General features: G+C 72.9%; 55 protein-coding genes, 1 tRNA gene and 2 pseudogenes (2 of these 58 only partly in view). 16 read left to right on the top strand and 42 right to left on the bottom strand.

All coding sequences use genetic code 11. From position 1 onward, the window contains the following. Positions 1-1,349, bottom strand: partial view of a PKD domain-containing protein gene (locus OG617_RS18980; protein ID WP_405094416.1) — the 5' portion only. The gene continues 328 nt to the left of window position 1, outside the view; the window shows 1,349 of its 1,677 coding nt (coding positions 1-1,349); its start codon is at positions 1,347-1,349; the stop codon falls past the left edge of the window. Between the two features lie 326 nt (positions 1,350-1,675). Here OG617_RS18980 and OG617_RS18975 point away from each other — a divergent pair, with 326 nt between their 5' ends. The 5 genes from OG617_RS18975 to OG617_RS18955 all read left to right on the top strand — a co-directional run bounded on the left by OG617_RS18975 (position 1,676) and on the right by OG617_RS18955 (position 8,313). After that, a complete protein-coding gene (locus tag OG617_RS18975) occupies positions 1,676-3,460 on the top strand; it encodes an N-acetylglutaminylglutamine amidotransferase (protein WP_405094415.1) in 1,785 nt (594 codons plus the stop codon). Between the two features lie 2 nt (positions 3,461-3,462). Beyond that, complete coding sequence (gene ngg / locus OG617_RS18970; RefSeq protein ID WP_405094414.1) at positions 3,463-5,334, top strand: N-acetylglutaminylglutamine synthetase; 1,872 nt, start codon at positions 3,463-3,465, stop codon at positions 5,332-5,334. Continuing rightward, the gene (locus tag OG617_RS18965) at positions 5,331-6,518 is read left to right on the top strand and encodes an osmoprotectant NAGGN system M42 family peptidase (RefSeq protein WP_405094413.1); all 1,188 of its coding nucleotides are present in this window, start codon (positions 5,331-5,333) and stop codon (positions 6,516-6,518) included. The genes ngg and OG617_RS18965 overlap by 4 nt, the downstream gene beginning before the upstream one ends. 356 nt (positions 6,519-6,874) lie before the next feature. Next, positions 6,875-7,804, top strand: a complete 930-nt coding sequence (locus OG617_RS18960) for a ribonuclease Z (RefSeq protein WP_405094412.1) — start codon at positions 6,875-6,877, stop codon at positions 7,802-7,804. Next, complete coding sequence (locus tag OG617_RS18955; protein WP_405094411.1) at positions 7,801-8,313, top strand: GNAT family N-acetyltransferase; 513 nt, start codon at positions 7,801-7,803, stop codon at positions 8,311-8,313. Before OG617_RS18960 ends, OG617_RS18955 begins: the two co-directional genes overlap by 4 nt. On the opposite strand, the gene OG617_RS18950 is transcribed toward OG617_RS18955, so the two are convergent. Beyond that, entirely contained in the window at positions 8,292-8,597 is a 306-nt protein-coding gene (locus OG617_RS18950) for a Scr1 family TA system antitoxin-like transcriptional regulator (RefSeq protein ID WP_405094410.1), read from the bottom strand. The two genes, OG617_RS18955 and OG617_RS18950, sit on opposite strands and share 22 nt — an antisense overlap. Before the next feature lie 66 nt (positions 8,598-8,663). Between OG617_RS18950 and OG617_RS18945 the strand changes: the two genes are divergently transcribed. After that, positions 8,664-8,837, top strand: coding sequence for a hypothetical protein (locus OG617_RS18945; RefSeq protein WP_405094409.1), 174 nt, complete (start codon positions 8,664-8,666; stop codon positions 8,835-8,837). A gap of 725 nt (positions 8,838-9,562) precedes the next feature. Here OG617_RS18945 and OG617_RS18940 read toward each other — a convergent pair. From OG617_RS18940 to OG617_RS18915, 6 genes and pseudogenes are all read right to left on the bottom strand, one after another. Continuing rightward, on the bottom strand, positions 9,563-10,543 hold the full coding sequence (locus OG617_RS18940) for a hypothetical protein (RefSeq protein WP_405094408.1): 981 nt from the start codon (positions 10,541-10,543) through the stop codon (positions 9,563-9,565). Positions 10,544-10,724: 181 nt separating this feature from the next. After that, positions 10,725-11,168: pseudogene (locus OG617_RS18935) on the bottom strand (IS30 family transposase); the annotation flags it as partial. A 72-nt stretch (positions 11,169-11,240) separates the two neighbouring features. Next, the gene (ltrA, locus tag OG617_RS18930; protein ID WP_405094407.1) at positions 11,241-12,989 is read right to left on the bottom strand and encodes a group II intron reverse transcriptase/maturase; all 1,749 of its coding nucleotides are present in this window, start codon (positions 12,987-12,989) and stop codon (positions 11,241-11,243) included. 726 nt (positions 12,990-13,715) lie between these two features. After that, positions 13,716-14,456 (bottom strand): annotated as a pseudogene (locus tag OG617_RS18925) (IS30 family transposase); the annotation flags it as partial. A 331-nt stretch (positions 14,457-14,787) separates the two neighbouring features. Continuing rightward, entirely contained in the window at positions 14,788-16,158 is a 1,371-nt protein-coding gene (locus OG617_RS18920) for a cystathionine beta-synthase (RefSeq protein ID WP_405094406.1), read from the bottom strand. Between the two features lie 75 nt (positions 16,159-16,233). Further along, positions 16,234-16,590, bottom strand: a complete 357-nt coding sequence (locus OG617_RS18915) for a YkvA family protein (RefSeq protein WP_405103809.1) — start codon at positions 16,588-16,590, stop codon at positions 16,234-16,236. A gap of 130 nt (positions 16,591-16,720) precedes the next feature. Between OG617_RS18915 and OG617_RS18910 the strand changes: the two genes are divergently transcribed. The 3 genes from OG617_RS18910 (at position 16,721) to OG617_RS18900 (ending at position 19,991) form a co-directional block, all read left to right on the top strand. Next, entirely contained in the window at positions 16,721-17,773 is a 1,053-nt protein-coding gene (locus OG617_RS18910) for an SGNH/GDSL hydrolase family protein (protein ID WP_405094405.1), read from the top strand. Continuing rightward, the gene (locus OG617_RS18905) at positions 17,770-18,600 is read left to right on the top strand and encodes an SGNH/GDSL hydrolase family protein (RefSeq protein WP_405094404.1); all 831 of its coding nucleotides are present in this window, start codon (positions 17,770-17,772) and stop codon (positions 18,598-18,600) included. The genes OG617_RS18910 and OG617_RS18905 overlap by 4 nt, the downstream gene beginning before the upstream one ends. Before the next feature lie 128 nt (positions 18,601-18,728). Beyond that, positions 18,729-19,991 carry an acetyl-CoA C-acetyltransferase gene (locus OG617_RS18900; RefSeq protein ID WP_405094403.1) on the top strand — a complete coding sequence of 421 codons (1,263 nt, stop codon included), beginning with the start codon at positions 18,729-18,731 and terminating at the stop codon, positions 19,989-19,991. Positions 19,992-20,036: 45 nt separating this feature from the next. On the opposite strand, the gene OG617_RS18895 is transcribed toward OG617_RS18900, so the two are convergent. The 4 genes from OG617_RS18895 to OG617_RS18880 all read right to left on the bottom strand — a co-directional run bounded on the left by OG617_RS18895 (position 20,037) and on the right by OG617_RS18880 (position 22,333). Next, positions 20,037-20,357 carry a hypothetical protein gene (locus tag OG617_RS18895; RefSeq protein ID WP_405094402.1) on the bottom strand — a complete coding sequence of 107 codons (321 nt, stop codon included), beginning with the start codon at positions 20,355-20,357 and terminating at the stop codon, positions 20,037-20,039. Between the two features lie 35 nt (positions 20,358-20,392). After that, entirely contained in the window at positions 20,393-21,151 is a 759-nt protein-coding gene (locus OG617_RS18890) for a Bax inhibitor-1/YccA family protein (protein ID WP_405094401.1), read from the bottom strand. Positions 21,152-21,313: 162 nt separating this feature from the next. After that, complete coding sequence (locus tag OG617_RS18885; RefSeq protein WP_405094400.1) at positions 21,314-22,132, bottom strand: Bax inhibitor-1/YccA family protein; 819 nt, start codon at positions 22,130-22,132, stop codon at positions 21,314-21,316. A gap of 120 nt (positions 22,133-22,252) precedes the next feature. After that, a tRNA-Leu gene (locus OG617_RS18880) sits at positions 22,253-22,333 on the bottom strand. A gap of 101 nt (positions 22,334-22,434) precedes the next feature. On the opposite strand from OG617_RS18880, the gene OG617_RS18875 reads away from it, so the two are divergent. Beyond that, the gene (locus OG617_RS18875) at positions 22,435-24,318 is read left to right on the top strand and encodes a hypothetical protein (protein WP_405094399.1); all 1,884 of its coding nucleotides are present in this window, start codon (positions 22,435-22,437) and stop codon (positions 24,316-24,318) included. Positions 24,319-24,369: 51 nt separating this feature from the next. Here the strand turns inward: OG617_RS18875 and OG617_RS18870 are convergent, their stop codons facing one another. The 17 genes from OG617_RS18870 to OG617_RS18790 all read right to left on the bottom strand — a co-directional run bounded on the left by OG617_RS18870 (position 24,370) and on the right by OG617_RS18790 (position 36,376). Next, positions 24,370-25,698 carry an NAD(P)/FAD-dependent oxidoreductase gene (locus OG617_RS18870; protein WP_405094398.1) on the bottom strand — a complete coding sequence of 443 codons (1,329 nt, stop codon included), beginning with the start codon at positions 25,696-25,698 and terminating at the stop codon, positions 24,370-24,372. Between the two features lie 103 nt (positions 25,699-25,801). After that, a complete protein-coding gene (locus tag OG617_RS18865; protein WP_405094397.1) occupies positions 25,802-26,371 on the bottom strand; it encodes a hypothetical protein in 570 nt (189 codons plus the stop codon). Between the two features lie 28 nt (positions 26,372-26,399). Continuing rightward, entirely contained in the window at positions 26,400-27,776 is a 1,377-nt protein-coding gene (locus tag OG617_RS18860; protein WP_405103807.1) for a DUF58 domain-containing protein, read from the bottom strand. Next, positions 27,773-28,780, bottom strand: a complete 1,008-nt coding sequence (locus OG617_RS18855; protein ID WP_161687115.1) for a MoxR family ATPase — start codon at positions 28,778-28,780, stop codon at positions 27,773-27,775. The genes OG617_RS18860 and OG617_RS18855 overlap by 4 nt, the downstream gene beginning before the upstream one ends. Continuing rightward, positions 28,780-29,361 carry a hypothetical protein gene (locus tag OG617_RS18850; RefSeq protein WP_405094396.1) on the bottom strand — a complete coding sequence of 194 codons (582 nt, stop codon included), beginning with the start codon at positions 29,359-29,361 and terminating at the stop codon, positions 28,780-28,782. The genes OG617_RS18855 and OG617_RS18850 overlap by 1 nt, the downstream gene beginning before the upstream one ends. After that, positions 29,358-30,098: a DUF4129 domain-containing protein gene (locus OG617_RS18845; RefSeq protein WP_405103805.1), complete on the bottom strand. Its 741-nt coding sequence runs from the start codon at positions 30,096-30,098 to the stop codon at positions 29,358-29,360. The genes OG617_RS18850 and OG617_RS18845 overlap by 4 nt, the downstream gene beginning before the upstream one ends. Before the next feature lie 18 nt (positions 30,099-30,116). Next, positions 30,117-30,830: a uracil-DNA glycosylase gene (locus OG617_RS18840; RefSeq protein WP_405103803.1), complete on the bottom strand. Its 714-nt coding sequence runs from the start codon at positions 30,828-30,830 to the stop codon at positions 30,117-30,119. Between the two features lie 19 nt (positions 30,831-30,849). Continuing rightward, positions 30,850-31,536 carry a dienelactone hydrolase family protein gene (locus OG617_RS18835; RefSeq protein ID WP_405094395.1) on the bottom strand — a complete coding sequence of 229 codons (687 nt, stop codon included), beginning with the start codon at positions 31,534-31,536 and terminating at the stop codon, positions 30,850-30,852. Between the two features lie 144 nt (positions 31,537-31,680). Continuing rightward, the gene (locus OG617_RS18830) at positions 31,681-32,241 is read right to left on the bottom strand and encodes a hypothetical protein (protein ID WP_405094394.1); all 561 of its coding nucleotides are present in this window, start codon (positions 32,239-32,241) and stop codon (positions 31,681-31,683) included. 121 nt (positions 32,242-32,362) lie between these two features. Continuing rightward, positions 32,363-32,488 carry a hypothetical protein gene (locus tag OG617_RS18825; RefSeq protein ID WP_405094393.1) on the bottom strand — a complete coding sequence of 42 codons (126 nt, stop codon included), beginning with the start codon at positions 32,486-32,488 and terminating at the stop codon, positions 32,363-32,365. A gap of 21 nt (positions 32,489-32,509) precedes the next feature. Continuing rightward, complete coding sequence (locus OG617_RS18820; protein WP_405094392.1) at positions 32,510-32,938, bottom strand: YbaB/EbfC family nucleoid-associated protein; 429 nt, start codon at positions 32,936-32,938, stop codon at positions 32,510-32,512. 33 nt (positions 32,939-32,971) lie between these two features. After that, on the bottom strand, positions 32,972-33,643 hold the full coding sequence (locus tag OG617_RS18815; protein WP_405094391.1) for a WXG100 family type VII secretion target: 672 nt from the start codon (positions 33,641-33,643) through the stop codon (positions 32,972-32,974). A 23-nt stretch (positions 33,644-33,666) separates the two neighbouring features. Then, positions 33,667-33,972 (bottom strand): hypothetical protein, encoded by a 306-nt coding sequence (locus tag OG617_RS18810; RefSeq protein ID WP_405094390.1) that lies wholly within the window; start codon positions 33,970-33,972, stop codon positions 33,667-33,669. A gap of 165 nt (positions 33,973-34,137) precedes the next feature. Continuing rightward, a complete protein-coding gene (locus OG617_RS18805; protein ID WP_405094389.1) occupies positions 34,138-35,166 on the bottom strand; it encodes an HAAS signaling domain-containing protein in 1,029 nt (342 codons plus the stop codon). After that, a complete protein-coding gene (locus OG617_RS18800; protein WP_396669400.1) occupies positions 35,163-35,495 on the bottom strand; it encodes a PadR family transcriptional regulator in 333 nt (110 codons plus the stop codon). Before OG617_RS18800 ends, OG617_RS18805 begins: the two co-directional genes overlap by 4 nt. A 397-nt stretch (positions 35,496-35,892) precedes the next feature. Next, on the bottom strand, positions 35,893-36,180 hold the full coding sequence (locus OG617_RS18795) for a hypothetical protein (protein WP_405094388.1): 288 nt from the start codon (positions 36,178-36,180) through the stop codon (positions 35,893-35,895). Further along, positions 36,173-36,376 carry a hypothetical protein gene (locus tag OG617_RS18790; protein ID WP_405094387.1) on the bottom strand — a complete coding sequence of 68 codons (204 nt, stop codon included), beginning with the start codon at positions 36,374-36,376 and terminating at the stop codon, positions 36,173-36,175. Before OG617_RS18790 ends, OG617_RS18795 begins: the two co-directional genes overlap by 8 nt. Positions 36,377-36,652: 276 nt before the next feature. Between OG617_RS18790 and OG617_RS18785 the strand changes: the two genes are divergently transcribed. After that, entirely contained in the window at positions 36,653-36,850 is a 198-nt protein-coding gene (locus tag OG617_RS18785; protein ID WP_405094386.1) for a hypothetical protein, read from the top strand. A gap of 530 nt (positions 36,851-37,380) precedes the next feature. Here OG617_RS18785 and OG617_RS18780 read toward each other — a convergent pair. From OG617_RS18780 to OG617_RS18770, 3 genes are read right to left on the bottom strand one after another with little or no spacing between them, the layout of a single operon-like run. Beyond that, a complete protein-coding gene (locus OG617_RS18780) occupies positions 37,381-38,322 on the bottom strand; it encodes an exopolyphosphatase (protein ID WP_405103801.1) in 942 nt (313 codons plus the stop codon). A gap of 22 nt (positions 38,323-38,344) precedes the next feature. Further along, a complete protein-coding gene (locus OG617_RS18775; RefSeq protein WP_405094385.1) occupies positions 38,345-39,646 on the bottom strand; it encodes a hypothetical protein in 1,302 nt (433 codons plus the stop codon). A gap of 52 nt (positions 39,647-39,698) precedes the next feature. Then, complete coding sequence (locus OG617_RS18770) at positions 39,699-40,688, bottom strand: ArsR/SmtB family transcription factor (RefSeq protein ID WP_405094384.1); 990 nt, start codon at positions 40,686-40,688, stop codon at positions 39,699-39,701. Between the two features lie 248 nt (positions 40,689-40,936). Between OG617_RS18770 and OG617_RS18765 the strand changes: the two genes are divergently transcribed. Then, positions 40,937-41,665, top strand: a complete 729-nt coding sequence (locus OG617_RS18765) for an alpha/beta hydrolase family esterase (RefSeq protein ID WP_405094383.1) — start codon at positions 40,937-40,939, stop codon at positions 41,663-41,665. 33 nt (positions 41,666-41,698) lie between these two features. Here OG617_RS18765 and OG617_RS18760 read toward each other — a convergent pair whose 3' ends face one another. From OG617_RS18760 to eno, 4 genes are read right to left on the bottom strand one after another with little or no spacing between them, the layout of a single operon-like run. Continuing rightward, positions 41,699-42,211: an amino-acid N-acetyltransferase gene (locus OG617_RS18760; protein ID WP_396677887.1), complete on the bottom strand. Its 513-nt coding sequence runs from the start codon at positions 42,209-42,211 to the stop codon at positions 41,699-41,701. Between the two features lie 2 nt (positions 42,212-42,213). Then, positions 42,214-42,771, bottom strand: coding sequence for a DUF501 domain-containing protein (locus OG617_RS18755; protein WP_405094382.1), 558 nt, complete (start codon positions 42,769-42,771; stop codon positions 42,214-42,216). A 38-nt stretch (positions 42,772-42,809) separates the two neighbouring features. Beyond that, a complete protein-coding gene (locus OG617_RS18750) occupies positions 42,810-43,442 on the bottom strand; it encodes a septum formation initiator family protein (RefSeq protein WP_405103799.1) in 633 nt (210 codons plus the stop codon). Positions 43,443-43,476: 34 nt separating this feature from the next. Continuing rightward, positions 43,477-44,760 carry a phosphopyruvate hydratase gene (eno, locus tag OG617_RS18745; protein WP_405094381.1) on the bottom strand — a complete coding sequence of 428 codons (1,284 nt, stop codon included), beginning with the start codon at positions 44,758-44,760 and terminating at the stop codon, positions 43,477-43,479. Positions 44,761-44,974: 214 nt separating this feature from the next. Between eno and OG617_RS18740 the strand changes: the two genes are divergently transcribed. Together OG617_RS18740 and OG617_RS18735 are read left to right on the top strand one after the other, a co-directional pair. Next, the gene (locus OG617_RS18740; protein WP_405094380.1) at positions 44,975-45,667 is read left to right on the top strand and encodes a hypothetical protein; all 693 of its coding nucleotides are present in this window, start codon (positions 44,975-44,977) and stop codon (positions 45,665-45,667) included. Further along, positions 45,664-46,536: an NAD(+) diphosphatase gene (locus OG617_RS18735; protein WP_405094379.1), complete on the top strand. Its 873-nt coding sequence runs from the start codon at positions 45,664-45,666 to the stop codon at positions 46,534-46,536. Before OG617_RS18740 ends, OG617_RS18735 begins: the two co-directional genes overlap by 4 nt. A gap of 13 nt (positions 46,537-46,549) precedes the next feature. On the opposite strand, the gene OG617_RS18730 is transcribed toward OG617_RS18735, so the two are convergent. The 4 genes from OG617_RS18730 to mfd all read right to left on the bottom strand — a co-directional run bounded on the left by OG617_RS18730 (position 46,550) and on the right by mfd (position 54,048). Beyond that, entirely contained in the window at positions 46,550-48,169 is a 1,620-nt protein-coding gene (locus OG617_RS18730; protein ID WP_405094378.1) for a DUF885 domain-containing protein, read from the bottom strand. A 138-nt stretch (positions 48,170-48,307) separates the two neighbouring features. Continuing rightward, complete coding sequence (locus OG617_RS18725) at positions 48,308-49,291, bottom strand: nucleoside triphosphate pyrophosphohydrolase (RefSeq protein ID WP_405094377.1); 984 nt, start codon at positions 49,289-49,291, stop codon at positions 48,308-48,310. Next, positions 49,288-50,088 carry a hypothetical protein gene (locus OG617_RS18720; protein ID WP_405094376.1) on the bottom strand — a complete coding sequence of 267 codons (801 nt, stop codon included), beginning with the start codon at positions 50,086-50,088 and terminating at the stop codon, positions 49,288-49,290. Before OG617_RS18720 ends, OG617_RS18725 begins: the two co-directional genes overlap by 4 nt. A 195-nt stretch (positions 50,089-50,283) precedes the next feature. Then, positions 50,284-54,048 carry a transcription-repair coupling factor gene (gene mfd, locus OG617_RS18715; RefSeq protein WP_405094375.1) on the bottom strand — a complete coding sequence of 1,255 codons (3,765 nt, stop codon included), beginning with the start codon at positions 54,046-54,048 and terminating at the stop codon, positions 50,284-50,286. A gap of 399 nt (positions 54,049-54,447) precedes the next feature. Here mfd and OG617_RS18710 point away from each other — a divergent pair, with 399 nt between their 5' ends. Continuing rightward, positions 54,448-55,359 carry a cyclase family protein gene (locus tag OG617_RS18710; RefSeq protein ID WP_405094374.1) on the top strand — a complete coding sequence of 304 codons (912 nt, stop codon included), beginning with the start codon at positions 54,448-54,450 and terminating at the stop codon, positions 55,357-55,359. Between the two features lie 112 nt (positions 55,360-55,471). Here the strand turns inward: OG617_RS18710 and OG617_RS18705 are convergent, their stop codons facing one another. After that, positions 55,472-55,693 carry a hypothetical protein gene (locus OG617_RS18705; protein WP_405094373.1) on the bottom strand — a complete coding sequence of 74 codons (222 nt, stop codon included), beginning with the start codon at positions 55,691-55,693 and terminating at the stop codon, positions 55,472-55,474. A 42-nt stretch (positions 55,694-55,735) separates the two neighbouring features. Here OG617_RS18705 and OG617_RS18700 point away from each other — a divergent pair, with 42 nt between their 5' ends. Next, positions 55,736-55,963, top strand: coding sequence for a winged helix-turn-helix domain-containing protein (locus OG617_RS18700; protein WP_405094372.1), 228 nt, complete (start codon positions 55,736-55,738; stop codon positions 55,961-55,963). Here OG617_RS18700 and OG617_RS18695 read toward each other — a convergent pair. After that, positions 55,957-56,222, bottom strand: partial view of a S66 peptidase family protein gene (locus OG617_RS18695; protein ID WP_405103487.1) — the final stretch only. 775 nt of this gene lie beyond the right edge of the window; only the last 266 of its 1,041 coding nucleotides appear in the window; the start codon falls outside the window, past its right edge; it ends in the stop codon at positions 55,957-55,959. The two genes, OG617_RS18700 and OG617_RS18695, sit on opposite strands and share 7 nt — an antisense overlap.

The raw sequence follows: 56,222 nt of genomic DNA, 5'->3' as shown, positions 1-56,222 counted from the left end.
TCGGTCCCCCGGTACGCGGCGAGCACCAGGTTGCCCTTCGACTGCGTGCCGAGGGTGACCCGTACGGTCGACCCCGCGTCGCCGTCGCCGGCGACCTTCCACCAGGCCGTGGTGGTGGCGTAGCCGCCGTCGAGGCGGTCCAGCCGGGTCCATCCGGTCACCCCGGTCGGCTCGCCGGTGGCGGCGTGGGTGTTCTGGCCGAGGAACAGCAGCAGGGCGTCGCCGGCCCGCACTTCGGCGGGGACGACGACGGAGTGGGTCGTGACGTTCGCGTTGGCGGTGGCCTGCCCGACGTACGAGATCAGCTCCGGCAGCGGCGCGACCGTGACGTCCAGGGTGGCGGTGCCGGTGGCGCCCCGGTCGTCGGTGACGGTGAGCGTGACCGGGTAGGTGCCCGCCTCGGCGTACGTGTGGGTGGCGCTCGGGACGCTGTCCGTGTCGGCGGTCGATCCGTCGCCGAAGGCCCAGGCGTGGTCCTGGACCGCCCCGTCGCCGTCGGTGGAGCCGGCGGCCGAGAACGTGCACACCAGCCCGGAGCAGGACGGCGCGAGGTGGGCCACGGGCGGGGTGTTGGCCGCCCCGCCGGGGCCCTTGAGCAGCCTGATCCAGTCGATGTCGCCGGCGAAGTAGTCGCAGGTGACGTCCACCCCGTCGCAGGCGCTCTTGCCGCCGACGGAGAGCTGCCAGTTGTTGGCGATCGTCCCGGTGGGGCCGGTGAGCCGGCTGGTACGGACGCCGTCGACGTACATCTCGACGTACGTCGAGGTACGGTTGCAGGTCACCGTGTGCCACTGCCCGTCGGCGATCGACGTGCCCGTGTAACCGGTACGCGTCGCGCCGTCGCCGCCGCGGAACATGCACCGGGGCTTGCCTGCGGGCGCCTCGAACTTCCAGTAGCCGCCGGCCGTGTTGCCCTGCCCCTTCTGCAAGATGTTGCCGAAGGAGCGCGTGGTCCGGTACCGGATGGTGAACGAGAAGTCCCCGGCCTCGGGGTTGAACTCGTTGCTCGCCGGCACCAGGTCCACGTGTCCCGGCACGTACTCGTGGTCGGCGGGGTTGTGGTAGGCGAACCGGTGGGCGGTCGCGCCCGCGTAGCGCACCCCGGCGGCCACCTCGGCGCCGACGGTCCCGTGCCGGCCGTTGCCGCTGCTGTCGGCGAGGACCGTGGCACCCGCCGGCTCGTCCATGCTCCAGAAGGCCACCGTCCGGGTGGCGACCGCCTGCGCCGGGGACGCCCCGACCAGCACCCCGGCGGCGGCCAGCGTGGTGGCCACGGCGATCCGGCCGACCGTCCGGACAACCCGTCGTCGCGTCGTCGCGCGCATCAGCATCGCCTCCTCGTGGCTCACCGGCGAGCCTGGCACGGGAACGAACTGGACTCCATGCCCCGTCGGGTCGGAAACCCGGCACCCGGTGTTGGTGGGGCGGGACCGATCGGCGGGTACGGTCGACGGGCGGAGGGTGGTGTTCCACCGGTGCGGCGTTTGTCACACCCGGTCGGCCGGGCGAACCGGGCAGGCCGCCGGGGGTCAACCGGGTAGGCCGCCGGGGCCGGGTGCGAATGCCCGTGCGGGAGCCGACCCGGGTGCGGCGGCGCGCATTTTAGCAAGCACGTAACGACGATCGCATCATCTCAACAGGCGGACTGTGCTCACCTCTGGCAACATTGTCTGGCATGTGCGGACTGGCTGGGGAATTTCGCCGCGACGGCTCGCGGGCCGATGTCGCGGCGGTGGAGCGCATGGCGGCCACGATGAGCGACCGGGGCCCCGACGACAGCGGGGTGTGGTCCCAGGGGCCGACCGCCCTCGGCCACCGCCGCCTGAAGATCATCGACCTGTCGGCCGCCAGCGGGCAGCCGCTGGTCGACCCGGCGTCCGGGCTGACCGGGGTCTTCAACGGCTGCGTCTACAACTACCGCGAGCTGCGCGAGGAACTCCAGGCCAGGGGCCACCGGTTCTTCTCCTCCGGCGACAGCGAGGTGGTCGTCAAGGCGTACGCCGAGTGGGGGCTGGACTTCGTCGACCACCTGGTCGGCATGTTCGCCGTGGCGATCAGCGAACGGGACAGCGGCCGGCTGGTGCTGGCCCGGGACCGGCTCGGCATCAAGCCGCTCTACCTGGCCGAGACCCCGGGCGTGGTGCGCTTCGCCAGCACCCTGCCGGCCCTGCTGGCTGGCGGCGGCGTGGACACCACCATCGACCCGGTGGCGCTCGCCCACTACCTGAGCTTCCACAGCATCGTGCCGCCGCCGCGCACGATCCTGCGCGGGGTGGCCAAGCTGCCCCCGGCCACCGTCCGGGTGTACGAGGCGGACGGCAGCACCCACGAGCACGTCTACTGGGACCCGTCGTTCACCCGGCACGAGGAGCGGGCCGGCTGGTCCGCCCGCGACTGGGAGGACGCCCTGCTGGAGTCGCTGACCACGGCGGTGCGCCGCCGGATGGTCGCCGACGTCCCGGTCGGCGTGCTGCTCTCCGGTGGGCTGGACTCCAGCCTGGTGGTGGCCCTGCTGGCCGGCGAGGGCCAGCGCGGCCTGTCCACGTTCTCCATCGGCTTCGACGCCGTCGGCGGGCGGGAGGGCGACGAGTTCGTCTTCTCCGACCTGGTGGCGAAGACGTTCGGCACCGACCACCACCAGATCCGGGTGGCCGCCCGCGACCTGCTGCCGCCCCTGGAGGCGGCCGTGGCGGCCATGAGCGAGCCGATGGTCAGCCACGACTGCGTGGCGTTCTACCTGCTCAGCCAGGAGGTGTCGAAGCACGTCAAGGTGGTCCAGTCCGGCCAGGGCGCGGACGAGATCCTCGGCGGCTACCACTGGTACCCGCCGCTGGCCGGGGTCGACCGGGAGCGGGCCGTCGAGACGTACGCGAAGGCGTTCTTCGACCGGGACGGGGCCGGGCTGGCCCGGGTCCTCGACCCGGCGTGGCTGGCCGACGGCGACCCGGCGCGTGAGTTCGTGGCCGCCCACCTGGCCCGGGCCGGCGCGCAGACGGCGGTCGACGCCGGCCTGCGGATCGACACCCAGGTCATGCTGACCGACGACCCGGTGAAGCGGGTCGACAACATGACCATGGCGCACGGGCTGGAGGCCCGGGTGCCGTTCCTCGACCACGAGTTCGTGGAGCTGGCCGCGAGCTGCCCGCCGGAGCTGAAGCTGGCCCAGGGCGGCAAGGGCGTGCTGAAGGAGATCGGCCGCCGGGTCCTGCCGCACGAGGTCATCGACCGGCCGAAGGGCTACTTCCCCGTGCCGGGCCTCACCCACCTGGAGGGCAAGCTCCTCGACCGGGTACGCGACGCGCTGCACGCGCCGCAGGCCCGCCAGCGCGGTCTGTTCCGCACCGAGTACGTCGACGCGTTGCTGTCCGACCCGAACGCCGAACTCACCCCGTTGAACGGAAACAAGCTGTGGCAGCTGGGACTCCTGGAAATGTGGCTCCAGAGCCACGGAATCGACTGAAGGTGAGCGACACACTGGCAACCGGAACGGCACCCACCGACCGGGAACGGGTGCTCGGCCGGCGACGCGAGCGGGTCGGGCCGGGCGGGGATCCCGTGGCTCCCGCGCCGGCCGAGACGGAACGGCCCACCGGGGGCGACGGCGTGGTGCTCGACTGCGGCTGGGGGCGGCTGGTCTTCGGCCAGACGTTCACCGACCAGGCTGCCGTGGCCGCGGTGCTGCGCTCGGAGGCCGCCGGCGCCCGGGACATCTGCATCTACCTGCGCGACCCGCACGTGCTGGTGTCCCGGCTGCCCGACGAGCTGTTCATCGACCCGTCGCTGACGTACCGGCTGCGGCTGCCCGCCAACCCGGCCGGCCCCCCGGTCACCGAACCGGTCGGTAGCCCGGTCGGCAGCCCGGTCACCGGCGAGGCCGACGACCTGCCCGGGCTGCGGATCCGGACGCTGCGCGACGCCGACGACGCGGACGCGGTGAACCGGATCTACGCCTGCAACGGCATGGTCACCGCACCGGTCGACGTGCTGGTCGACAACACCCGCACCGACCGGTTCCTGCACCTGGTGGCGGAGGACGCCACCGGGGACGTGGTCGGCACGATCACCGGCGTGGACCACGTCGCGGTCTTCGCCGACCCGGACAACGGCGCCAGCCTGTGGTGCCTCACCGTGGACTTCAACACCGCCCCGCCCGGCACCGGCCAGGCCCTGCTCACCGAGCTGGCCGCCCGGCTCACCGAGCGCGGCCGGGCGTTCGTCGACCTGTCGGTGCTGGCCGAGAACACCGGGGCGATCCGGCTGTACGAGCGGCTCGGCTTCTACCGCACCGCCACGCTCTGCGTGAAGCGGAAGAACCCGATCAACGAGCGGCTCTTCCTGCCCGCCACCCCGCCGGGGTACGACGGGCTCAACCCGTACGCGAGGATCGTCGCGGACGAGGCGATGCGCCGGGGCATCCGGGTGGAGGTCACCGACCCCGAGTGGGGCGAGCTGCGGCTGAGCAACGGCGGCCGGACGATCGTCACCCGCGAGTCGCTGTCGGAGCTGACCTCCGCGGTGGCGATGAGCCGGTGCGACGACAAGCGGGTCACCCGGCGGATCCTCACCGAGGCGGGCCTGTCGGTGCCGCGCGGCCGGACCGCGACCGGGGACGACGCCGACGCCGCGTTCCTGGCCGAGCTGGGCCGGGTGGTGGTGAAGCCGGCGCGCGGCGAGCAGGGCAACGGCATCACCGTCGGGGTACGCACCCCGGAGGCACTCACCACCGCCGTCGCGCTGGCCCGGGGCTTCTGCCCGGACGTGCTCGTCGAGGAGCTGCGCGACGGCGAGGACCTGCGGGTGATCGTCATCGACCACGAGGTGGTCGCCGCGGCCGTCCGCCGGCCGGCGCAGGTGACCGGCGACGGGGTGCACGACATCGCCGAGCTGATCGAGCGGCAGAGCCGCCGCCGGGCCGCCGCCACCGGCGGCGAGTCCCGCATCCCGGTGGACGACATGACCCGGGACGTGGTCGCCGAGGCCGGGTACGAGCTGCGCGACGTGCTGCCCGAGGGCACGGTGCTGGCCGTCCGCCGGACCGCGAACCTGCACACCGGCGGCACGATCCACGACGTCACCGGCGAGCTGCACCCGGAGATCGCCGAGGCGTGCGTGGCTGCCAGCCGGGCGCTGGACATCCCGGTCACGGGGCTTGACCTGCTGGTTCCCGCCCCCGACCGGCCGGAGCACGTGTTCATCGAGGCGAACGAGCGGCCCGGCCTGGCCAACCACGAGCCGCAACCGACCGCCGAGCGCTTCGTCGACCTACTCTTCCCCGGCACGCGGGCACCGCAACGCCTCTGGTCACCGGCGGGTGCGGCAAGCTCTCAGGCATGACCGCACGCAAGCCCACCCCGCTGAAGATCGACCTGGACTACCTCCGCCAGGTGCTGCTCGAGCTGCTGGAGATCCCGAGCCCGTCCGGGCGCACCGACCACGTGCAGCAGTACGTCGGCGAGCGCCTCTCCGCGTTCGGGATCTCCTCCACGCTGACCCGGCGCGGCGCGTTGAGCGCCTGCCTGCCGGGCCCCCGGCAGACCGGCGCGGACCGGGCGATCGTGGTGCACACCGACACCATCGGTGGAATGGTGAAGCGGCTCAAGGAGAACGGCCGGCTGGAGCTGATGCAGATCGGCACGCACAGCGCCCGGTTCGCCGAGGGCGCGCACGTGCGGATCTTCACCGACGACCTGGACCGGGTGGTCACCGGCCAGGTGCTGCCGCTCAAGGCCAGCGGGCACCGCTACAACGAGGCCGTCGACCTCCAGGGGGTCGGCTGGGAGCAGGTCGAAGTCCGGGTCGACGAGCCGGTGACCGACGAGGCCGGGCTGCGGGCCCTCGGCATCGACGCCGGGGACTTCGTGGCGTTCCTGCCCAACCCGACGGTCACCCCCAGCGGGTACGTCAAGTCCCGGCACCTGGACGACAAGGCCGGGGTGGCGGCGGTGCTGACCGCGTTCAAGGCGATGGTCGACGCGGGCGTGACCCCGGCGGTGACCGCGCACCTGCTGGTCACGGTCACCGAGGAGATCGGGCACGGGGCCAGCCACGGCCTGGACCCGGACGTCGCGGAGATCGTCTCCGTGGACGCCGCGGTGGTCGCCCCCGGGCAGCAGTCCCGGGAGGACGCGGCCACCCTGGCGATGGGCGACGGCGTCGGCCCGTTCGACTACCACCTCACCCGCAACCTGGCGGCGATCGCCCGCGAGCACGGGGTGGACCTGGTCCGGGACGTCTTCGAGTACTACCGCTCGGACGTGGCGGCGGCGGTCGAGGCGGGCGCGCACGCCCGGGTGGCGCTGCTCGGCTTCGGGGTGGACGCCACCCACGGCCACGAGCGCACCCACCTCGACGGGCTGAGCCACCTGACCCAACTGCTCTGCCTCTACCTCCAGAGCGACCTGGTCTTCCCTGAGTGGGACGCTGAGCCGGAGGGCGACCTGGCCGACTTCCCGTCGCTGGCGGTGCAGCCGGCCAGCGAGGAGGGCCCCCGCGAGGGCCCGATCGGCATCGCCGACTGAGCCAGGCCGAGCCGCCACGGCCCGGCCCGCGTTTGTTCCCGCCGGCCCTGTGATCGAAAATCCGTTGCCGCCACCCCGGGGAAGTGGATAGCGTGTTCGTACACGTGAAAGGAGGTGGTCCAGACTTGTATAGCAATCGGACTCGTGAGGTGGCTGTCCGCTAGCCGCTGTCCTCGACAGTGAAAACCCGTCCGCCGCGAGGCGGGCAAATGCACCACCGTCGAGACCGTGTGGCAGCGGTGCGGCGAAACCAAGACAGCCACCCGACCCCCGGGGCGCCGGCCCAGTCCAGCCGGCCCGCGCGCGAGCGCGGAAAACCCCGGGGGTCGCTCCATGCTCACCAGGGGGACAGCACCGTGTCCATGCGCGAACTGGTGGTGCTCGGGACGGCCAGCCAGGCGCCGACCCGGCAGCGCAACCACAACGGGTACGTGCTGCGCTGGGACGACGAGGTGATCCTCTTCGACCCGGGCGAGGGCAGCCAGCGGCAGCTCCTGCACACCGGCGTCACCGCCACCGACCTCACCCGGATCTGCGTCACCCACTTCCACGGCGACCACTGCCTCGGCCTGCCCGGCACCATCCAACGGCTCTCCCTGGACCGGGTGCCCCGCCCGGTGGCGGTGCACTTCCCGGCCGGCGGCGCCGAGTACTTCGCCCGGCTGCGGCACGCGTCGAGCTTCCACGAGACCGCCGAGCTGGTCGTCGAGCCGGTCACCGCCGACGGGCAGCGGTTCGCCCTGCGCTCCGGCACGCTGGAGGCCCGTCGGCTGCGGCACCCGATCGAGACGTACGGCTACCGGCTCGTCGAGCCGGGCGGCTGCCGGATGCTGCCGGAGAAGCTGGCCGCGTACGGTATCGCCGGGCCGGCCGTCGGGGAGCTGCTCCGCGTCGGCCACCTCGACGTCGGCGGTCGCCGCGTGACCCGGGACGAGGTGAGCGTGACCCGGCCGGGGCAGCGGTTCGCCTTCGTGATGGACACCGGGCTCTGCGACGGGGTGTACGCCCTCGCCGAGCACGCCGACCTGCTGGTCATCGAGTCGACGTTCCTGGAGTCCGAGGCCGCGCTCGCCGCCGAGGTCGGGCACCTCACGGCAGGCCAGGCCGCCCGGGTGGCGGCCGAGTCGGGGGTACGCACGCTGGTGCTCACCCACTTCTCCCAGCGGTACGCCGACGCCCGGCGCTTCGCCGACGAGGCCCGGGAGCACTTCGCCGGTGAGCTGGTGATCGCCGAGGACCTGATGACCGTTCCGGTCCCGCCCCGGCGGGTAGCCTCGGGCGGGTGACGATCACCCTGCGCCACGCGACCGTCGACCACCTGCGCCCGGTGGGGGCGCTGCACCAGCGGTCCCGGGTGGCGACGTACTCGTCGTTCCTGCCGGCGGAGGCCCTCGCGGACCCGACCCCGGAGGCGATGGGCGAGTACTGGGCCGAACGGTGGACGTGGGAGCGGGACGAGCACCTGATGACCGTCGCCGAGCGGGACGGCCGGCTGGTCGGCTTCAGCTACCTCGGCCCGGACGACCAGGACGATCCGGCGACCGGCCTGCTCAACGCCATCCACCTCGACCCGGCCGAGCAGGGCCGGGGCACCGGCCGGGCGCTGATGGCCGACGCGCTGGCCACCATGCGCGGCCGGGGCTGGCGTCGGGGGGTGCTGTGGGTGCTGGAGCCCAACGCCCACGCCCGCCGGTTCTACGAGCGCGGCGGCTGGCTGCCCACCGGCGAGCGCCGCGAGGAGCAGATCGGCACCGTCCGAACCCCCCAGCTCCGCTACGCCCGCGAGCTGTTGTAACGACTTTGCCGGGTCCCGGCGTCCACGGGCACGACGTGCACCTGGATGTGTTCCCGCATCGCCTGCCCGGCGAGGTGGTCGAGCTGTTCCGCCATGAGCCCCGGCTGATCGAGCACCGGCCGGCGCAGCACGCTGTCGTCCACGACGGCGATGAACTGTGGCGGGCGTTCGCGCTCCAGAATCTCCTGCCGGCCCAGCCTGGACGCCACGATCCGCTCGACCTCGCCGGCCGGTTCACCGGACCGGCTGGAGCCGGGGGCGCGGGATCGGTGATGGGCCAGCATCCACCGAGGTACGCCGGCGGCCCGTGCTTCGTCTGCGGCAAGCCGTGGCCGTGCTTCGAGCGGTAGTTGGCAAGTCTCGTCGAGTTCGCCGGCCAGGGGGATCTACTCGTGGCGTACATGGGTGACTGGCACCGCCTGGGGGTTGAGGAGCGGGAGCGGCGCGGCCTGCCGCCCGACCCGAACATGCAGCTACGGCGCCTGGGGTGGGTCGACATGGTCCTGCCCGCGCAGGGCGAGTAGCGCAGCGGCGATGCCTGAGGCCGCGCCGCCCAAGAAGCCGATGCCCAGGATCCCGAGGTGCGGCGACGTCCTGCACGTCACCCGGGCCGCCAGCGTCCAGTTCAGAGCCTGTGTCGAAGTCGGCCTACCGCGGCTCGGCTCAGCGCTGTCGGCTCGGGGTGGGTGAGAGCGGGGTGGGGTTCGCCGGGGCCGGCCCGTTCCGGGCGTTCGGGCTTGCTCCCTGCGTGGGCGGGCCCTGGCGCACCCCTGACGTGGTCTGGGTCCGTACGAGCGCACACGATCACGCCGGATCGCGCTGGATCGGTGTGCAAGACCGTGCTCGATCAGGGAAAGTGTGGCCTTGTTGCGGGTAGGAGGCCACACTTTCCGGGATCGAGCACGCTCTTGCATGTCTGGCCGATCGCCGGGGTTCCCGGGAGGCCGCCCGGCCCCGGAACGCTCCGGAGCTGGTAGATCTCCGCTCATCGTCAGGGCAGCGGTCGGATTCGGTTGATGGCGATCGCGCTTGCCTGCCACTGGAGACGTGGCCGTGCGTCTCCCGCACTTCGACACCCGCCCTGAGCGCTGGCGGCGACGGAATCGCGATTCTTGGACAGTTCTTGTTCCCCTTTGACGACAACGGTCCAAGGTCCAGGCGCGGTGCCGCCGACGGTGGGGGCGCAGCGGCGATCGGGCTCCGCCACCGATCGCCGCTTGACGGACCGCGTAGAGACACCCCGGCGGGGTCAGGCGCCGTCCCGGTCCGAGTCCGCCGAGAAGTTGATCACGCCGAGGTAGCCGTCGCCGTCCTCGACGACCTTCATCAGCATGCTGTCGGCGTAGATGTTGTCCTTGTCGTTGAAGGTGTCCCGCCCGGTGTGCGTGGCGTACGGCGCCGCGGCGAAGACCTTCGTGTTGGACGCCTCGTCGAACATCACCTGGGTGGTGAGCACGCGGTTGTTGTTCACGTGCACCATGGCGTGGATGTGCACGGTGCGGCCCCGGTACCAACCCGGCCAGACGGTGACGAACTCGACGATCCCGTCGGCGTTGGTGACCTGGGCGCCGCGCAGGTAACGCTTGTCGTCGGTCGGGGTGAGGTCGGCCGCCTCCCCCTCGGAGCCGCCACCCGGAGCCCCGCCGCCGGGAGCGCCGCTCGGCGGAGTCCCACCGGGCCCGCCGCCGGGGGCACCACTGGGCGGAGTACCGCCCGGTCCACCACCGGGAGCGCCGCTGGGCAGGGTGCCGCCCGGTCCACCACCGGGAGCGCCGCTGGGCGGGGTGCCGCCGGGGGCGCCGCCGCCGGTCGACTGACCCTCCGCGCCCGAGTACAGCCCTGCCGCGTCGCAGTGCCAGATCTCCACGACGGCGTTCGGCAGCGGCGCGCACTTCTCGCTGTCCTGCACCCGGATGGCCACCCGCAGCCGGGTGCCCGGCCGGTCCTCCCGGATGTCGCGACGGATCTTGTCGGCGTCGAAGTAGTACGGGCCCTGGGTGGTGCTCGCGGTCAGCGTGCAGGTGTTCGCGTCGGCGAAGAGCGCGGCCAGGTCGCCCGACGTTCCTGCGGTGGCCTGCGGCGTCACGGTCTCGCCGGTCGACGTGGTGACGGTGCCGCCGTCCCGCCCGCAGGCGGCCAGCAGGCCGGCCAGCCCGACCGAGCCGACGCCGGCGATCAGCCGGCGACGGCTGACCCGTTGCCCTTCGTGATGGTCAAGGTCGCGGCGCATGGGTCCTCCCGGATGGCTCGATGACGGATCAACCGATCCGGCACCGACGCTAGGCCGAGGGGTTGGACGGCTCCTGTGCCGAACTTGTGCGCCACCTGTGCAACTCGCGCGCCTCCTGTGCAACGGGTCAGGGCCCCTTCCCGGTCGGCGGTTTCTGGGGGTCCTCGCAACACCTGATGGCTTAGGTGGCTGTCAGTAGATCACGCAGACGCTCGGCTGGGTTGTCCCAGCCGAGCGTCTGTCGTGGGCGGCCGTTGAGTTCTTGAGCGACGTGCTCAAGGTCTGCGGGTCCGTGGACCGACAGGTCGGTGCCCTTGGGGAAGTACTGGCGGAGCAGGCCGTTGGTGTTCTCGTTGGATCCGCGCTGCCAGGGCGAGTGCGGGTCGCAGAAGTAGACGGGCACCCCGGTGGCGAGGGTGAACTGCTTGTGGGCAGCCATTTCCGCGCCCTGGTCCCAGGTCAGCGATCCGCGTAGGTGGGCCGGCAGTGTGCCGATGAGATCCACCAGCACGTCGCGGACTTCTTCGGCGGTGTGCCCGCCGGGCAGATGCCCGAGCATCACGTACCGGGTGGCGCGCTCGACCAGCGTCACGATCGCGGACTGGTTGCCCGCGCCCATGATCAGTCGGGTAGCCCCGGCGCATTGCTGCGCCGGGGCCCCCTCAGAACCGTGCTTGCGGCGTTAACCGCACACGGCTCAAGCAAGCCCTGGAGGCTCGCTGACGGGCAGAATGCTTGGCCTTTGGCCTTCGCCGGCTGGCTGCCGTCGGAGGCAGTACGCGTGTATGAGACGGGAATGAATAGCGTCCGGCTTACCGTCGATCGGGGCGACGACATGTTGTCTGACGATCGCCTTCCGGATCGTGCGTGTCCACAGTTCCCATTCGGTTGGGGTCTGCGGCGCGTGCTCGGCGTGTAGCAGAAACCCTCGGCAGAGCGAACATCGACCTTGCTGTTTCTTCAAAAGATACAGCGTGGCTTTGCCCGTTGCTGGAGGTCCTTTGCAGCGCCGATCGGCCCAATACTTGCTGAGAGCAGGATCGTCCGGGGACGCCGTGCCCTTGACCAGTTGGTGCCGGACGATCTTCGTCCAGGAAAACTTGATCAGGTAGGAGCCGCTGTCACGGTCACCAAAAACCCACCTGTCCTGCCTGGCCTGGTTGAACCGGCCGAAGTACCTGTCAACGATCCAGTGCTTCGACTTATTCGGGTGGCTGTGTTTCGCCCACTTGTAAAGCAGAATCCACACATAGTTGTCCAGCGCCGTGAATATCTCGCTCGACACCACCGTCCGGTAATAGGCAGACCAGCCCCGGACGATGGGGTTGATCTTGTAAAGCACCGCCGCCGCGTTAGCTCCTCGCAAAGCTATTATCTCGCCGCGTAGCCTTTCCCGGATCCGTCTCAATGCCGCCTTGCTCGGTCTGATCAGCAGTTTCCCGTGATAGCGGCGGACGTTGAACCCCAGAAAATCGAACCCATCGCCAGCATGGACGATACGAGTTTTGCCCTCGTTGAAGGCTAATCCTCTGGACGTCAGCCATTGCCGTAGCCTTTCCTTGGCCTGGTCGGCCCGCTCATGGCTGTGGCACATCACGACGAAATCGTCTGCGTATCTCACCAGCACCGGACTGTCTGTTACCGCACTGCCGGCATCTCTGCCGGCTGTGAGGTAACGGACCCCGGCGGCATTCTCCATTCCATGCAAAGCCACGTTGAACAGCGTCGGGCTGATCACTCCGCCTTGGGGAGTTCCTTCCCCGGTCGGGGCGAACCGGCCATTATCGATCACACCTGCTTTCAGCCATCGTTCCACTCGATCCCTGGCGGGAAACGCGCCAAGCAATGTCAGCAGGTGCCGGTGATCGATCCGGTCGAAGGCTGCCGTCAGGTCAGCGTCGAGGATCCACACCCGCTGCGGGTTCTTACCGTTGAGCGTGGAATAGATGGCCCCGATCGCGTCGTGACAGCCGCGGCCCGGCCGAAATCCGTAGGACTTCGGCTCAAATCGGGCCTCCCATTCAGGTTCCAACGCGTTCGCTGTCAAGGCTTGTAAGGCCCTGTCGGCGATCACGGGAATGCCGAGACCACGCCGTTTCGTGGTTCCGGGCTTAGGAATGTAGACACGCTTGACGGGACGGGCAGTCCACATGGCGCTGTCGTGCTGCATCCAGTCGGCCAGTTCAGCCTTGGATTCCGGGTGCAGCACGACTTTCCCGTCGACGCCCGCCGTCTTACGGCCAGCGTTGATCTCCGTGACTCGCCGCACGCTGATCAGCGTGTTAGCGCGAGAACGGAGCATCAGTTTCTGCAGATTGCGGACCCGTTTAAGGTCCCCCGCCTGCGACGCCGCGAAAATTCTCTGACGCAGACGACCCACGGCATCTTCAGCCTGGCGCCAAGCGATCGACGACCAGTCGATAACATCGCCCTCCGGTCCGTTCACCACGGCAACATACTCACCACGAGCCAATCGGAGTGAACACTTGCGTCACTGTGACGTCCAACTTGTCCTTCGGTTCCGGTGTCATTGTTCAGTGTTTCTCCACAGGCTCACCAGACCCACGTCAGCACCCTTTCGAGTCCGGGCATCGCCCGTATCCGGCCAGTTATACGGAAGAATCCGATGGAGGATCGGATGACTCCTCCGATTTCCTGTTTCCTTTCGGCTACCGGCATTCGCTTCTTGGGCCTTCCTGTCCCCGCTGAAGAATTGAGCTTTCCTCGCAGTCGGCCGACCGGTCATCGAGACCCGGACTCCAACGGGATTTCCACGTTCCGCACGAGTGAGACACGACCGGGGTGGGTGCCCTCTTTATCCCGAGGCGGCGGTGTCCTTCTGGCTGGAGTGACCTCTACCAGCCAGCGCCTGCCGCTTCTCAACGGCCAGCCCTGTACCCCATTACCGCATTCCGTCGACAGGGCTTGGGATCACGAGACATCATCGAGGGTTCATTTGCATTCACCCGTCCGGTCTTCCCCTTAGCCTGTAGCTCCCGGACGGAACGGAAACCCTTGGGCTTGACTCCTGAGCTTCACACCCCGCCGTTACCAGCAACGCATGTCAGGAGAGGGGACGAGCCAACGGACACAGGACCGGGACTTGCCATCAGTAATAGACGAACCTCCAAGCGGCAAATCCACTCAAACTCGTGCGACTTCGTGTCGCACGGTCGCCTTCCCAGTGGCCGGGCACGGCGCGGTCCTCGGCCTCGGCCGGGCGCTCGCTGATCATGACCATGCCGTCGACGAACCGCGGGGTGCGCTGGTCGGGGCGACGATGTGGCTTGCGTCGGGTGCGGCCGGTGCGCAGCGCCGCGGCGACCTCGCGCTTGAGCGCGCCACGGGCCTGGACGTACAACGCCTGGTAGATCGTCTCCGCGCTCACCCGCATCTCCTGGTCCTCGGGGTACTGCCTGAGCAGAGCGTTGCAGATCTGCTGCGGTGACCAGCGTTCGCGTAGCCCGTCGACCACGAAGTCGCGCAGCGGACCGTCCTGCAGAAGCTTGCGGTCCTTAGGCCGGGGCCGGGACGCGGCCCAGGCTCGGTGCGCGGCATAGGCGCGGTAGACCCCGTCGGCGCCGGCGTGGTTGTCGATCTCGCGCTTGATCGTCGAGGCAGATCGCCCGAGCGCTCGCCCGATCGCGTTGAGCGACTGCCCGACGCGGCGCATGTCCGCGATCGTCTCGCGCTCTGCCACGGTCAGGAACCGTGAGTGCAGCTCCTTGTCCAGTGCCGTCAGCGACGGCAGCACCTGAGTGACCACCCCGCTGTTGTAGTCCACCCGGCGCCCATCCCGGTACGTCCGAGAGCTGCGTGTCTTGCGTACTCCCCAGTCCCAGTCCTTGGCGGTGCGCTCGTTGACCCCGACCAGCTGCGCGGCACGGCGCCGGGCAACCCCCTGCTCACGCAGGCGCTCGTACTCATCCCGACGGGGATGACGCCGCGAGATAGGCGTCGAGCGACGCCCTACTCGACGAACCCACCCGTACGCGGTGTTCCGGTTGACTCCGGCTTCCCGCGCAGCAACGGCCACGCTGCCAACGCGATCGAAGATCTCGAAGAACCTTGCCTCGAACTCAGCAGAAACGGACACGGTCCTCGCAACTCCCAGAAGGTCTGGGTGTTGCGAGGACCGCTAGATCCCAAGGGTCGGGAAGGGGCCCTGCGGCACGTCGCCGGATCAGGGCGCGCCTGTGCCCGGCAGGTCAGTGGACACGGTCGGGTCAGTGGGCGCGGTCAGGTCAGTGGGCGCCGAGGTGGGCGAGCAGGTCCTGCCGGGTCAGCACGCCCTTGGGCTTGCCGTCCACCAGCACCAGCGCCGCGTCGGACTTCTCCAGCAGCGCGACCGCCTCGCTCACCGGCTGGCCCCCGCCGATCATCGGCAGCGGGTCGGTCATGTGCCGCTCGATCGTGTCGTGCAGGTGCGCCTGACCGGTGAACAGGGCGTCGAGCAGGTCCCGCTCCGCGATCGAGCCGGCCACCTCGCCGGTCACCACGGGCGGCTCGGCCTTGAGCACCGGGAGCTGGGAGACGCCGTACTCGCGCATGTAGTCGATGGCGTCACGGACCGTCTCGGTCGGGTGCACGTGCACCAGCTCGGGCAGCCCGCCCGGCTTGCTGGCGAGGGCATCGGCGACGGTCGGCTCGCTGCCCGAGTTGTCCAGGAAGCCGTACCGGGCCATCCAGGCGTCGTTGAAGATCTTCGACAGGTATCCCTTGCCGCTGTCCGGCAGCAGCACCACGACCACGTCGTCCGGGCCGGCGGCGCGGGCCACCTCCAGGGCGGCGACCACGGCCATCCCGCAGGAGCCGCCGACCAGCAGCCCCTCCTCGCGGGCCAGCCGCCGGGTCATCTCGAAGGACGCCTTGTCGGAGACCTCCACGATCTCGTCGGTGATGCTTCGGTCGTACGTCTCGGGCCAGAAGTCCTCGCCGACCCCCTCGACCAGGTACGGCCGGCCGGTGCCGCCGGAGTAGACCGAGCCCTCCGGGTCCGCACCGACGATCCTCACCCGCCCGTCGGAGGCCTCCTTCAGGTACCGGCCGATGCCGGAGATGGTGCCGCCGGTGCCCACCCCGGCCACGAAGTGGGTCAGCCTGTCGCCGGTCTGCTTCCACAACTCCGGCCCGGTGGTCTCGTAGTGCGAGCGCGGGTTGGCCGGGTTGCTGTACTGGTTGGGCTTCCACGCGCCGGGAATCTCCCGGGCCAGCCGGTCGGAGACGTTGTAGTAGGAGCGCGGGTCCTCCGGCGCGACGGCGGTCGGGCAGACCACCACCTCCGCGCCGTACGCCCGCAGCACGTCCTGCTTGTCCTGGCTGACCTTGTCCGGGCAGACGAACACGCACCGGTAGCCCTTGAGCTGGGCCACCAGGGCCAGCCCGACGCCGGTGTTGCCGCTGGTCGGCTCGACGATGGTGCCGCCCGGCCTCAGGATCCCGGCGGCCTCGGCGTCCTCGATCATCCGCAGCGCGATCCGGTCCTTCACCGAACCGCCCGGGTTGAGGTACTCCACCTTCGCGAGCACGGTCGCCCGGATGCCCTCGGTGACGTTGCGCAGCCGTACCAGCGGGGTGTTGCCGATCAGCTCGACGACGTTGTCGTAGTACTGCACCTCGTTGTGCCCTCCGTTACGGCGCCGGCGACGGCGGCCGGGCAGACGTTGATTCGACGCCCAGGGTACGTGCCGTCAGGGCGTCACATGCCCCGGGATGACCGAGGCACGGCGGGTCTCCCACTCCAGGAACCGCTCGGTCTCCGCCAGCACGGCGCCGGCCAGCCAGGTGACCATGACCGCGTCGTCGGCCAGCCCGAAGATCGCCAGCGGGATCTCCGGGAGCAGGTCGATCGGCGAGACGATGTACGCCGTCGCCGCGGTCATCAGGGCCAGCCGGAGGCCGCCGTCGTACTCGCCCCGGGTGGTGGCCCGGATCATCCTGGGCAGTGCCCCCAGCCGGGCGCCCAGCGACGGGCCGCCCCTTGCCCCGGAGGACAGCGCCCTGGCCAGCGCCGTGAACGCCGCGCCACGTTTCAGTGTCTTTCCCATCTCCACGCCCCTCTCCGTCCGACATCGTGCGGTGTCGGTGCAAGGGATACCCGCAACCGTCGGATCCCAGCCACCGGAGAGGGCAGCACGACGACAGCGGCATGTCGTGCCGGCGCGATAATGTCGCGGTATGGGGGTCGCTGGTTCCGCCGTACCGGTTGGTCCGCGCTGGCGCCGCGCCCGGCGGGTCGCCCGCCTGGCGGCGCTCGGCACGGGCGCCACCGCCGCTGCCGCCGTCGCCACGGGCGGGGTGCTGATCGGCCAGGCCCGGCAGGCCCGGCGCACCATACCGATGGCCGAGGCGCCCCCGCCCCGCTGCGACGGCGTCTACGGCGCGAAGCTTCCCGGCCCGCCGCTGACCGTGGTGATCCTCGGCGACTCCACCGCCGCCGGATACGGGGTGCACCGCCGCCGGGAGACCCCCGGGTCGCTGCTGGCCACCGGGCTGTCCCGCCGCCTGCATCGCCCGGTGCGGCTGCACCGGTTCGCCGTGGTGGGCGCCATCTCGTCGGGGCTCAAGCCCCAGGTGGAGTCCGCGCTGGAGCTCCAGCCGGACGTCGCGGTGATCCTGATCGGCGGCAACGACGTCACCAACCGTGCCCCGGCGGGCCTGGCCGTGCGCTACCTGTCCGACGCGGTCCACGCGCTGCGCGAGGGCGGGTGCGAGGTGGTGGTCGGCACCTGCCCCGACCTCGGGGCGATCCAGCCGATCCAGCCGCCGCTGCGCTGGCTGGCCCGGCGGTGGAGCCGGCAGCTCGCCGCCGCCCAGACGATGGCGGTGGTGGAGGCCGGCGGCTGGACGGTCTCCCTCGGCGACCTGCTCGGTCCCCGGTTCGTCGCCGAGCCGACCCGGATGTTCGCCTGGGACCGGTTCCATCCCTCCGCCGAGGGGTACGCGGTGGCCGCCGCCGCGCTGCTGCCGACCGTGCTCTCGGCGCTCGGCGCCGGGCAGGAGCGTCGCCCTGGCCTCGCGCGCGGGGAGGGCGTACGGTCGCTGCCGGAGGCCGCCCAGGAGGCGGCCCGGCACGCGGGCACGGAGGTCAGCGCCACCCAGGTCCACGGGCGCGACCGCGGGCCGGCCGGGCGGTGGGCGCAGCTGCGCCGGCGAGCCTTCTTCGGCGTCGGCGCGGTGCCGCAACCCGGCCCGGCCGCCGGCTCACCCACATTGGAGGGACGGCCATGACCGAGCACAGCGGCAGCCACGGCGCGGGGGACCGGGGTCCGGGCGCGGAACTCGCCCTCCGGCTGGGCCGGGCCGCGGCCCTGTCCCTGATCGCCGGGACGATCGGCGGCGCGGCCGTCCTCGCCGGCGAGGCGTTCGTCGCCCGCAACCGCCCGTACGCCCAGCCGGAGCTGGGGCTGGCCCTGCGCGCCACGGTGGGGCGGCCGGGCGCGCCGCCGCTGCGGCTGGTCCTGCTCGGCGACTCGTCCGCCCTCGGGGTCGGCGTGGGCCGGCTGGGCGACACCGTCGGCGGGCAGCTCGCCCACCTGCTCGCCGAGGGGCCGGCGGGCCGCCAGGTGCACCTGTCCAGCGTCGGGGTCTCCGGCTCCCGCTCCACCGACCTGGCCACCCAGGTGGCCCGGGCGCTGCTCGGCCCGCGCCCCGACGTGGCGGTGATCCTGATCGGCGCCAACGACGCCACCGCGCTGCGCCGGCCGGCGGAGGCCGGGGCGTATCTGGGGGCGGCCGTGCGGCGGCTGCGCGAGGCGCACGTCGAGGTCGTCGTCGGCACCTGCCCCGACCTGGGGGCGGTCCACGCGATCGCCCCACCGCTGCGGCAGGTGGTCGGCTGGTCCGGCCGGCGGGTTGCCCGGGCACAGACCGTCGCCGTGCTCGACGCCGGGGGCACCGTGGTCGACCTGGGCACCGAGACCGGCCCGGTGTTCCGGGCCGACGCCGGCACCTTCTGCCACGACGGGTTCCACCCCTCCGCCGACGGGTACCGGATCTGGGCGCACGCGCTGATCCCGGCGGTCGCCGCCGCGGCGAACGTCGCCTCCCGCCACTGACCGCCGACGCCGGGCTCCGGCGGCACGGCCGGGCTCCGGCGGCACGGCCGGGCTCCGGGCTCCGGGGTGACATTTCCCGCCGGGTGGGACGCTTCCCCGCCATGTTACCGCCGAGTTAACGTTGGTTCATGCCGACCGAGTCGTCCCGCGACGCCGTCATCGTCGCCACCGCCCGCTCCCCCATCGGCCGGGCGCACAAGGGTTCCCTGCGCGACGTCCGTCCCGACGACCTCGCCGCCACCATCGTCCGGGCCGCCCTGGACAAGGTCCCCCAGCTCGACCCCACCGAGATCGACGACCTCTACCTGGGCTGCGGCCTGCCCGGTGGCGAGCAGGGCTTCAACATGGCCCGGGTGGTCGCCACCCTGATGGGCCTGGACGGTCTGCCGGGCGCCACCCTCACCCGGTACTGCGCCTCCTCGCTGCAGACCACCCGGATGGCGATGCACGCGATCCGGGCCGGCGAGGGCGACGTGTTCGTCTCCGCCGGGGTCGAGATGGTCTCCCGGTACGCCCGGGGCAACTCCGACGGGCTGCCGCCCGAGGCACAGGCGCTGGTGGGTGGCGGTTGGGAGAACCCCCGCTTCGGGGCGGCGCGGGAGCGGTCGACGCAGCGCGCCCAGGGCGGCGCGGAGGTCTGGACGGACCCGCGCGAGTCCGGCGAGCTGCCCGACATCTACCTGGCCATGGGGCAGACCGCCGAGAACCTGGCCCAGGTGCACGACGTGACCCGCGCCGACATGGACGCCTTCGGCGTGCGCAGCCAGAACCTGGCCGAGAAGGCGATCGCCGACGGCTTCTGGGCCCGCGAGATCACCCCGGTCACCACCGGCGACGGCACCGTGGTCGGCGCCGACGACGGGCCCCGGCCCGGGGTCACCCTGGAGGGGGTCGCCGGGCTGAAGCCGGTGTTCCGCCCCGACGGCCGGATCACCGCCGGCAACTGCTGCCCGCTCAACGACGGCGCGGCCGCTGTGGTGATCATGAGCGCCCAGCGGGCCCGGGACCTGGGCATCACCCCGCTGGCCCGGATCGTCTCCACCGGGGTCACCGCCCTGTCCCCCGAGATCATGGGCCTCGGCCCGGTCGAGGCGTCGCGGCAGGCGCTCGCGCGGGCTGGGATGACCATCGACGATGTCGACCTGGTCGAGATCAACGAGGCGTTCGCCGCCCAGGTGATCCCCTCCTACCGACAGCTCGGCATCCCCGAGGAGAAGCTGAACGTGATGGGCGGGGCGATCGCCATCGGCCACCCGTTCGGCATGACCGGCGCCCGGATCACCGGCACCCTGCTCAACGCCCTGGATTGGCACGACGGGTCGGTCGGCCTGGAAACCATGTGCGTCGGCGGCGGCCAGGGCATGGCCATGGTCCTCGAGCGCCTCGGCTGACACCGGCGGGCCGGGCGGGTACCGGCCCGGCCCGGCCTGGCGCGGTCAGAGCGCGGTACGGGTCGCCGTCACCTCGGCGGCGGCCCGGGCCAGCAGGTCGGCGGCCGGGGCTGCGGCCAGCAGGTCGGCGCTGACCACCCGGAGCTGGTCGGGCAGGGCGAGGTCGTTGCCGAGCCGGGGCACCGCCCGGCGGGGCTGCCCCTCGGCGTCGGCGGCGAGGTTCGCGAGCTCCTGCACCAGCCGGTGCACCAGGTCGGCCCGGGACACGTTGCCGCCCCCGGCGGCCGCCGCCCAGCGCGGTTGCTGCCAGTGCCCGACCTGACGGACCAGCAGTCCCACCGCCCGATCCAGTTCCGCTGCGCTCATCGTGCCGAGTCTACGAAAGGCCGCCGGCCGGCCGGTCAGCGGCGCAGGTAGCTGAGCAGCCGCAGCAGCTGCCAGTAGAGGAAGACCAGGCCGGCGAGCAGCCCGAACGCGCAGTACCACGCGTACCGGCGGGGCAGGCCCGCGCGGACCGACCGTTCGACCAGGTCGAAGTCGAGGATGAAGCTGAACGCGCCGGCGATGATCGCCACCACCGAGAACAGGTACGCCAGCCAGCCGACCTCGGCCGTCAGGCTGTACACCTCCAGCCCCTGCCGGCCGGTCAGCAGGTACGCGACCAGGTTGACCACGCCGATCGCGACGATCCCGAGCAGCGTGCCGGCCACCAGTCGGGCCAGCCGCGGGGTGGCCCGGACCACCCGGGCCCGGTACAGCAGCGCCATGCCGAGGAAGACGCCGGACGTGCCCACCACGGCCTGTACCACGATCCCCGGGTAGACCAGCTCGAACGCCCGGCTGGCCACCCCGAGCAGCAACCCCTGGAGCACCGCGTACCCGGCGATCAGCACCGGGTTGGTGCTGCCGCGCAGCGAGATGACCAGCGCCAGCGCGATCGCCGCCAGCGCGGAGCCGGCCAGCGCGGCGGAGATCCACACCGCCTGCGGGACGACGAACCAGGCGACCGCCGCCGTGGCGACGGTGAGCAGCAGCAGCCCGACGGTGCGCGTCACCACGTCGTCGACGGTCATCGCCTCGGCGCCGCCGAGCCCGAGCACCTCGCGTTCCCGTCGGCGGGTGTCGTCCAGCCGGTCCAACACCGGGTTGGAACTGCGCACCGTCACCTCCTGGCCGACGTACCCCTCGCAGTCACTCTGCCCCGGCGGGGTCGGCGGCGGCTGGCAAACGCCGGGCCCGGCTCCCGGCGGCCGGCGGCCGGCCCGCAGACGACGGCGCCCGCCGCCGCGGGTCGCGGGGGCGGGCGCCGTCGGCGACGCGGGTCAGTCGTCGCCCTGGAAGAAGCTCAGCAGGCGCAGGATCTCGACGTAGAGCCAGACCAGGCTGACCAGGATGCCGAACGCGGCCGTCCAGGAGTAGCGCTGGGGCAGCCCCATCCGGACGCCCTCCTCCACCTCCGCGAAGCTGAGCACGAAGCTCAGCGACGCGACCACGATGCAGACCAGGCTGAAGCCGATCGCCAGCGGGCTGCCGTCACGCAGGCCCGTGTTGACGCCGAACAGCGACAGCACCAGGTTGATCATCATCACCGCGAAGAGGCCGACCATCGCCGCGACCATGCCACGGACGAACTTGGGCGTCGCCCGGATGACCCGTGCCTTGTACAGCATGGCCATCAGGAAGAACACGCCGAAGGTGGCCACCACGGCCTGGAGCACGATGCCGTCGTAGAGCGAGTTGAAGGCCTTGCTCACCATGCCGACGAAGACGCCCTCGACGACGGAGTACGCGACGACCAGCGCCGGGTTCGCCATCCGGGAGAACGAGATGATCAGGCCGAGCACCAGGCCGACCACTGCGGCGCCGATCCAGGCGACGCCGAGCAGCGAGTCCGGCACGAGCACCCAGGCCGCCGCGGCGGACGCGCCGAGGATGCCGAGGAGCATGACGGTCTTGACCACCACGTCGTCGATGGACATCGGCGTCACGGTGGGCGGCGCGGCCGGGTAGCCGGTCGCGCCCGGGTACTGCTGTGGGGGATATCCGGGCTGCCCGTAGGGCCCGGTCGGGGCGTACCCGGTGGCGCGCTCCCGCTCGGCCGCTTGGCCGAGTCGGGCGAGCACCGGGTTCGAAGTCTTCACTGTCTGGCCTCCCTCAGGGGGTCGTCGCACGTGAACGTGCTCTTCAAGGGTAAACGCCGCGATCGACGCCGTGGAGATCACCGAGCGAGGCAGGAGCTGTGAAGAAGCTGAGAGGCGGGGTGCCCGGGGCGGGGGTCGAACCCGCACGCCTTGCGGCAGCCGCTTTTAAGGCGGCCGTGTCTGCCGTTCCACCACCCGGGCGGGCCACGCCGACGCGTCGACACGCACCGGTGCAGTGTCACCGTAGCGGGTCCGCGTCGACCCGGCGTACCCCGCCGCCGCTGCCGCACTAGGGTCGAGGCGTGAGCAGCGCAGCCCCCACGGCCCCCGACGCCGCCCCCGAACAAGCCCTCCGTTCCGACGCCCCCACTCCGGCCGGTTCCCGGTGGGCCAGGCTCCGGTCCGCCGCCGCCCGAAACCGGGCCGACCTGCTCGTCGGGCTGCTCTTCGCGGCCCTCGCGGGCTGGCTCACCCACGGCCTGTGGCCGGACCCCGCCGGCCGGGTCCTGGCGCTCAACCCGGAGGACCAGGCCCTGTACGAATGGTTCCTGGCCGTCGACTCGCGCGCCCTGCTCGGCGACTTCGGTCTGCTCACCGACCGGCTCAACGCCCCGGACGGGGTGAACCTGATGGCCAACACCACGGTCATCGCGCTCGGTGTGCTCTTCGCCCCGGTGACCCTGCTGCTCGGCGCGCCGGTCACCTTCGCCCTGCTCGCGGGGCTCAACCTGGCCGGCACCGCGCTCGCCTGGCACCTGCTCTTCACCCGGGTCCTGGGGGCCCGCCGGCTGGCCGCCGCGCTCGGCGCCGGGCTGTGCGGCTTCGGCCCGGGCATGATCTCGCAGACCAACAGCCACCTGCACATGACCGCGCAGTGGCTGGTCCCGGTGATCGTCTGGCTGGTGGTCCGGCTGCTGCGCGCCGCCGACCCGCTGGGCCGGGCGGGCCACCCCCGGGGCCGGGCGCGCGACGCGGGCGGGTCGGGGCCGGACCGGGTCGGCCTCGACCGGCGCCGGATGCTCACCTCCGCCGTCGGCCTGGCCGCCGCGGTCAGCGTCCAGGTCTTCATCGGCGAGGAGGTGCTCTTCCTCTGCGCGGTGACGCTGCTGGTGATGGCCGTCGCGTACGCCCTGGCCGACCGGGCGCTGCTGCGCCGGGCGCTGCCCGGCTTCGCCGGCGGGATGCTGCTCGCCGCCGGGCTGGCCCTGCTCGTGCTGGGGTACCCGCTGTGGTTCCAGTTCGCCGGCCCGCTGGGCGTCACGGACGGGATGTTCAGCCCGCACTACTTCTCGGCCGACCTGAGCAGCTGGTGGACCGTCTCCCCGCTGTCGGTGGTGGGCAGCGACGAGGCGGCCCGGCTCACCACCGGGCCAGCGGAGTACAACACCTTCCTCGGCTGGCCGCTGCTGGTGGTCACCGCCGGCTGCGCCATCTGGCTGGGCCGCCGCCCACTCGTGATCGCCTGCGTGGCGGGGGCGCTGGCGATGGGCGCGCTCTCACTCGGCCCGGACGTGGTCCTCGGCGGCGACCGGACCACCTTCCCCGGCCCGTACGCCCTGCTCGACGGCCTGCCGGTGGTCGACGGGGCGCTGCCGATGCGGTTCGCCCTGGGGGTGCTGCCGGTGGCCGCGACGCTGCTGGTGCTGGCCCTGGACCGGGCGCTGCGCGGCGCCGGGACGGCCCGCCGGCTGGTCCCGGCGGCGGTCGGGATCGCGCTGCTGCCGGTACTGCCGGCGCCGCTGCCCACCGCCGAGCGGCCGGCGCTGCCCGAGTTCGTCACCGGCGGCCACTGGCGGGAGTGCGTCCGGCCCGGCGGGGTGCTGGTGCCGGTGCCGCTGCCCACCCCGAAGGAGCCGTGGCCGATGCGCTGGGCGACCGCTGCGGACGCGGCCTTCGGCATGCCGGAGGGCTTCTTCATCGGCCCGTACGGCCGCGGCGACACGGCCGCCATGGGCACCTGGAAGCGTCCCACGTCGGCCCTGCTCACTGACGTGGCGCAGCGGGGCGGCCGGCCCGCGATCGGCGACGCGGAGCGCCAGCAGGCCGCCCGGGACGCCGACCGCTGGGGCGCGTCCTGCTTCGCGCTGGCCGAGGGCACGCCGCGCGCCGACGACCTGCGGGCCGTCCTGGACCAGCTCTACGGCCCGTCCACCCGGATCGCCGACGCCTGGATCTGGCGGGTCTGAGGCCCCGACGAAGAAAGGGCCCCCTCGACGAGGGGGCCCTTCTCGTGCGACTCAGACGCGGGGGACGACCGGCTGGGACGCCTCGACGAACTCCTCGCGCGGGTCGTGCAACTGGCCCAGGGCGACCACCTCGCGCTTGAGGAAGAACGCCAGCGACCAGTCGACCACGACCCGGACCTTGCGGTTGAACGACGGGATCCGGCTCATGTGGTACGTCCGGTGCATGAACCACGCCGGCAGGCCGGTCATCTTGATGCCGTACACCTGGGCCACGCCCTTGTACAGGCCGAGGCTCGCCACGCTGCCCGCGTGCTTGTGTGCGTAGTTCACCGGCTCGCGCCCGCGGACCACGTTCGCGATGTTGTCGGCCATCCGGGTGGCCTGGCGCACCGCGTGCTGGGCGCTCGGCGAGCAGAAGTTGCCCGGCTCCTTGGTCAGGTCCGGCACCGCCGCGCAGTCGCCGGCACTCCACGCGCCCTCGACCACCCGGTCGCCGTCGACGACCTGGAGGGTCGGCAGGCAGGTGACCCGGCGGCGCTCGTCGCGTGGGAAGTCGGTCGCGTCGAGCATCGGCGACGGCTTGACGCCGGCCGTCCAGACGATGGTGTCGGAGCGGAAGCTGTCGCCGTCGGAGAGCTTCACCACCCCGTCGACGCAGGACTCCAGGCGGGTGTCCAGCCGGATGTCCATGTTCCGCTTCAGCAGCTGCTGCACCGTGTAGGCGCCCATGTCCCGGTCGACCTCGGGCAGCACCCGCTGGGTTGCCTCGACCAGCACCCAGCGCATGTCCTCCGGCTTCAGCTCCGGGTAGTAGCGCAGGGCGTCCCGGGCCATGTCCTCCATCTCGGCCAGCGCCTCGATGCCCGCGTACCCGCCGCCGACGAAGGTGAACGTCAACGCGCTGCGCCGGACGTCCGGATCCGGCGTGGCGGCGGCCACGTCGAGCCGGTCCAGCACGTGGTTGCGCAGGTAGATGGCCTCACCGATGGTCTTGAACCCGATGCCGTGCTCGTGCAGGCCAGGAATCGGCAGCGTCCGGGAGACCGCGCCGGGGGCCACGATCACGTGGTCGTAGGCGATCTCCGTGGTCGGGCCGCTGATCGGCTGCACCGTGGCCACCTTGCGGTCGTGCTCGATCCGGGTGACCGTACCCGCCACCACCTTGCACCGGCGCAACTCCCGCCGCAGCGGCACCACGGAGTGCCGGGGGGAGATGTTGCCCGCCGCCGCCTCAGGGAGGAAGGGCTGGTACGTCATGTGGGGCTGCGGGTCGACGACGACGACCTCCGCCTCACTTGAGGAGAGCTTCTTCGACAGACGCAGGGCGGCGTAGAGACCGACGTGCCCGGCACCGACGACAAGGATCCGCTTCGGGTTCACGTCATCTATCTTTCCCCGGGCGACTCGGCTAATCCCGTCCGAGACCCCCTTCTGTGACAGAGCACAACACCTGTGAGCTGCGCGACGTACCCCCGTCGTCCCGCTATCTGCGACGCAACAGCCACCCCAGCAGCGCGCTGAGCACCACCGCGACCAGCAGTCCCACCACGGTCGCGCCGAGGGAGCCGCGATCCCCGCCGACGCCCGAGACCTCGACCAGCAGCACCCCGAGCACCGCCGAGGCGAGCAGCACCCCGCCGGCCCGGGTGAGCCAGCGCACGATCAGTTCCGGGTCCACCACGGCGTCGTACGGCAGCAGGGCGGCCAGCGCGCACAGCGAGTGGGCCAGGTAGAGCGCCACCGCCACGGCGAGCAGCCGCCACAGCGCGATGGGCCGGTCGTACCCCTCGGTGGCCAGCAGCCACCCGCCCACCGTGACCAGGGCGGCGAAGGTCGACCAGACCCGGCGCGGCCCGACCGCCGGCAGCAGCGCCACCACCGCGAGGGCGGCCAGCGGCCGCCCGGCGAGGACCTGCACCGGGTACGCCAGCAGCAGGCCGGCCAGCACCGTGCCGAAGATCCCGGCGCGGACCAGCAGCGGCGCCAGGCTCACCCGGTAGACCGCCGAGCGCGCCGCCCTGGCCCGTTCCGTCACCACCTCGACCGGGTTCACCGGTTCCGCCCCCTCGTCCTCACTGCCGTCACCGGGTGCCCACCCGGGGGGCGGTGGCGAGCCGGGCCACGTCCCGCAGCACCTGGTCCAGGCTGCCCGCGCCGGCCCAGCGGACCACCGGAACCCCGTGCTCGCGGAGCTGGCCGACCATGGTGTCCCGGTCCAGCCGCCACAGCCGGAAGGCCACCTCGGCCCAGCCCTGCCGGCCAGGCGGAGCGAGGTCGACCGGGAGCGTGTCCACGGCCACCACGAACCGCCCGGATCGGGCCAGCTGGGCCAACATCTGGGCGGACCGCTCGTCCAGCAGCGGGGTGAGCACCACCACCAGCGCGTCCGAGGAGAGCAGTTGCGGGCCGAAGACCTGGTCGTACGGCTCGTGCGGGGACGACTCGGCCCGCACGTCGAGCAGCCACTCCAGCAGCGTCAGGTACTGCCGGCGGCCGGCGGCGGGACGCAGCCGGCGGGCTGCCGGCCCGTACTCCAGCATCGCCACCCGGTCGCCCCGGTGCAGGTAGTGCTCGCCGATCGCGGCGGCGGCCCGGACCGTGGTGTCGAGCACCGAGGCGGCCCCGCCGACGCCCCCGGAGCGGCCCGCCTCGGCGAGCACGTCCAGCAGGACCACCACCTCGGCGTCCCGGTCCGACAGGGTGGCCGCCACGTGCAGCTGCCGGGCCCGCAGCGAGACCCGCCAGTCGATTCGGCGCAGCCGGTCGCCGGGGCCGAACACCCGCACGCCGGCCAGCTCACCGCCCTCGCCCGGGCGGCGGGAGTGGTGCGCGCCGACCAGGCCCGCGGCCCGGGGCATCGCCTCCACCGCCTCGAACGGCTCAGTCCTCGGGTACACCCGCACCCGGGCCGGCTCGGTGACCGCCGCCCGGGAGACCAGCAGCCCGCCCGCGGCGGCGACCCGGGCACCGGCCGGGCCGACGGGGTGCCGGCCCCAGCGCCGCGCCTTCCCGATCAGCTCCAGGTCGACGGCGGTGCCGGTGTCCACGACGGTGACGAAGGGCCGGTCCACCCCGCTGCGGGACAGATCGACCCGGGCCCCGCCGACCTGGGCGCGCTCGACCAGCAGCCAGGGCGATACGCGGGTGCGGACCACGACGACGTCGTACCCGACGGTGTCCGGGTTGCCGACGGTGACCGTGCCGGTGAACTCTCCGCCCTCGACCAGGTGCCCCTCGTCGGCGGCGACCCACACCTGCGGCCCGGCGCTCGGCCGGCGGCGCAGCGCGTACACGGTGCCGAGCGCGAACGGCGCGGCCAGCACGACCAGGTCGACCCGGCCGAGCAGCACCCCGGCGATCAGCAGCAGGCCGGTGAGCAGCACCGCCCGGCCGAGCGCCCGGGTCGGCGCCCAGCCCGCCGCCGGCTGCTGCCCCTCGTCGGTGAGCACGGCCGTCAGCGCCCCGGCCGGCCGGCGGCGTAGCTCGGGAGCGCGCCGCTGGCCGGGGCCGGGGTCTGGTCGAGCACCTCACCGACCACGAAGGACGGGTCGACCCGGCGCAGCCACATCTCCGGGCGCAGCGTGATCCGGTGCGCCAGGGCGGGCGCGGCCACCTCCTTGACGTCCTCCGGCACCACGTAGTCCCGGCCGGCGAAGACCGCCCGGGCGCGGGCCAGCAGCAGCAGCGCCAGCGAGCCGCGCGGGGACGCCCCGACCAGCACCGACGGGTGCTCCCGGGTGGCCGCGGTCAACTGCACGATGTACCGGCCGATGGAGTCCTCCACCACCACGTCCTCCAGCGCGGCCTGCATGGCCCGCAGGGTGGCGGCGTCGACGACCGGCTTGATCTCGGCCTCCTCGCGGCGGCGGGCGATCCGCCGGCGCAGCACGTCCCACTCCTCCTCCCGGTCCGGGTAGCCGAACGACACCCGCAGCAGGAACCGGTCGAGCTGCGCCTCCGGCAGCGGGTACGTCCCCTCGTACTCGATCGGGTTGGCGGTGGCCAGGACGTGGAACGGCTCGTCCAGCCGGTAGGTGACGCCCTCCACGGAGACCTGCTTCTCCTGCATGGCCTCCAGCAGCGCCGACTGGGTCTTCGGCGGCGTCCGGTTGATCTCGTCGGCGAGCAGCAGGTTGGTGAAGACCGGGCCGGCGCGGAAGGAGAAGTCGCCGCTGCGCTGGTCGTACAGGAACGAGCCGGTGACGTCGGCGGGCAGCAGGTCGGGGGTGAACTGGAGACGGCGGAAGTCCAGCCCGAGGGCCTGGGCGAAGCAGCGGGCAGTCAGCGTCTTACCCAGCCCGGGCAGGTCCTCCAGCAGCACGTGGCCGCCGGCCAGGATGCCGGCGAGGACCAGTTCCAGGGTTTCCCGCTTGCCGACCACGACCGAGCCGACCGCGTCCAGCACCGCCCGGGCCAGGCGGCCGACCTCGACGGTGGGCAGGGTGCGGTCCACGTCGTTCATCAGATCTTCTCCAGTTCGGCGACGATCGCCGCGAGGTCGCGCGGCGACGGGGTGCGGCGGGGCGGGGTGTCGAGGAACGTCGAGAGCCGGTCCCCGAGCAGGGCGCGGGCGCGGGCCGGGTCGGACTCGCGGGTGAAGCCGTGCCGCTGGCGCAGCCGCTCGTCGGCCAGCTCGCCGAGGCGGGGCAGGAGCCGCTCGGCGAACCGCTCCGGCCGGCCCGAAGACCAGTCCAGCGGCCGTTCCCAGCCATTGATCGCGGCGCGCAGCGCGTCGCGCGAGGCCCAGTGGTAGTGGCCGTCCTCCTCGCCGGCGGGCGCGCGGGCCCCGACCCGGGGCGGGGGCGGCGGGGCGAGCGCGGCGGTGACCCGGCGGACGGCGAGCAGCGCGACCACCCCGGCGACGACGACCGCCAGCGAGACCTGGAGGCCGACCGTGCGCAGCCCGGCGACGACGACCGCGGTGAGCGCCCCGGCGACCGCGAGGGTCCGCAGCACGCCCCTCACCCGGCCACCCCCGGTGGCCCGGGCCTGCGGCGGCGGCTCCTCCTCGAAGGTGAGCAGGTCGTCGATGCTGGCGCTCACGCCACCACCGGCTCACCGGCGGCTACGGCGGCCAGTTCGCCGCGCAGCCGGCGCAGCGCGGCCCGGGCCTGGTCACGGGTGCGCTCGTCGACGGGGCGGGTGGCGTACCGGGCCCCGCGGTAGACGTGGGCGAACTCGGCCAGCACGTCGGCGCTGACGATCGCCGGGATCCCGGCCTCGGGGTCGCCGCGCAGCAGCCTGGTCACCAGGTCGGTGGAGGTGTCCCCGGTCCGCCGGGCCACCCCGGCCGCGTCGGCGGCCTCCTCCAGGCGCACCCAGCAGGCGATCACGGCGGTGCGCGGGTCGACGTCGGCGTCGTCCAGCTCGACCAGGCCGGCGTCGAGTGCGGCGACCACCTCGCGGGCGGTTCCCTCGGCGGTGCGCCGGGCCCGGCTCGACGGCAGCGCCCGGGTGGTGCGGCGGGCCACCCCCCGGACCAGGGTCCAGGTCAGGTAGCCGAGGGCGACGGCGATCGCCAGGCCGAGCAGCGCCACCGCGACGGTGCCGAGCCACTCGGGGATGTGCGCGCGGGTGGCCTCCCCGGCGTCGCGCGGCTCGGCCGGGATCGAGGGCGGCGGCTGCGCCGACGGGTAGTCCGGCACGTACGGGATGTTGTCGGCGGCGGGCGGGACGCGGCTGGCGCCGAGCGACGAGTGACCGGCGGCCAGCGCGGCGACGGCGAGCAGGGCGGTCACTGCACCAACCGGCCACCACCTGCGCAGCACGCTGAGGTTCATCGCCACCGCCCCACGCCGTCAGTCCACCCCGGCCAACTGCTTCGCCCGGGCGAACACTGCGTCCAGCATCCCCGGGGTCAACCGCCCGGTGAAGGTGTTCTGCTGGCTGACGTGGTAACAACCGAGCAGCGCCGGTACGGTCGTGCCGGACCAGTGTGCCCCATGGCCGAACGCCGGTCGAGGGCTGGGCGGGCGGGTGCCGTACACCTCGCGCAGCACCGGCCACCACGCGGCCCAGGCGAACGCGCCGAGCGCGACCACGACGCGCAGGGTGGGTCTGATGAGCGCGACCTCGCGGTGCAGCCACGGCGCGCAGGTGTCCCGCTCCGCCGGGGTGGGCTTGTTGTCCGGCGGAGCGCAGCGCACGGCGGCGAAGATCCGGGTGTCGCGCAGGGCCAGGCCGTCGTCGGCGGCGACGCTGGTCGGCTGGTTGGCCAGGCCCGCTCGGTGCAGGGCGGCGAAGAGCACGTCGCCGGAGCGGTCCCCGGTGAAGATCCGCCCGGTGCGGTTGCCGCCGTGCGCCGCGGGGGCCAGGCCGAGGATCGCGAGCCGGGCGTCGGTCGCGCCGAAGCCGGGCACGGGCCGCCCCCAGTACCGCTGGTCGCGGAACGCCGCCCGCTTCGTCCGGGCGACCTCCTCCCGCCAGTCGACCAGGCGCGGGCAGGCGAAACAGTCGCTGACCGCGCCGTCGAGGTCGGCGAGGTCGGCCGCCCGCGCGGCGCGCGCGACCACCTCGCCGGGGGTACGGGGCTCAGCCAAGCTTCGCCCGGAACTGTTCGAGGGTGCGGGCCCAGGCGGTGGCGGCGGCCCGCTGGTCGAAGCTCTCCGGCCGGTCCTCGTTGAAGAAGGCGTGCGCGGTGCCCGGGTAGTCGTACGTCTGGCAGGTGCCACCGGCCGTCTCCACGGCCCGGCGGGCGGCCTGCACGCCGTCGTCGGTGGAGGTGCCGTCCGCCTCCGAGCAGTGGATGACGGCGGCCTTGCCCGCGTATCCGCTCCACTGTGGGCTCATCCCGTCCCAGGGCAGTCGCGGGTAGAAGGCGGCGGTGGCCGCGATCCGCTCGGACCGGGTGGCCGCCCAGAGCGCCAGGCTGGCGCCGGCGCAGAACCCGACGCAACCGGCCTTGCCGGCGACCTCGGACCGCCCGGCCAGGTACTCCGCCGCGACGGCGATGTCCGCCGCCGCCTCGTCCATCTGCGTGCTGTTCAGCATCTGCCGGGGCTCACTCGGCCGGCTGGCCGGCTGGCCGCGCCGGAAGTCCGGGGCGAGGGCGACGAAGCCGGCCTCCGCGAACCGGTCCACGACCGACCGGATGTGGGGCACGAGACCCCACCAGTCCTGGATGACGATGACCGCCGGACTGGCCGCGCCGGCGGCGGGTATCGCGAGATACCCCTCGCGCGTCCCCCCGCTGCTGGCGTAGCTCACCATCTCGCCCATCGGGTCCTCCTAGCGGTCAGTCAACGCTGGCTGGTCGCAGGGTGTGCCTACGTGCCGGTAGCCTGCCACGCGCCGGGCGGCTTGGGGAAGACACGCGAATAGTGGTATTCACCTCCGTTCACCGGGTCGCCGGGTCGGGCCGGATCAGCTCCGGGGGACGAGGCAGAGCAGATAGCCGGTGCCGCCGGGCGGGACGCTGCTGTACGTGTAGTAGGTGCCGCCCCGGGCGACAAAGGTCTCGCACTGGCGGCCGTCGCGTGCCCGCTCCGCGCTCTGCCCGTCGAGCCGCCCCACCACGCCGTAGATGGCCTCCGGCGAGGAGCAGTCGACGACCCGCGCCGTCGCGGACCGGTGCTGCCCGGTCTCGGCGACGTCGGGCAGGCGGGCCAGGCAGTCGCCGACCCGGGCGGCGGCGGCCCGGTCGGGCGCGAGCAGCCGGCCGGCCACGTCGTACCGCAGCCCGAGCACGACCAGCGTCCCCACCAGTACGGCCACCACGCCGAGCACGGTCAGCACCGGCAGCAGGGGGTGCCGGCGGGCTTCGCCCTCCGGATCGTCGCCCTCCGGATCGCCGCCGGGACCTTCGTCGGGGCCGGCGTGTTCGCCCGACGGGGCGTCCGCCGACGCCGCCGAGCCGGTGTCGGCCGGCCCCCGGGTGGTGGTTCCGGTCTCGGCCGGCGCGAGGGTGCTGAGCTGCTCGTCCACGTGCTGTCCTTCCGGGGCTCCAACAGCGGACACGATAGCGACGAGCCACTCGTTCCCGCTGTCCCCTGGGACGTGACGTCCGTCCCTCATGGACGAAGCGCGGCCGGCGCCGCGACGACGGCTACTTCCCGCCCGGGCCCCTGCCCTTGGACTTCGAGTCGTGGTGGAACCACCACCAGCCGAGCCAGACCAGCGCCAGACCGAAAATGACATACAGCACCGCGAGCAGCATCTCACCGAGACCCATCGGAGTCCTCTCCCCCGCCGGTCAGCGCCGGCCGTTGAAGCGGCTGGCCTGCACGATGGCGTCGTTGACCGAGCGCGACACCGTCTCCAGCACGCCGTCCATGCTCTTACGGATGTCGCGAGCCTCGCCGAGCACGTCGCCGAGATCGCTGGTGCCGAGCGTGTCCGACATGGCCCGGGCGATTGCTTCCTGCAGGCCCTGCTGCGCGCCGTTGAACGCCTCGGTGATCAGCTCGGCGAGGGCGTAGGAGTCCAGGCGCATGGCCCGGGAGTTGATGTCCAACTGCCGGAGCGTGCCGTCCGCGCCCAGCTCGACGGAAACCATCCCGTCGTCGGTGACGTGTCGGCAGGTGACCTCGGCCAGCAGCGTCTCCACCTCCGACAGCTGCTGCATCCGCTGCTCGCTGTCGCGCAGGATGCGCTCCAGGTCCGCCACGTTCGGGTCGTTCATGTCAGACTCTCCGCTGCCCTGGTGGTGGATACGTCAGTCGCCCTTGACCTCGAAGCGCTGCGGTGCCTCGTAGTCGATTTGGATCTTTTTGAAGTCGAGCGCGGCGGGAATGCTGTCGCTCCGCGAGCCGATGTTGACCCACCCGTAGGCGACGGCGCCGAACATCGCTGCCACGGCCGCTGCCAGGCCGGCGAGCAGCATGGCGACCTTGGCGGAGAGCGCGGTCAGGGCCAGCCCGATCGCCGTGATCGCTGCCTGCGCGGCGGCTGTGCTGAACGGAATGACGAGGAGCGCCAGCAGACCGATCAGGATGACCAGGCAGGCTCCGGCGAAGGCGAGCAGCGCCACGAATGAGACCATGTAGGCGTTGGAGATCATCTCCAGGGTGCCGGCGATGTCGCTGACCGCGCCCTTGAACTGCTCGATCTCGCCCTTGAAGTTGGTGAAGGAGGCGGCGAACGCGTCCTTGTCGTCGGCCGTCCAGTCATCGCCCTTGCCGAGCGCACTGTCCAGGTGGGCGGCGAACGTGGTGAGGTCGTTCGCCATCTCCTTCCAGGCCGTTGCCGCATCGGACATGTCGTTCGGGTTGGCCGCCATGCTGCCCACCGCGACCAGGGCAAGGACGGCGGTCTTCGCGATCTTGGCGTTCGCCTCGACCATCTGCTTGACGGCCGCGAAGATCAGGGCGTTACCCAGGCTGACCACGCTCGCTCCCCCTTTCCATTCGGCTAACTCGACACCACGGTGTTCGCGTCCTCGGCTTTGATCCAGTTGTCCCGCGCGGTAGCCAACTCCTTGAGATAGTCGTCGACGGTCTTACGGACCTCGTCGAGCGCCGTCGCGGCCTTCTCACGGGTGTCGCCGTAGGCCAGGGCGAGCGGAGTGCCGATCACGCCGAAGTGCGGGAAGGGAATCTCCGTATCCGCGAGCTTGGCCTTGATCGCGTCGATCCCGTTCGGACCGGACACGACGTTCTTCTGGAGGTGTTCCCGGATGTCCTCGATCGCTTCCGACGAGACGTGCTTGCTGGTCATCCGAAATCAGCGCTCCTTCGTCGACGGCCCGCAGGCGACACCGGGCAGACTCTAGCAAAGACGCTCGTCGGTGCCGAGCCACGAGATTCCCCCCCGGCGAGCTCCGATGATCGACGCTATCGCGATATACCGTACAAAAAGTTGATCAATCGGGGTGTCGTCGCCTCAGGAGGAAGTGGGCACCGGGGTCGGGGCGAGCGTCGTCGGCAGGGGCGCGAGGGGCGGCGGCGCCGAGCTCGGGGCCGGGCCGGCCGCGGGGCCCCCGGACGGGGTCGGCGCGGAACCGCCGGACGGTCCGTCGGTCGGGGTCGGGGTCGGCGGACCGGACGACGGGCGTGGCCCGACCGGCCCGGAACGGAACGGCGCATGCTCCGGGCAGTACGGGTACGCGGGTACTCCCTGATTCGACTCGGGCAGCCCTTCGCGCACGCACTCCCGGTACCCGAGGCGGATCGGGTTGCCGTCCTGGTCGAACAGGCGGGCGTTCTCCACCAGCCGCCCCTCGCTGTCGTAGACGAAGATGTCGCGAACGAACGGCACCTGTTCTGAGGTGGGCTGGTAGCCGGACTCGTTCCAGCCGAGCCGGTCGTCCGCATCCACGAACCCGGCGAACGCGAAGACGGCGAGGACCGCCGTGCCCGCGCGGAGCGCGATCCGGGGCCAGCGGCCCAGCGTGGGGGTACGCCTGCCCAGCCACACCGAGGCCACCACGCAGACGGCGAGCAGCAGCAGCGCGGCGAGCGTGCTGCCGCCCAGCCTCGGCAGCAGCCCGAACGACGCACCCGTGGTGATGACGGTGATCAGCATCGCCGCGAGGTATCCACGCAGGACCCACCAGGCGGGGCGGAGCAGCCGCAGGTACTCGCTCGCCGCGGCGTACCCGAGGATCGGGCCGAGCCGCAGGTCGGCCGCGCGCAGCCGGGTGCGGAACCAGGAAGCGACGGCGGCGGCCCGCTGGTCCAGGTTGCGGGCGGCGACCGGGCCCCCCGCGCCGGCCGCCGCCCGCAGCTCCGCCGCGTACGCCTCGGGCGTGCCCAGCCGGTCGGCCAGCGGCTCGTCGCCCTCGGCGGCCACCTCGGCCAGGTGCTCGGCCAGGTCCTCGGTCAGCTCGTCCCGGACCGTCGGCGGCAGGTCGGCCAGCGCCGCCCGGACCCGCGTCACGTAGTCCACGATCTCCTGCTCCATGACGGTCATGCCGTCACCCCCCGATCGTCGAGCAGCGTGTCCATGGTGGTGGCGAACGAGCGCCAGAGTTTGCCGGAGCGGGTCAACTGGTCCCGGCCGGCCGCGTTCAGCGAGTAGTACTTGCGGTGCGGGCCGGACTCGCTCGGCACGACGTAGGTGGTCAGCAGTCCGGCGGCGAAGAGGCGCCGCAGCGTGCCGTAGACCGACGCGTCGCCGACCTCGTCCAGGCCGGCCTCCCGCAGGCGACGCATGATGTCGTAACCGTAGCCGTCCTCCTCCCGGAGCACGGCCAGGACCGCGAGATCCAGCACGCCCTTCAACAGCTGTGTGGTATCCACGCACTGCACACTACTGTGCAGTGCGAGGTACCGCAACGATCTCGGCGACTCCACGCGTAGGACACCGCCGATCCGCAGCCCGACGGCCGGTCACACCCGCTCGCCGCGATCGCCTGACGCGTGATCGGCTCGCATCGACGACGTGCGGCGTACGACGGGCGGCGTGTGGTGGGCGGCGGGCGGACGAGGCACCGGAGGCAGCAGGTCGCCCGGCCGGATCAGACGGAAGGAACAGGCCGGCCACCCTGCCCCGCCGCCGCGCCGGTGACCAGCAGACGGTCCAGGGGCGTCCCGCCCTTATCGCGCTCGATCCAGGAAATAGTGGTGTCCGAAGCTGCGGGAGGCCACTGTTTCCCGGATCGAGCGCGATCTTGGCGAGTGGGGCGGTCAGCGGGCTTCACCCCGTCCGCGTACGAGACCGGGATACGGGTTGACGTTGGGCCGGCTGCTCACTGGCCGGCTTGTTCAGCCACTGCAACCCGGCGAACATGACGAACAGGGACCGCCGGGCAAGCGCGTCCCCACGCCGGTCGATCTGGTAGCCGTCCACCCAAACCCACCCGTCGTAGGTAGGCCAGTCGTGAACCCGAATCACGCGGAACACGATCGGCTTCACGAACTGGACGCTGACTGCCCGGGTGATGTGGAGGACGTCTCCTGACTTCGGCACCCGAGGCTCAGTCATCGGACTTGTCCGGGTCAAGCGTGTCCGCCGAGATTTCTTGAGCCTCCAGCAGGAGGCCAATCCACGCCAGATGCCGTTCCGACATGCCTGGGTCGACAGGGCGGTTGCGGCTGTTCAGCTCCAGTACGCCCGCCTGAACCCACGCACCCATATACGTGATGGCCTCATTGGGCGCTTTGGCGAATTCCTTCAGCATGGCCGCTTGGCGCGGAACGCAGGGCCACGGCTCCCCGCACCCGAGACAGGGCCCACCCGGGTACTCCGGGGGGTGCTCCTGCATCACCGCCGACCCCCGCCGGTGCTCCCGATGCCGATCTTGGGGGCGTGCGGGCAGACGGCCCGAGGTTGGCGGCCATGGCCGGCGGCAGCGTTCGGCGTAGTCATCCCCCGATCATGCTTCAGCCGTTGTCAGTAGTCAACGTACATAGCCGTTGTAGTGATACAACGGAGACGGTCGTCCTACGGTCACGGCATGGAACGGGTTGACTTGGTTGGCGCTGCGGAGATCCGCGTGATGCTGGGCAACGTGTCCCGGCAGCGCGTCAGCGTTGTCACCAACTCCAAGAGCTTTCCCGACCCATACCAGGAATTGACCATGGGGAAGGTCTGGCGGAAAACCGACGTCGAGAAGTGGATCAAAGAGCACCGGCCAGACCTGGCGACAGGCTGAGAAGGGGCCCCGGCGAGGGCCCTTGCTGGTTCCGGTCAGTCGATCGGCTCGACCCGGCGTGTCTCAAAGGTCAGGTACGCATACGCGGCTGACAGCGGCTCGACCGGGCAGAAGCGTGAACTCACCGCGCCGCACCGCTGGCCGGCGGGTCAAGCACCGTCGGACCGGTCAACAGATCCCGCAGCCCGGCGACATCCTCACCCGGACCCCGCAAGGCCTCATCGAAGAAGCGCCAGCGTCCTCGTCCAGGTGCAGCCGCTCCGCCTTAGCACTCACCGTCCACAATCGCACGCACAACGTACGCCACCAACAACCCCGCACCGCGCCAGGATCAACCGAGGCCCTGGGCCCTGACCAGGATCAGGATCGTGCTCGAACATGGATTCAGTGGCATCGAGCGCGCGGGGAGGCCACTGAATCCCGGATCGAGCACGATCTTGGGCGACGGGCCGGTCGATCGCCCCGGCGACAGCAGCCGGACGCCGGGCCGGAGAAGCGGCGATGTCGGGGATCGGCTAGCCGGGGATCGGCTAGCCGGCGGTGGGCAGCAGGCTCCAGGCGATGCCGTCGAGGATGTCGTGCTCCGAGGCGACCACCGAGGACATACCGGCGCGCTCCATGATCACCTGGAGGACCAGGGCACCCGCCCCGATCACGTCGGCCCGCCCCGGGTGCATGACCGGGGTGGCGAGCCGCTGCTCGCGGGTCTTGCCGAGCAGGTCGGCGGTCACCCGCGCCACCGCCTCGTACGACACCCGGGCGTGGTGGATGCGCTCCGGATCGTACTCGGTCAGGCCCTCGGCGAGGGCCACGACGGTGGTGACCGAACCAGCGAGCCCGACCAGGGTGGCGGCCTGCCGCCCCGGCACGGCCGCCAGCGCGCGGTCCACCGCGGCCGTGATGTCGGCCTGCGCGGCGGCGATCTCGTCCGGGCCGGGCGGGTCGCCGTGCAGGTGCCGCTCGGTCATCCGGACGCAGCCGATGTCCACCGAGATCGCGGCCTCGACGCCGCCCTCGCGGGTGCCGACCACGAACTCGGTCGACCCGCCGCCGATGTCGACGACCAGGTACGGCGCCTTCGCGTCGGCGGGCAGGCCGCGCACCGCCCCGGTGAAGGAGAGCCGCGCCTCCTCGTCGCCGGTGACCACCTCGGGGGCCACGCCGAGGGTCCGCTCCACCATGGCCCGGAAGTCCCCAGCGTTGGAGGCGTCCCGGGACGCCGAGGTGGCGCACATCCGGACCCGCTCCGCGCCCAACTTCTCGATCTCGGCGGCGTAGGACGCCAGCGCGACCCGGGTCCGCTCGATCGCCTCGGGCGCGAGCCGGCCCGTCCGGTCGACGCCCTGGCCGAGCCGGACGATCTCCATCCGGCGGCTGAGGTCGACCAGCGGCGCCTCCGCCCCGGCGGACGGGTCGGGCAGGTCGGCGACCAGCAGTCGGATCGAGTTGGTCCCGCAGTCGATGGAGGCCACGCGCGTCGTCACGGCAGCAACCCTACGGCAGCCGTCCCACCCCGGCCGGCTCAGCCGCCCGCCCCGCCGCCGGACGGGCGCTCGATGATCGACGGCGGTGCGCCAGGCGCAGCAGGTCCGGCAGCCACAGGAGCACGCCGGCGAGCAGCAGCACCGACATCAGTGGCAGCCGCCACCACCAGCGCACCGTGGCCGGGGGCGGGTCCGGCGGGTCGGCCACCCACGGGCGGGCGGTCTTCGACCAGGCCAGGAACGCGTCGCCGACCGGGAGGACCCCGAAGGCGTACCGGCGGGTCCACGGGGTGTCCACGGGCAGGCCCACCAGGTCGCCGTAGTTGGCCAGCGCCCCGGCGAGCGCTGCGTCGCCTTGGGACTGGGCCGCGCCGAGGGTGACCACGGTGGCCGACAGGCTCACCCCGAGCAGCAGCGGCCCGGAGTCCACGTCGCCCGGCCCGTCCATGCCGTGCGGGTACTCGCGCACGGCCGGGCCGAGCCCGAGCGGCGTGGCCACGAACCGGTCCCGGAAGCGCAGGTACTGCTCCCGGGCGAACGCCGGGTCGACGTCCACCAGGAAGCGCTGGACGACGCTCTGCGACGTGGCCCGGGCCACCTCGGCCGGGGCCCCGGTCGCCAGGTCCACCCGGTGCGGCAGCAGCCCCGTGCCCGGGTCGAGGCGCTGCCGCACACCGTCCAGCCAGCGCGTCACGGTGCCGGCGAAGCGGGGCGGGAGCAGCGCGTCGTGCAGCCGCAGCGAGGCGATCGCGACCGTCGAGTCCACCGGCCACGCCTGCCCCGGGTACGCGGCCAGGTACGGCGAGGCGGACCCGTCGAACGCCGCCCCGACGGCCACCGACGCCTCGGCGAACCGGGCCGCCTCGGCCGGGTCGCGCCGGTCCGCCGGTTGCAGAGCGAGCACGCCGCCGCGCAGCCAGTTCGTCCAGCCCTGCCAGAAGATCCCGTACGCGGGGGTAAGGCCGGGGTCGAACGGTGCGGTGCCGGCCGGCGACTCCAGCCGGGCCAGGGCCCACCGGGCCTCCCGCAGGGCCGGCTCCCGCCGCCCGGCCGGCTCGCGCAGACCCAGCTCGACCCGGGCCAGCCCGTACAGGGCGTGGGCGAAGAACCACCCCTCGGGGAAGAGCGCCTGCGCGTCCTCGCCCGCGCCGTCGTCGAGGGCGGCGCGCAGGAAGGCGAGCTGCCGGGCCACCCCCGGCGGCTCGCCGTCCGGGCCGGCGGTGGCCGGCGCGACGAGGCGTACCGCCCCGAGGAGGGCGGCGGCGCTCAGCAGCGCCGCGAGCACTCGGAGCGTCGTACTCAGAATCCCCATCCGGGCAGCATGCCGGATCTGATCAAGCCCGCCGGTCCGGAGCCGGCCGCGCTCACGTCGCCCGGGGTGCGTTCAGCAGGTGGGTGGCCGGCGGCGTCAGCCGGTGCCGCACCGCACCGCCGACGCGGTCGGTGGCGACCAGGCCCGCGTCCCGCAGGGCGCTCGCGTGCTCCGACGCCGAGGCGAGGCTGATCCCGGTGGCCCGGGCGAGCGCCGTGGTGGTGTGCGTACCGGGCTCGGCGAGCCGGCGCAGCACCGCGGCCCGGGTCCGGCCCAGCAGCCGGGCGAGAGGGTCCACCTCCGGTGCCGACGAGGCCACCGGCGCGCCGATCGCGACGGGGTAGACCAGCAGGACCGGACGACCCGGCTCGACCAGCACCCGGGGACGCGAGCCGGCCAGCGGCGAGGGCAGCAGGATCAGCCCGTGTCCGGTGCCGGGCAGGTCGGCGCTCCACCACGTGTCGACCTCGATCACGGGCGCCCGCCACCGGATCAGCGGGTGCAGGCCGCCGAGCAGGCCGTCCAGCCCGGCGGTCGCGTAGCACTCCGCGGCCGCGGCCACCTGGTGGCGGTGCGCGAGTGCCAGGTCCGCCCAGTGCGGCGCGAGCACAGCCTCGAACCAGGTGCTGGTCGCCCGGGCGAGCAGGTCGAGCACCTGCGGGTCGGCCGCCGCGAGGCGGCGTCGCAGCGGACTGGGCGGCAGGTCCGCGTACGCGACGGTCACGTCCGCCCGGATCCGGCGGGCCGGCGTGGCACGGATCGCGTCGAGGCCGGCCGCCACCGACTCCAGCCCGTCCAACGGGGTCAGGAAGTCCGGCAACCGCCCCTGCGCGGGCAACAGGTGCCGCAGCGCGGCGGTGGCGGCCCGGACCGCGTCGTCCCCGGCGACCTCGGTCGCGCGGCCGGCCAGCACGGGTGCCGTCACGCCGACCGGAGGACCGCAGAGCGCCTGGCTGGCCAGGAGCGCCGTGCCGACCGGGTGCAGGCGGTCGGCGAAGCGGATCCGGCATAGGTCTGCCGATCGCAGCCGGAGGCGAAGCATGGCAAGTAGCCTGCCCGCCTTCGGCCAGAACCGAAAGGGTTGACCGGGTGCCGCGCGGCGGCCGAAGGTGTGTTCGATCGACGACGGGGGGACGGGGCATGCGGCGGTTGGCGGCACTGGCGGTCGCGGGGCTGATAATGGCCGGTGCGGCGTGCGACGGAGGATCCGCGGCTCCCGCGCCCTCGCCGTCCGACGCCGTCGTGCGGCCCGCCCCGGGGGATCACCGGCTGACCCTTCCGTACGGCGGGGTGGATCGCCGCTACCTGCTGCACGCCCCGCCCGGGTACGACCCGGCGAAGCCCAGCACCCTCGTCATCGCGTTGCACTTCTTCCCCGGCAGCGGCGACGGGATGCGCGAGATGGTCGGCCTGGACGCCGTGGCCGACCGGGAGAACGCCCTGGTCGCGTACGCGGACGGAATCGCGGGCGGCTTCAACGCCCTGATCTGCTGCGGGGAGGCGGACGACGTCGGATTCCTCACCGCCCTCGCCGAGCACCTCGTGCGCACCTGGGGTGCCGATCCGGACCGGGTCCACCTCACCGGCATCTCCAACGGCGGCGACATGAGCTTCCGGGCCGCGGTCGAGGCGGCGGGCGTCTTCGCCGCGATCGGCGTGGTCAGCGGCGGTTACATTGGCTCCCGGGCCGAGGCGGCGGACTACGTCCCGAAACAACCGGTCTCGGTGATCACGTTCATCGGCGGGCAGGACCAGTACGCGGATGCGTTCCGCACCGGTATCCGTAGCTGGCAGCAACGGCTGCGCTGCCGGGCGGCGTCCCGGCCGGCCGGGACGCCGACGGCCAGCCGCACCGACGCCCGCTGCGCCGACGGCAGCGACGTCACCGTCTACACGCTGCCGGAGATGGGTCACTCGTGGCCCGGCGCGCCCTCCGGGCAGCTCGCGGACCCCGACGCCGGGCTCACGGCGACCGAGCTGATCTGGGACTTCTTCGCCGCACACCCGCGCCGCACCTGACCGGCACGCCCCGTTCGTCGACGGGCACGCCGCTCAGAGGCGCAGCAGCATCCGGGTGTTGCCCAGGGTGTTGGGCTTGACCCGCTCCAGGTCCAGGAACTCCGCGACGCCCTCGTCGTACGAGCGCAGGAGCTGCTCGTAGACGGGCTGCGGCACCGGTGCGCCGTCGATCTCGGCGAAGCCGAACGAGGCGAAGAACCGGGTCTCGAAGGTGAGCACGAAGATCCGGGCCACCCCGATCTCCCGGGCCGCGTCGATCAGCTCGCCGACGATCCGGTGCCCGAGCCGCCGGCCCCGGTACGCCGGGTCGACGGCGACCGTGCGGATCTCCGCCAGGTCCTCCCACATGACGTGCAGCGCACCGCAGCCGACCACCGCGCCGTCGCCGTCGGCCACCACCCGGAACTCCTGCACGTCCTCGTACAAAGTGACGGTGGCCTTGCTGAGCAGCCGCCGGTCGTCGGTGTAGGTGTCCACCAGCTGCCGGATGCCGCGCACGTCGGAGGTGCGGGCGCGGCGCACCACGAGTTCGTCGGGCGCCGGCATCGTCACTCGCCCGCCGGCACGTCCACGCAGGGGCCGGCGGCCCACCACTTCTCCACCAGCGCCAGCGTCTCGTCGCCGAGCGGGTTGACCCCCGGGCCCGCGCCGAGGGCGTGGCCGAGGTGCACGTGCAGGCACTTCACCCGGCCGGGCATGCCGCCGGCCGAGATGCCGGCGATCTCCGGCACCTCGCCGATCGCGGCCCGGCGGGCCAGGTAGTCCTCGTGCGCCGCCCGGTACCGGGCGGCCAGCTCCGGGTCGGCGGCCAGCCGCTCGGCCATCTCCTTCATCAGCCCGGCCGACTCCAGCCGGCTGCACGCGGCGGTCGCCCGGGGGCAGGTCAGGTAGAACAGCGTCGGGAAGGGCGTCCCGTCGGTCAGGCGCGGGGTCGTCTCCACCACGTCGGGCAGGCCGCAGGGGCAACGGTGGGCCACCGCCCGGGTGCCGCGCGGGGTGCGTCCGAGCTGGGCGGCCACCGCGGCCAGGTCACGCTCGGTGGCCGGTTCCCGCTCCGGCGGGGGTACGGAGTCCGCCGCCGGGTGCTGCGGGGGTACGACAGTCACGGTGCCCATCTTTCGTCGGTGCTCTGTTGGTGCTGCGCTCACTGGCCGGGGCGGTCGGCGTTCGCGGCCCGCACGCTCGACCACAGGGTGTCGTACCAGGGGGCGGGGGTCTGCGGCTGGGCGGGGGCCTTCCCGCCGTTTGCGTCCCGGGCCGCGCCTGCCGGATCGTTGAGCACGATCACCGGGACCTCGCCGGGGTAGACCATGTAGAACCGCTCCCGGGCCTGGATGCGGATGTACTCGTCGTCCTGCCACTTGGCCGCCTCGACGGAGCGCTCGGCGATCAACTGCCGCTGGGCGGCCTGGGCCGCCTCCATCCGCTCGATGTCCGCCTGCTGGTCCAGGTAGACCCGGACCGGGTAGGTGTAGGCGAGGGCGAGGGCGATCAGCACCGCGAAGAGCACGGTGGCCCGCCCGGTGAAGCGCCGGGGGTGGGGTGCGGAGAGCCGCTTGACGCCGCCGCCGGCCGCCGTGCGACGGGCCGCGGCGGGGCGGCTCGCGGAGCGAACCTGGTCGGCGGCGCGGGCCGAGCCGGGCGACCGGCCGGCGGTGCGCGCCTCCGCGCGGACGCCGTCGCGGACCGATGCCCGGGCGCGGGCCCCGCCCGGCCGGCCGGTGCTACCCGGCCGGCGGGCGGGACGCTGACCACCCGGTGTGCGGCGCTGCTGCATCGTCACACCCCTCCCCCGAGGCTCGCTGGGCGTCTCAGGCGGAACGGTAACGCGGGAATGCGCCCACCCCGGCGTACCGCGCCGCGTCGGACAGCTCCTCCTCGATCCGCAGGAGCTGGTTGTACTTGGCCACCCGGTCGGAGCGGGCCGGGGCACCGGTCTTGATCTGGCCACAGCCGGTGGCCACCGCCAGGTCGGCGATGGTGGTGTCCTCGGTCTCGCCGGAACGGTGGCTCATCATGCAGGAGAACCCGGCCCGGTGGGCCAGCTCGACCGCGTCGAGGGTCTCGGTGAGCGAGCCGATCTGGTTCACCTTCACCAGCACGGCGTTGGCGGACTTCTCGGCGATGCCCCGGGCGATGCGCTGCGGGTTGGTGACGAACAGGTCGTCGCCGACGATCTGGATCCGGTCGCCGAGAGCCGCGGTCAGGGTGGCCCAGCCACTCCAGTCGTCCTCGGCCAGCGGGTCCTCGATGGAGACGATCGGGTAGTCGCCCGCGAGCTTCGTGTAGTAGTTGCTCATCTCGTCGGCGGACTTGGCCGTGCCCTCGAAGGTGTACGTGCCGTTGTCGAAGAACTCGGTGGCGGCCACGTCGAGGGCGAAGACGATGTCGGTGCCGAGCCGGTACCCGGCCTTCTCGACCGCCTCGGCGATCAGGTCCAGCGCGGCGGCGTTGGTGGGCAGGTTCGGGGCGAAGCCGCCCTCGTCGCCGAGCCCGGTGGAGAGGCCCTTCTTCTTCAGCACGGACTTCAGCGCGTGGTAGACCTCCGCGCCGGAGCGCAGCGCCTCGCGGAAGCTGGGCGCGCCGATCGGCGCGATCATGAACTCCTGGACGTCGACGTTGGAGTCGGCGTGCGCCCCACCGTTGAGGATGTTCATCATCGGCACCGGGAGCAGGTGCGCGTTCGGGCCGCCCAGGTAGCGGAAGAGGCTCAACTCGGCGCTGCCGGCCGCCGCCTTGGCCACGGCCAGGGAGACGCCCAGGATGGCGTTGGCGCCCAGCTCGCCCTTGTTGTCGGTGCCGTCGATGTCCAGCATCTTCTGGTCGATCAGCCGCTGCTCGCTGGCCTCGTACCCGATGAGCTGGTCGACGATCTTGTCCTCGATGTTCGAGACCGCCTTCTCGACGCCCTTGCCCTGGTAGCGGCCGGCGTCACCGTCGCGCAGCTCGATCGCCTCGAAGGCGCCGGTGGAGGCGCCGGACGGCACCGCGGCGCGGGCGATCGTGCCGTCGTCGAGCCCGACCTCGACCTCGACCGTCGGGTTGCCCCGCGAGTCGAGAATCTCCCGGGCGACGATTCCCTCGATGGTTGCCACTGAGTCGCTCCTCGTATGTGTGGTTCCGGTCCGGTATGGGCCGCGACGGTGCGGCTGGGGCAGGTGTTGAACGCAGCGTATCGGGCGGCGGCTTGGCGCACCGCGTCGCCCGGCGTACCGGCCCGGGGGCAGGCGTCGGACATTCCCGGATTCTCGGCCCTCAACCCGGCAACGGGTTTGCGTGACGTGGACCCGATCGACGAGGCTGGTCGCCATGCCCGCCGTCTCGACCACGCTCCGCGCGCTCGCCCTGTCGGCCATCGCATCACTCTCCGTCACCGGCTGCCAGGCCCTCGACGACGCCGGCCGGGCGATCGGGCGAGCGGACCTGGTCAACGACATCGCCGCCCGGCTGGACCGGGCGTTGGAGCTGACCTACTCGGCCGACTACCAGATCTCCGGCGGCCGGGCCGCCTCCATCGCCCAGACCCAGGACCCAGCCCGCTCGGTGTACGCCTGGCCGGACGGGATGCTGACCGTCACCGCCGAGGCCACCACCCGATGCGAGACCGGCACGGCCCGGACCGTGTGCACCCTGCTCGCCCCGCCCGTGACCACCGCGAAGCCCTCGGTGGCCCTGTTCACCGAGGCCGAGCAGCGCGGCCTGGTCACCCCGCCGGTGGTGGTGGGGCTGCTCACCGAGGCCGCGCTCGCCCCGGAGGCGGTCGTCGCACAGAGCGACACCACCCTCGCCGGGCGCCCCGCCACCTGCGTGGACGTGCAGCGGCCGGCCGGCAACTTCACCGCCTGCGTGACCGCCGAGGGCGTGCTCGGCAGCTTCACCGGCGAGCTCGACGGCCGGCCGACGGAGCTGGCCCTGACCCGCTACAGCGACACCGTCGACGGGGCGAGCTTCGAGCTGCCGGCCGGGGCCGGCGTGGTCGACCGCCGCGCCGTCAACTCGTGACCGCCGCGCCGCCGACCCCCGACGGCGGCGGGTTCGTGCCGGGGGCGCAGCGGTCCGGCCCGCCGCAGCCCGGCGACCTCGCCCTGGTGGTGGCCGGGCGGAGGCTGCTGACCGGCCCGGAGGGCTTCCCCCGGGTGGCCGAGCTGCCCGCCGACACCGCCTGGGTTCCGCTCGGCGCCCTGGCCGGGGTGCCCGCCTGGGGCACCGATCTGGCCGATCTGGCCGGCGAGGACGTCGACGAGGAGGCCTATCCGGGGCACTGGCGGAGCTGGCGGGCGCTCGCCGCCGAGCTACCCACCCCGCTGGCCGACCTGGCCGGCCGGGCGCTGGCCGTGCTCACCTGGCGGCGCACCCACCGCTGGTGCGGGGCGTGCCGGGCCGAACTGGCCGACGTGCCGGGCGAGCAGTCCCGGCGCTGCCCCGACTGCGACCTGTATGTGCCGCTGCGGCTCTCCGCCGCCGTGCTGGTGGCGATCACCCGGCCCGGGCCGGCCGGCAGCCCCGACGAGCTGCTGCTGGTGCGGCACGCGGACGGGCCGCCGGAGCTGTGGGCGCTGGTCGCCGGCTACGTGGAAGCCGGCGAGTCGCTGGAGGCGGCGGCCCGCCGGGAGGTCGGCGAGGAGGTCGGGCTGACCCTCGGCACGGTCTCCTACTTCGGCAGCCAGCCCTGGGCGCTGTCCGGACCGGGCGTGCTGCTGGCCGGCTTCACCGCGACCGCCGCCGACCCGGCCGCCGAGCCGGTCGTCGACGGGAAGGAGCTGACGCAGGCCCGCTGGTTCCCGCTCGACGCACTGTCCGCTGAGCTGCCCCCGGCGTACTCGATCTCCCGGTGGCTGGTCGACCACGTCGCAGCCCGCCCGGCGGGCTGACCCGCCCGCCTGCTCACACGCCGAGCAGGGTGCGCAGGTGGCGCGGGGGCGGGCAGTCGTGGGCGAGCATCGCGTCGTGCCATTCGCGCACCGACACCCCGTCGGGACGCAGCGCGGCGATCCCGGCGACCTCGCTGTACCCGACGAAGTAGGTGGAGAGCTGGGTGGAGGTGAGCAGCGACCGCCGCCACTTGCCGGCCGCCTCGCCCTCCTCCTGGAAGCCCCGGCCCGTCATCAGCGCGATCGCCTCGGACTCCGGCAGGTCGTCGCAGTGCACGAGCTGGTCGAGCAGCGCGTTGATGGTCATCCGAAGCTGCATCTTGAGCTGCTGCAACCGCACCGGCAGGCCGCCGAAGCCGAGGCCGACCATCAGCTCCTCGGCGTACACCGCCCAGCCCTCGATGAACGACCCGGACTCGGCGAGCGCCCGGACCCGGGTCGGGCCGGCGTACCGGCGGGCGTGGGCGAGCTGGAGGAAGTGCCCCGGCATCGCCTCGTGCACGGTCAGGTTGCGGATCATGTGGTCGTTGTACTCGCGGTAGAACGACTCGACCCGGGCCGCCGGCCAGTCCGCCGGGGTGGGTGCGATGCAGTAGAACGTCGGCACGTCCGCCGTCTCCAGCGGGCCGGGCGAGTCGCAGTACGCCACCGCCACGCCCCTGGCGAACTGGGGCATCTCCTGGATCACGCACGGGTCGTCGACCAGGGTGACCAGGTCACGGGCGCGGACGAAGTCGGTCGCCTCGTCGAGGGTGACCGAGGCCAGGTCGACGATGGTGTGGTCGTCGGGGTGCTCGGCGGCCAGCAGGTCCAGCGCCCGGCGTACCGTCTCGTCGTCGCCCGCCCCGCCGACCAGCTCGACGGCCGCCTCGCGGATCTCGGCGGTGACCCGGTCCAGGTTGGCCCAGGCACGGCGCTGCACCTCGGCGGCGCCCAGCTCGGTGTCGAGGGTGTGCCAGAGCCGGGCCTCCCAACGCCGCCGGCCGAGCCGGGGGTCGCGCCCCGGGCCTGCGTCGGCCGCCAGGCCGGTGCGCAGCCAGGCCACGAACTCCTCCAGCGCCGCGATCGCCGCGGTCGCCGCCGGCTCCACCCGGTCGTGCAACTCGGGCGCCTCGGCCAGCAGCCGGGGCACCTCGTCGCGGACCAGCGCCGCCGTGCCGGTGAACTGCCCGACCGCCGTCTCGGCGTGCACCCGGGGCATGTCCCGCAACGTCGCACGCGCGGTCGCCAGGGCATCCGGTACGGCCGCGAGCCGGCCGGCCAGACTGGTCAGCCGCACCTCGGCCGGAGCGTACGGGCGGGCGATCAGGGCGTGCAGCAGCGGGCCCGGGTTGTGCCGCAGCGGGTCCCACTCGGCCGCCCGGATCTCGTCGGTCTCGAACAGCTCCCGGTCGACCAGGGCGGTGAGCAGCGCGTGGTCGACCCGCTCGTCGACGTCGAGGGCGTCCGGGTCCAGCTCGGCGAGCGCGTCGGCCGCGTCCCGGAGCATTTCCCGGTCGGCGGCGACGGCGGCGGCGGACAGGTCCGGCAGCCGGTCGTCGCACCGGTGGTCGCCGGCGGACATGGCGAGGCCGGGCCGGCTATCCAGCAGGGCGTCGACGATCCGTTCGGCACGGGGTGCGAAGGATGACATGCGACGACCCTAGCGGGGGAGCCGGCCCGGCGTCCGACGTCAGTTGGGCCGGCTGCCCGCCTTGTCCACCACGGCCCGGCTCAGCACGGCGGTGGTGGCGGTGAGCCCGCCCGTCGCGTCCGGGCCCGCTCCGGCGGGTCAGTCGGTGCCGGTGGCCCGTTCGGCGGCGCGGACCGCGTCCGCGTACGCCAGGGCGGCGCGGCGCAGGGCCGCCTCCGGGTCCAGGCCCGCCTCGCGGGCGGCCACGACCGCAGCCAGCAGGCTCGCGCCGAGCCGCGCCTCCGGGTCGACCTGGGAGTCGGCCAGGGGCGGGGGTACGGCCAGGCCGGCGCGGGCGGCGCGCTCAAGGATCTTGCCGGCCAGGGCGAGCGCGGGCAGGCTCGGCGCGATGCCGTCCAGCACCGAGTCCCGGGCCTTCTCGACCTGTTTGATCCGATCCCAGTTGGCGGTGATCTCGTCCAGGGTGGTGGCCTGGTCGTCGGCGAAGACGTGCGGGTTGCGCCGGACCATCTTGTCCACCAGGCCGCCGGCCACGTCGTCGACGTTCCACCGCTCGCCCTCGGGCAGCTCCTCGGCCAACCGGGCGTGCAGCAGCACCTGGAGCAGCACGTCGCCCAGCTCCTCGCGGAGCGCGTCGGTGTCGTCGGCGCCGATGGCGTCGTACGCCTCGTAGCACTCCTCGATCAGGAAACCGGCGAGGCTGCGGTGGGTCTGCGCCCGCTTCCACGGGTCACCGCCGGGCGAGGCCAGCCGGTCCATCACCTCGACGGCGTCGAGCAGCCGGGCCCCGGGCGGGTCCCACGAGCCGTACATCAGCTCCAGCTCGGCCAGGCCCGGCTCCCGGGCCAACCGCAGCCCGAGCTCCCGGGCCAGCGCCTCGTCGCCCACCGGGCCGGCCAGCCAGACCACCGCGCCGTGCGCCGCCGCCGCGTCCAGCAGCGCCGGCGTCGCCGAGCCGTCCGGCACGATCACCTCGCCGCCTGCCGCCCGCACCGCGGCGGTCAGCTCGCTCTCCGCCCCGGCCAGCACCGGGTTGCCGCGTACGACGTCCCAGGCGGCGGCGGTCAGCAGCCCGACCGGGAGCCGGGGCGAGGTGACCAGCAGGACGATCCGGGCCGTCATACCCCGGGGGTCGCCGGGGCTGCCGACTCCGTGGCCGGGGCCTCGGGGGTGGAGATGTCGGTGACCGGGCCGTCATGGTCGATGTACGGCAGCGAGTAGAAGACCAGCGACTGACCGGTGCTGACCACCGACGGCACGCCGATCGGCCGGTACTGGGGGTTGATCGAGGTGCCGGCCTTCTCCGCCTCCGCCTGGAGGGCCGAGCTGAGCGCGGTGGCGCCGCGCACGAAGCCGCCCTCGCCCTCGCCGGTCTCGCCGAACATCTTCCGGACCTCGGCGACGCTCAGCCCGGACTGGATCGCCCCGGCCTTCTCGATGGCGCCGTAGACAGCCATGACCGACTTGTCGCTGACCTTGGCCGGGGGCAGCTTCTCGCCCAGCACGGCGGAGATGTCCACCCACTCGCCCCACAGCTTCGCGTACTCGGCGGCGGCCGGGATCCGGAGCTGCTGCTCCAACTGCTCCGGCTTGACCTCGTCGGGCACCTGGAGGCCCTGCGTGGCCACCACCCGCTTGCCCAGATCGATGCTGACCAGCAGGTTCAGCACGTCCTGCTTGGTCACCGAGGAGCGCAGCTGCTCCGGCGACGGGGTGGCCCCCGACTGCACCGCCTCGGCGCTCACGGCGGCGGCATACATCGACTGGGCGTTGTCGTAGATCTCGTCCACCCGGTCGATGGAGTACCTCGTGTCGCCGACGTACGCGGCGACGTCCGGCGCGGACTTCCCGCACGCACCGAGGGAGAGGACACCGAGGGCCGCGACGCTGGCGGCGGCGATGAGACGGCGAGCACGCATGGCCGTCACTCTCTCATGCGTCCCCACCGGCTATGACGCCGCCCACCGCCCGGCGCCGGTCAGCGCACACGCCGCGCCGCCGCGTCGCACCGCCGCACCGACGCAGCCCGCGCCGCCGCAGCCCGCCCCGCCGCGCCGCAGCCGCGCCGCCGTACCGCCCCGCCGCGCCGCAGCTGGCCCGGTCCGCGCGCCGGCTCACCGGGCGCCGGCCCCGGCCGGCCGGGCCGCGGGGGCAGGATCGCCCAGCAGGTCGGAGAGGAGCTGCGCGCACCACTCCAGTAGCGCCTGGTCGCGCAGCGGCTCGCCGCCCATCCGGCGGGTGCTCGGCCGGGGCACGCTGACCTGGTCGAGCGCGGACTTGTAGACCGAGTCGGGGTGGTACCGCTTGAGCCGGAGCTGCTTCGAGTCGGGCAGCGGCAGCGGGCCGAACCGGAGGTGCTTGCCCTGCATCGAGACGTCGGTGAGGCCGTACCGGCGGGCCAGCAGCCGGAACCGGGCCACCGCGACCAGGTTCTGCACCGGGGCGGGCGGCTCGCCGTACCGGTCGGTCATCTCGGCGACCACCTCGCGCAGCCGCTCGTCGTCGCGGGTCTCGGCCAGCTTGCGGTACATCTCCAGGCGCAGCCGCTCCACCCCGATGTAGTCGTGCGGCAGGTGCGCGTCGACCGGGAGGTCGATCTTGACGTCGGCCTCCTCCTCGGGGCGCTCGCCCTTGAACGTCTGCACCGCCTCGCCGACCATCCGGACGTACAGGTCGAAGCCGACGCCCTCGATGTGGCCGGACTGCTCGCCGCCGAGCAGGTTGCCCGCGCCCCGGATCTCCAGGTCCTTCATCGCCACATACATGCCGGCGCCCAGCTCGGTGTGCTGGGCGATGGTGGCCAGCCGCTCGTGGGCGTGCTCGGTGAGCGGCTTCTCCGGCGGGTAGAGGAAGTACGCGTACGCCCGCTCCCGGCCCCGGCCGACCCGGCCACGGATCTGGTGGAGCTGGGACAGGCCGAGCAGGTCGGCCCGCTCCACGATCAGGGTGTTGGCGTTCGGGATGTCGATGCCCGACTCCACGATCGTGGTGCAGACCAGGACGTCGAACTCCTTCTCCCAGAAGCCGACCATCACCTTCTCCAGGGCCTCCTCGCCCATCTGGCCGTGCGCCACCGCGACCCGGGCCTCGGGCACCAGCTCGCGGAGCCTCCGCGCCGCCCTGTCGATCGACTCGACCCGGTTGTGCAGGTAGAACACCTGGCCGTCGCGGAGCAACTCGCGGTGGATGGACGCGGCCACCTGCCGCTCGTCGTACGCCCCGACGAAGGTCAGCACCGGGTGCCGCTCCTCCGGTGGGGTGGCGATTGTCGACATCTCCCGGATGCCGGTGATCGCCATCTCCAGCGTCCGCGGGATCGGGGTGGCCGACATGCTCAGCACGTCGACCGAGGCGCGCAGCGTCTTCAGGTGCTCCTTGTGCTCGACGCCGAAGCGCTGCTCCTCGTCGACGACCACCATGCCGAGGGACTTGAACCGGGTGGCGGTCTGGAGCAGCCGGTGGGTGCCGATCACGATGTCGACGGTGCCGTCGGCGACCATCTCCAGGGTCCGCTCGGACTCCTTCGGCGTCTGGAAGCGGGAGAGCTGCCGGATCTGGATCGGGAACTGGCCCATCCGCTCGGCGAACGTGTTGTAGTGCTGCTGCACGAGCAGGGTGGTCGGCACGAGCACCGCCACCTGCTTGCCGTCCTGCACCGCCTTGAACGCCGCCCGGACCGCGATCTCGGTCTTGCCGTACCCGACGTCGCCACAGATCAGCCGGTCCATCGGGACGGTCTGCTCCATGTCCCGCTTGACCTCCTCGATGGCGGCCAACTGGTCGGGCGTCTCCTGCCAGGGGAAGGCGTCCTCCAGCTCCCGCTGCCACGGGGTGTCGGGCCCGAAGGCGTGCCCCTTGGACGCCTTCCGCGCGGCGTAGAGCTGGATGAGCTGGGCGGCGATCTCCTTGACCGCCTTGCGGGCCCGGGCCTTGGACTTCTGCCAGTCCGAGCCGCCCATCTTGTGCAGGGTGGGCTGCTCGCCGCCGACGTACCGGGAGAGCTGGTCGAGCTGGTCGGTGGGGACGAACAGCCGGTCGCCGGGCTGGCCGCGCTTGCTCGCGGCGTACTCGATGACCAGGTACTCCCGGGACGCGCCGTTGACCGTGCGCTGCACCAGCTCGACGTACCGGCCGATGCCGTGCTGCTCGTGCACCACGTGGTCGCCGGCCTTCAGCTCCAGCGGGTCGATGGTGTTGCGCCGCCGGCTCGGCATCTTGCGCATGTCCCGGGTCGAGGTGCCCCGGCCGCCGGTGACGTCGTTGCCGGTCAGCAGCACGAACCGGGACGCCTCGTCGACGAATCCGCTGGTCAGGCTGCCGCAGGTGACCAGCAGCCCGCCGGGGGCAGGCGCGTCCGGGACCTGCTCGACGAACCGGGCGCCGAGGCCAGCGTCGCGCAGCACCTCGACGGCCCGCTGGGCGGGGCCGTGCCCCTCGAAGACCAGCGCGACGGTCCAGCCCTCGCCGGCCCAGCGCGTGAGGTCATCGACCAGCCGGGACGTCTCACCGTGGTAGAGCGGGGCGGGCTGCGCGGCCAGGGTGACCGCGATCGCGTCGTCGGGCGTGACGTCGACCTCGGCCGGCGCGTCCTCCCAGGGCTGCCGGGCCGGGGCCGTGGCGTCCGCCTCGACCACAATTCGGCCGCCGCGCCGATGGCCGGCGTTCTGGGCCGAATGAAGGTCGTCCACGAGGCCGAACGGGGCAAGGGTCCACCAGGGCCGGCGCAGGGCGCGGGCCGCCACGCGTACGTCGGCCAGGGTCTTGAAGGCGGCGGCCCCGAGGTCCACTGGGGCCTGGCCCCCGACGGCGGCGGCGGCCCAGCTCGCCTGGAGGAACTCCTCCGAGGTACGGACCAGGTCGTGCGCCCGGGTGCGGATCCGCTCCGGGTCGCAGAGCAGCACGTGGGTGCCGGCCGGCATGCAGTCCAGCAGCAGCTCCAGCGAGTCCGCGCCGACCAGCACGGGGGCCAGCGACTCCATCCCCTCGACCGGGATGCCCTCGGCCAGCTTGTCCAGGATCTCGGCCAACTCCGGGTGCTCGTCGGCGAGCGCGGCGGCCCGCCTCCGCACGGCCGGGGTGAGCAGCAGCTCCCGGCACGGCGGCGCCCAGAGCAGCGGGACGGCCTCGATGGTCCGCTGGTCGGCGACGGCGAAGGTGCGGATCTCCTCCACCTCGTCGCCCCAGAACTCGACCCGGGACGGGTGCTCGTCGGTGGGCGGGAAGACGTCGAGGATGCCGCCGCGCACCGCGAACTCGCCCCGCTTGGTGACCAGGTCGACCCGGGCGTACGCCATGTCGGTGAGCCGGCGGGCGACGTCCTCCAGGTCCGCCTCGTCGCCGGCGGCGAGCCGGACCGGCTCCAGATCCCCGAGGCCCTTGAGCTGCGGCTGGAGCAGCGACCGGACCGGCGCGACGACCACCCGCAGCGGCCCGGTGCGCCCACGCGAGTCGGCGGCGTCGGGGTGGGCGAGCCGCCGCAGCACGGCCAGTCGCCGGCCGACGGTGTCGGAGCGGGGCGAGAGCCGCTCGTGCGGCAGCGTCTCCCAGGACGGGTAGACGGCGACCTGCTCGGGCGGGAGCAGGCTGCCCAGCGCCGTGGCCAGGTCGTCGGCCTCCCGGCTGGTGGCGGTCACGGCCAGCACGGGCCGCCCCGCGCCCCCGGCGGGCCCTCCGTCAGGCCCCGCACCCGGGGCCGGCCTCCCGTCGGGCCCGGCGGCTCCGGCCGGGTCGGCGGCGACGGCGGCGACGGCGAACGGGCGCAGTGCCGCCGGGGCGGTCAGGTCCAGCCCGTCGACCTGCGCGGCACCGGAGCGCGCCAGGTCACGCGCCCGGGCCAGCCCGGGATCGGCCAGGGCGGCGGCAAAAAGTCCGGTGAGCAAACTGATCACTTCCCAGTGACGCGGTCGTGGCACACGACAGTTCCCCCCACGCCGGCAGGGACGGGGGGTTGACAACCCTCAGCCTATCCCCGCAGCCCGGCCCTCACCCACTCCCGCGCCGTCCCACCCACCCCCACGCCCGAGATCGCGCAAATTCACGGAACTAGTGGTGTCCAACCCCTCCCGAGGCCACGAAATCCGTGAACTTGCACGACCTGGGGGGCGTGTTGGGCGGGGGCGGGGACGTGTTGGGCGGGGGCGGGGCAAGATCGTGCTCGATCCGGGAAATAGTGGGGTCCGGCCGCGAGTGAGGCCACTGTTTCCGTGATCAGGCACGATCTTGGCCCTTCCCGGGAACGATCTTGACCGGCGGCCCCGGGGCGTGGTCGAGTCCGAGGCATGACGGGACAGTGGCGGGCGCGGTTCGACGCGGAGGTGACCTTTGCCAACGGCGGGAGCCTGCGGACGGAGGGGTTCCGGCTCGACATACCGGGGCAGGACGTCGACGACGATGAGCTGGCCGCGCTGTTCGTCCGGCACCTCGGGCTGCTCATGGTGACCAAGGTGCGGATCCGAGAGAAGCAGGTCGTCGAGGAGCCACACCGGGGCGGCCGGGGAACCGCCGGCCCGGCGCCGGCGGAACGGCGGCTGGTCGAGCTGAGCCACGTGATCAGCGACGGCATGACCACGTTGCCCGGCTGGCCGACGCCCCGGATCACCGAGTGGCTGACCCGGGAGGCGTCCCGGGCGAACTACGCCCAGGGCACGGAGTTCCAGGTCGGCCGGATCGACATGATCGCCAACACCGGCACGTACCTGGACACGCCCGCGCACCGGTGGGCCGACGGGCCCGACCTCACCGGCGTCCCGCTGGACCGCCTCGCCGACCTGCCGGGGATCGTGGTCCGGGTGCCCGCCGGCACCCGCGCGGTGGACCGCCTGCTGCTCGCCCCGTACGAGGTGGCGGGGCGGGCGGTGCTGCTGGACACCGGCTGGTCCGCGCACTTCGGCACCGACCGGTACGCGTCCCCGGACGCGCCGTACCTGACCGGGGACGGCGCGGCGTGGCTGGTCGAGGCGGGGGCGGCCCTCGTCGGCATCGACTCGATCAACATCGACGACATGAGCCCGGCAGCTCGGGGTGAGCGCCCGGCGCACAGTGGCCTGCTGGCGGCCGGGATCCCGATCGTGGAGCACCTGACCGGTTTGGACGCGCTGCCCCCGACCGGCTTCCGGTTCACCGCCGCGCCGCCGAGGGTGGCCGGGATGGGCACCTTCCCAGTCCGCGCGTTCGCCGTCCTCGACGCCTGACCACCACCCGCTTTCGCAATCAACGACAGGTCCCGCACATCGAGGCCTCCCGCCGCGCAGCCACCCCGATGTCACGCATCCTGAGTTGACCTTGCCGCTGCCGAGCCGGCCGTCAGGCAGCCCGCATCGCGCCGGAACCGAGACCCGCCAGCAACCGCCGGGAGATGCGGGCGAGCGCACGCGACTGCGCCTGGTCGATCGGCCAGCGCTCGACGTGCTCGCCGGCGGAGAGTTCGATCAGCAGACCGGACGGCGGGGTGGGGCCGACGTCCATCCGCCACAGGCCGAGTCGCACCTGGAACACCTCGTCGCCGCGGGCCGCCGCGCTTCGCACCAGCCGTGATCACATGGCCTTACCTGCCACGGAAGTAAGCCCATGCCTGCGTACACGAAGAAGCAACGACTCATCGAGACCCTGACCGAGCGCATCGAGTCGGGCGAGTATCCGCCGGGGGCCAAGCTGCCCTCCGGCACGGAACTGTGTGCCGAGTTCAGCGTCTCCCGCCAGGTGGTCCGCTCGGCGATCGACTGGCTCAAGGCTCGCGGGCTGGTTGAGGGCGCCCCGGGTGCCGGGGTGTTCGTGCGGGAGCCCGACGGTCAGTAGCGCACGCTGATCCGGCGCTGCACCGCGTCGACGACGACCTCTCCCCCGTACGGGATGATCAGCTGTGGGTCGGTGTGGCCGAAATCGACATCGAAGACCATCACCGCGTCCGGGCGGTACTCGTTCAACGCCCGGATCACCGCAGACCGCTGCTCGTCGGCGTAGGCGCGACGCTGCTCCACGGTGTGCGGGCGGTCGAAGTCCCACGCCTTGGCCCGGCCGACGAGTACCGCCGGGAAGCCGCCGAGCAGTCCCCGCT

Origin of the sequence: Micromonospora sp. NBC_01412 (assembly GCF_045040215.1) — a bacterium.
GTDB lineage: Bacteria > Actinomycetota > Actinomycetes > Mycobacteriales > Micromonosporaceae > Micromonospora > Micromonospora rubida.
This window is presented reverse-complemented; position numbering and strand designations above follow the sequence as displayed.

Excerpts from the sequence above, each read along its gene's own strand:
- OG617_RS18805 (WP_405094389.1), bottom strand. The coding sequence starts at position 35,166 with ATGACCGTCATGGAGCAGGAGATCGTGGACTACGTGACGCGGGTCCGG.
- OG617_RS18950 (WP_405094410.1), bottom strand. The coding sequence starts at position 8,597 with ATGCTGGCCCATCACCGATCCCGCGCCCCCGGCTCCAGCCGGTCCGGT.
- OG617_RS18790 (WP_405094387.1), bottom strand. The coding sequence starts at position 36,376 with ATGCTGAAGGAATTCGCCAAAGCGCCCAATGAGGCCATCACGTATATG.
- OG617_RS18845 (WP_405103805.1), bottom strand. The coding sequence starts at position 30,098 with ATGAACCTCAGCGTGCTGCGCAGGTGGTGGCCGGTTGGTGCAGTGACC.
- OG617_RS18855 (WP_161687115.1), bottom strand. The coding sequence starts at position 28,780 with ATGAACGACGTGGACCGCACCCTGCCCACCGTCGAGGTCGGCCGCCTG.
- OG617_RS18740 (WP_405094380.1), top strand. The coding sequence starts at position 44,975 with ATGCCCGCCGTCTCGACCACGCTCCGCGCGCTCGCCCTGTCGGCCATC.
- OG617_RS18725 (WP_405094377.1), bottom strand. The coding sequence starts at position 49,291 with ATGACGGCCCGGATCGTCCTGCTGGTCACCTCGCCCCGGCTCCCGGTC.
- OG617_RS18760 (WP_396677887.1), bottom strand. The coding sequence starts at position 42,211 with ATGCCGGCGCCCGACGAACTCGTGGTGCGCCGCGCCCGCACCTCCGAC.
- OG617_RS18750 (WP_405103799.1), bottom strand. The coding sequence starts at position 43,442 with ATGCAGCAGCGCCGCACACCGGGTGGTCAGCGTCCCGCCCGCCGGCCG.
- OG617_RS18720 (WP_405094376.1), bottom strand. The coding sequence starts at position 50,088 with ATGCGTGCTCGCCGTCTCATCGCCGCCGCCAGCGTCGCGGCCCTCGGT.
- OG617_RS18825 (WP_405094393.1), bottom strand. The coding sequence starts at position 32,488 with ATGGGTCTCGGTGAGATGCTGCTCGCGGTGCTGTATGTCATTTTCGGT.
- OG617_RS18795 (WP_405094388.1), bottom strand. The coding sequence starts at position 36,180 with ATGACTGAGCCTCGGGTGCCGAAGTCAGGAGACGTCCTCCACATCACC.
- OG617_RS18910 (WP_405094405.1), top strand. The coding sequence starts at position 16,721 with ATGGGGGTCGCTGGTTCCGCCGTACCGGTTGGTCCGCGCTGGCGCCGC.
- OG617_RS18835 (WP_405094395.1), bottom strand. The coding sequence starts at position 31,536 with ATGGGCGAGATGGTGAGCTACGCCAGCAGCGGGGGGACGCGCGAGGGG.
- OG617_RS18810 (WP_405094390.1), bottom strand. The coding sequence starts at position 33,972 with ATGACCAGCAAGCACGTCTCGTCGGAAGCGATCGAGGACATCCGGGAA.
- OG617_RS18895 (WP_405094402.1), bottom strand. The coding sequence starts at position 20,357 with ATGAGCGCAGCGGAACTGGATCGGGCGGTGGGACTGCTGGTCCGTCAG.
- OG617_RS18905 (WP_405094404.1), top strand. The coding sequence starts at position 17,770 with ATGACCGAGCACAGCGGCAGCCACGGCGCGGGGGACCGGGGTCCGGGC.
- OG617_RS18730 (WP_405094378.1), bottom strand. The coding sequence starts at position 48,169 with ATGTCATCCTTCGCACCCCGTGCCGAACGGATCGTCGACGCCCTGCTG.
- OG617_RS18770 (WP_405094384.1), bottom strand. The coding sequence starts at position 40,688 with ATGCTTCGCCTCCGGCTGCGATCGGCAGACCTATGCCGGATCCGCTTC.
- OG617_RS18965 (WP_405094413.1), top strand. The coding sequence starts at position 5,331 with ATGACCGCACGCAAGCCCACCCCGCTGAAGATCGACCTGGACTACCTC.
- OG617_RS18785 (WP_405094386.1), top strand. The coding sequence starts at position 36,653 with ATGGAACGGGTTGACTTGGTTGGCGCTGCGGAGATCCGCGTGATGCTG.
- OG617_RS18915 (WP_405103809.1), bottom strand. The coding sequence starts at position 16,590 with ATGGGAAAGACACTGAAACGTGGCGCGGCGTTCACGGCGCTGGCCAGG.
- OG617_RS18775 (WP_405094385.1), bottom strand. The coding sequence starts at position 39,646 with ATGGGGATTCTGAGTACGACGCTCCGAGTGCTCGCGGCGCTGCTGAGC.
- OG617_RS18900 (WP_405094403.1), top strand. The coding sequence starts at position 18,729 with ATGCCGACCGAGTCGTCCCGCGACGCCGTCATCGTCGCCACCGCCCGC.
- OG617_RS18940 (WP_405094408.1), bottom strand. The coding sequence starts at position 10,543 with ATGCGCCGCGACCTTGACCATCACGAAGGGCAACGGGTCAGCCGTCGC.
- OG617_RS18820 (WP_405094392.1), bottom strand. The coding sequence starts at position 32,938 with ATGAACGACCCGAACGTGGCGGACCTGGAGCGCATCCTGCGCGACAGC.
- OG617_RS18700 (WP_405094372.1), top strand. The coding sequence starts at position 55,736 with ATGCCTGCGTACACGAAGAAGCAACGACTCATCGAGACCCTGACCGAG.
- OG617_RS18975 (WP_405094415.1), top strand. The coding sequence starts at position 1,676 with ATGTGCGGACTGGCTGGGGAATTTCGCCGCGACGGCTCGCGGGCCGAT.
- OG617_RS18710 (WP_405094374.1), top strand. The coding sequence starts at position 54,448 with ATGACGGGACAGTGGCGGGCGCGGTTCGACGCGGAGGTGACCTTTGCC.